General features: G+C 64.9%; 57 protein-coding genes, 1 tRNA gene and 2 pseudogenes. 35 read left to right on the top strand and 25 right to left on the bottom strand.

From position 1 onward, the window contains the following. Positions 1 to 202 precede the first annotated feature (202 nt). The 3 genes from VF194_RS12940 to VF194_RS12950 all read right to left on the bottom strand — a co-directional run bounded on the left by VF194_RS12940 (position 203) and on the right by VF194_RS12950 (position 4548). Entirely contained in the window at positions 203 to 2707 is a 2505-nt protein-coding gene (locus tag VF194_RS12940) for a DNA translocase FtsK (protein WP_330891592.1), read from the bottom strand. A 105-nt stretch (positions 2708 to 2812) separates the two neighbouring features. Next, positions 2813 to 4033, bottom strand: a complete 1221-nt coding sequence (locus VF194_RS12945) for an aminotransferase class I/II-fold pyridoxal phosphate-dependent enzyme (RefSeq protein WP_330891593.1) — start codon at positions 4031 to 4033, stop codon at positions 2813 to 2815. A gap of 266 nt (positions 4034 to 4299) precedes the next feature. Next, positions 4300 to 4548 carry a hypothetical protein gene (locus tag VF194_RS12950; RefSeq protein ID WP_330891594.1) on the bottom strand — a complete coding sequence of 83 codons (249 nt, stop codon included), beginning with the start codon at positions 4546 to 4548 and terminating at the stop codon, positions 4300 to 4302. 102 nt (positions 4549 to 4650) lie between these two features. Here VF194_RS12950 and VF194_RS12955 point away from each other — a divergent pair, with 102 nt between their 5' ends. Continuing rightward, positions 4651 to 4950, top strand: a complete 300-nt coding sequence (locus VF194_RS12955) for a hypothetical protein (RefSeq protein ID WP_330891595.1) — start codon at positions 4651 to 4653, stop codon at positions 4948 to 4950. A 170-nt stretch (positions 4951 to 5120) separates the two neighbouring features. After that, a complete protein-coding gene (locus VF194_RS12960) occupies positions 5121 to 5732 on the top strand; it encodes a cytochrome b/b6 domain-containing protein (RefSeq protein ID WP_330891596.1) in 612 nt (203 codons plus the stop codon). A gap of 40 nt (positions 5733 to 5772) precedes the next feature. On the opposite strand, the gene VF194_RS12965 is transcribed toward VF194_RS12960, so the two are convergent. The 4 genes from VF194_RS12965 to VF194_RS12980 form a co-directional block, all read right to left on the bottom strand. Next, positions 5773 to 8076: a mechanosensitive ion channel domain-containing protein gene (locus VF194_RS12965; RefSeq protein ID WP_330891597.1), complete on the bottom strand. Its 2304-nt coding sequence runs from the start codon at positions 8074 to 8076 to the stop codon at positions 5773 to 5775. Positions 8077 to 8566: 490 nt separating this feature from the next. Beyond that, complete coding sequence (locus tag VF194_RS12970) at positions 8567 to 9310, bottom strand: hypothetical protein (RefSeq protein WP_330891598.1); 744 nt, start codon at positions 9308 to 9310, stop codon at positions 8567 to 8569. 134 nt (positions 9311 to 9444) lie between these two features. Continuing rightward, positions 9445 to 9654: a hypothetical protein gene (locus tag VF194_RS12975; protein WP_330891599.1), complete on the bottom strand. Its 210-nt coding sequence runs from the start codon at positions 9652 to 9654 to the stop codon at positions 9445 to 9447. Next, entirely contained in the window at positions 9655 to 10761 is a 1107-nt protein-coding gene (locus VF194_RS12980) for a Fic family protein (protein WP_414656101.1), read from the bottom strand. It abuts the gene before it with no gap. A 261-nt stretch (positions 10762 to 11022) separates the two neighbouring features. Between VF194_RS12980 and VF194_RS12985 the strand changes: the two genes are divergently transcribed. Then, on the top strand, positions 11023 to 11304 hold the full coding sequence (locus tag VF194_RS12985; RefSeq protein WP_330891600.1) for a hypothetical protein: 282 nt from the start codon (positions 11023 to 11025) through the stop codon (positions 11302 to 11304). A 182-nt stretch (positions 11305 to 11486) separates the two neighbouring features. Here VF194_RS12985 and VF194_RS12990 read toward each other — a convergent pair. Further along, a tRNA-Phe gene (locus VF194_RS12990) sits at positions 11487 to 11562 on the bottom strand. Between the two features lie 122 nt (positions 11563 to 11684). Here VF194_RS12990 and VF194_RS12995 point away from each other — a divergent pair. Then, positions 11685 to 12482 (top strand): ABC transporter ATP-binding protein, encoded by a 798-nt coding sequence (locus VF194_RS12995; RefSeq protein WP_330891601.1) that lies wholly within the window; start codon positions 11685 to 11687, stop codon positions 12480 to 12482. Then, the gene (locus VF194_RS13000) at positions 12479 to 13291 is read left to right on the top strand and encodes an ABC transporter permease (RefSeq protein WP_330891602.1); all 813 of its coding nucleotides are present in this window, start codon (positions 12479 to 12481) and stop codon (positions 13289 to 13291) included. The genes VF194_RS12995 and VF194_RS13000 overlap by 4 nt, the downstream gene beginning before the upstream one ends. A 9-nt stretch (positions 13292 to 13300) precedes the next feature. Here the strand turns inward: VF194_RS13000 and VF194_RS13005 are convergent, their stop codons facing one another. Together VF194_RS13005 and VF194_RS13010 are read right to left on the bottom strand one after the other, a co-directional pair. Continuing rightward, on the bottom strand, positions 13301 to 14302 hold the full coding sequence (locus VF194_RS13005; protein ID WP_330891603.1) for an MBL fold metallo-hydrolase: 1002 nt from the start codon (positions 14300 to 14302) through the stop codon (positions 13301 to 13303). Beyond that, positions 14299 to 14691: a DUF2306 domain-containing protein gene (locus tag VF194_RS13010; RefSeq protein ID WP_330891604.1), complete on the bottom strand. Its 393-nt coding sequence runs from the start codon at positions 14689 to 14691 to the stop codon at positions 14299 to 14301. Before VF194_RS13010 ends, VF194_RS13005 begins: the two co-directional genes overlap by 4 nt. 113 nt (positions 14692 to 14804) lie before the next feature. Between VF194_RS13010 and VF194_RS13015 the strand changes: the two genes are divergently transcribed. The 16 genes from VF194_RS13015 to VF194_RS13090 all read left to right on the top strand — a co-directional run bounded on the left by VF194_RS13015 (position 14805) and on the right by VF194_RS13090 (position 33900). Continuing rightward, a complete protein-coding gene (locus VF194_RS13015; RefSeq protein ID WP_330891605.1) occupies positions 14805 to 15512 on the top strand; it encodes a response regulator transcription factor in 708 nt (235 codons plus the stop codon). A gap of 26 nt (positions 15513 to 15538) precedes the next feature. Continuing rightward, positions 15539 to 17107, top strand: a complete 1569-nt coding sequence (locus VF194_RS13020) for a stimulus-sensing domain-containing protein (RefSeq protein WP_330891606.1) — start codon at positions 15539 to 15541, stop codon at positions 17105 to 17107. Between the two features lie 92 nt (positions 17108 to 17199). Continuing rightward, complete coding sequence (locus tag VF194_RS13025; protein WP_330891607.1) at positions 17200 to 17709, top strand: HPr kinase/phosphatase C-terminal domain-containing protein; 510 nt, start codon at positions 17200 to 17202, stop codon at positions 17707 to 17709. 7 nt (positions 17710 to 17716) lie between these two features. Then, positions 17717 to 18640, top strand: a complete 924-nt coding sequence (gene rapZ / locus VF194_RS13030; protein ID WP_330891608.1) for an RNase adapter RapZ — start codon at positions 17717 to 17719, stop codon at positions 18638 to 18640. 82 nt (positions 18641 to 18722) lie between these two features. After that, positions 18723 to 19130 (top strand): PTS sugar transporter subunit IIA, encoded by a 408-nt coding sequence (locus VF194_RS13035; RefSeq protein WP_330891609.1) that lies wholly within the window; start codon positions 18723 to 18725, stop codon positions 19128 to 19130. Next, the gene (locus VF194_RS13040) at positions 19130 to 19429 is read left to right on the top strand and encodes an HPr family phosphocarrier protein (RefSeq protein ID WP_330891610.1); all 300 of its coding nucleotides are present in this window, start codon (positions 19130 to 19132) and stop codon (positions 19427 to 19429) included. Before VF194_RS13035 ends, VF194_RS13040 begins: the two co-directional genes overlap by 1 nt. Positions 19430 to 19539: 110 nt before the next feature. Next, on the top strand, positions 19540 to 20934 hold the full coding sequence (gene ahcY, locus VF194_RS13045) for an adenosylhomocysteinase (RefSeq protein WP_330891611.1): 1395 nt from the start codon (positions 19540 to 19542) through the stop codon (positions 20932 to 20934). Positions 20935 to 21096: 162 nt separating this feature from the next. Beyond that, entirely contained in the window at positions 21097 to 23154 is a 2058-nt protein-coding gene (locus VF194_RS13050; RefSeq protein ID WP_330891612.1) for a PAS-domain containing protein, read from the top strand. A 9-nt stretch (positions 23155 to 23163) separates the two neighbouring features. After that, a complete protein-coding gene (tsaE, locus tag VF194_RS13055; RefSeq protein ID WP_330891613.1) occupies positions 23164 to 23646 on the top strand; it encodes a tRNA (adenosine(37)-N6)-threonylcarbamoyltransferase complex ATPase subunit type 1 TsaE in 483 nt (160 codons plus the stop codon). Further along, complete coding sequence (locus VF194_RS13060) at positions 23639 to 24652, top strand: aminoglycoside phosphotransferase family protein (protein WP_330891614.1); 1014 nt, start codon at positions 23639 to 23641, stop codon at positions 24650 to 24652. Before tsaE ends, VF194_RS13060 begins: the two co-directional genes overlap by 8 nt. Continuing rightward, complete coding sequence (locus VF194_RS13065; RefSeq protein ID WP_330891615.1) at positions 24649 to 25377, top strand: nucleotidyltransferase family protein; 729 nt, start codon at positions 24649 to 24651, stop codon at positions 25375 to 25377. The genes VF194_RS13060 and VF194_RS13065 overlap by 4 nt, the downstream gene beginning before the upstream one ends. Continuing rightward, positions 25361 to 28321, top strand: a complete 2961-nt coding sequence (gene addB, locus VF194_RS13070) for a double-strand break repair protein AddB (protein WP_330891616.1) — start codon at positions 25361 to 25363, stop codon at positions 28319 to 28321. The genes VF194_RS13065 and addB overlap by 17 nt, the downstream gene beginning before the upstream one ends. Further along, positions 28318 to 31779 carry a double-strand break repair helicase AddA gene (gene addA / locus VF194_RS13075; protein ID WP_330891617.1) on the top strand — a complete coding sequence of 1154 codons (3462 nt, stop codon included), beginning with the start codon at positions 28318 to 28320 and terminating at the stop codon, positions 31777 to 31779. The genes addB and addA overlap by 4 nt, the downstream gene beginning before the upstream one ends. 37 nt (positions 31780 to 31816) lie before the next feature. Beyond that, on the top strand, positions 31817 to 32590 hold the full coding sequence (locus VF194_RS13080; RefSeq protein ID WP_330891618.1) for a DUF1223 domain-containing protein: 774 nt from the start codon (positions 31817 to 31819) through the stop codon (positions 32588 to 32590). Positions 32591 to 32673: 83 nt separating this feature from the next. Then, positions 32674 to 33090: a GNAT family N-acetyltransferase gene (locus tag VF194_RS13085; protein ID WP_330891645.1), complete on the top strand. Its 417-nt coding sequence runs from the start codon at positions 32674 to 32676 to the stop codon at positions 33088 to 33090. Positions 33091 to 33099: 9 nt separating this feature from the next. Further along, complete coding sequence (locus VF194_RS13090) at positions 33100 to 33900, top strand: NUDIX hydrolase (protein ID WP_330891619.1); 801 nt, start codon at positions 33100 to 33102, stop codon at positions 33898 to 33900. A 4-nt stretch (positions 33901 to 33904) separates the two neighbouring features. On the opposite strand, the gene htpG is transcribed toward VF194_RS13090, so the two are convergent. Genes htpG through VF194_RS13115 form a run of 5 tightly spaced genes read right to left on the bottom strand, consistent with a single transcriptional unit; the run spans position 33905 to position 40466 of the window. Continuing rightward, entirely contained in the window at positions 33905 to 35779 is a 1875-nt protein-coding gene (gene htpG, locus VF194_RS13095) for a molecular chaperone HtpG (RefSeq protein WP_330891620.1), read from the bottom strand. 21 nt (positions 35780 to 35800) lie between these two features. Continuing rightward, positions 35801 to 36985 (bottom strand): DUF4340 domain-containing protein, encoded by a 1185-nt coding sequence (locus VF194_RS13100; protein WP_330891621.1) that lies wholly within the window; start codon positions 36983 to 36985, stop codon positions 35801 to 35803. A gap of 18 nt (positions 36986 to 37003) precedes the next feature. Next, positions 37004 to 38950, bottom strand: coding sequence for a Gldg family protein (locus VF194_RS13105; RefSeq protein ID WP_330891622.1), 1947 nt, complete (start codon positions 38948 to 38950; stop codon positions 37004 to 37006). Between the two features lie 10 nt (positions 38951 to 38960). Continuing rightward, positions 38961 to 39695: an ABC transporter permease subunit gene (locus VF194_RS13110; protein WP_330891623.1), complete on the bottom strand. Its 735-nt coding sequence runs from the start codon at positions 39693 to 39695 to the stop codon at positions 38961 to 38963. Positions 39696 to 39707: 12 nt separating this feature from the next. After that, positions 39708 to 40466: an ABC transporter ATP-binding protein gene (locus VF194_RS13115; RefSeq protein WP_330891624.1), complete on the bottom strand. Its 759-nt coding sequence runs from the start codon at positions 40464 to 40466 to the stop codon at positions 39708 to 39710. 171 nt (positions 40467 to 40637) lie between these two features. Here VF194_RS13115 and VF194_RS13120 point away from each other — a divergent pair, with 171 nt between their 5' ends. Genes VF194_RS13120 through VF194_RS13145 form a run of 6 tightly spaced genes read left to right on the top strand, consistent with a single transcriptional unit; the run spans position 40638 to position 45288 of the window. Then, positions 40638 to 40841 (top strand): DUF1289 domain-containing protein, encoded by a 204-nt coding sequence (locus VF194_RS13120; RefSeq protein WP_330891625.1) that lies wholly within the window; start codon positions 40638 to 40640, stop codon positions 40839 to 40841. Beyond that, positions 40838 to 41497 carry a class I SAM-dependent methyltransferase gene (locus VF194_RS13125; RefSeq protein ID WP_330891626.1) on the top strand — a complete coding sequence of 220 codons (660 nt, stop codon included), beginning with the start codon at positions 40838 to 40840 and terminating at the stop codon, positions 41495 to 41497. Before VF194_RS13120 ends, VF194_RS13125 begins: the two co-directional genes overlap by 4 nt. A 6-nt stretch (positions 41498 to 41503) precedes the next feature. Continuing rightward, a complete protein-coding gene (locus VF194_RS13130; RefSeq protein WP_330891627.1) occupies positions 41504 to 42454 on the top strand; it encodes an ABC transporter permease in 951 nt (316 codons plus the stop codon). Then, positions 42447 to 43283: an ABC transporter permease gene (locus VF194_RS13135; RefSeq protein WP_330891628.1), complete on the top strand. Its 837-nt coding sequence runs from the start codon at positions 42447 to 42449 to the stop codon at positions 43281 to 43283. Before VF194_RS13130 ends, VF194_RS13135 begins: the two co-directional genes overlap by 8 nt. Positions 43284 to 43285: 2 nt before the next feature. Then, positions 43286 to 44290: an ABC transporter ATP-binding protein gene (locus VF194_RS13140; RefSeq protein ID WP_330891629.1), complete on the top strand. Its 1005-nt coding sequence runs from the start codon at positions 43286 to 43288 to the stop codon at positions 44288 to 44290. Then, complete coding sequence (locus VF194_RS13145; RefSeq protein WP_330891630.1) at positions 44287 to 45288, top strand: oligopeptide/dipeptide ABC transporter ATP-binding protein; 1002 nt, start codon at positions 44287 to 44289, stop codon at positions 45286 to 45288. Before VF194_RS13140 ends, VF194_RS13145 begins: the two co-directional genes overlap by 4 nt. Here VF194_RS13145 and VF194_RS13150 read toward each other — a convergent pair. Genes VF194_RS13150 through VF194_RS13170 form a run of 5 tightly spaced genes read right to left on the bottom strand, consistent with a single transcriptional unit; the run spans position 45269 to position 47584 of the window. Continuing rightward, a complete protein-coding gene (locus VF194_RS13150) occupies positions 45269 to 45601 on the bottom strand; it encodes a hypothetical protein (RefSeq protein ID WP_330891631.1) in 333 nt (110 codons plus the stop codon). The genes VF194_RS13145 and VF194_RS13150 overlap by 20 nt on opposite strands. Then, complete coding sequence (locus VF194_RS13155; protein WP_330891632.1) at positions 45598 to 45921, bottom strand: hypothetical protein; 324 nt, start codon at positions 45919 to 45921, stop codon at positions 45598 to 45600. Before VF194_RS13155 ends, VF194_RS13150 begins: the two co-directional genes overlap by 4 nt. After that, on the bottom strand, positions 45918 to 46364 hold the full coding sequence (locus tag VF194_RS13160; protein WP_330891633.1) for a hypothetical protein: 447 nt from the start codon (positions 46362 to 46364) through the stop codon (positions 45918 to 45920). Before VF194_RS13160 ends, VF194_RS13155 begins: the two co-directional genes overlap by 4 nt. A gap of 15 nt (positions 46365 to 46379) precedes the next feature. Continuing rightward, the gene (locus tag VF194_RS13165; protein WP_330891634.1) at positions 46380 to 46796 is read right to left on the bottom strand and encodes a Rap1a/Tai family immunity protein; all 417 of its coding nucleotides are present in this window, start codon (positions 46794 to 46796) and stop codon (positions 46380 to 46382) included. Next, positions 46796 to 47584 carry a competence/damage-inducible protein A gene (locus VF194_RS13170; RefSeq protein WP_330891635.1) on the bottom strand — a complete coding sequence of 263 codons (789 nt, stop codon included), beginning with the start codon at positions 47582 to 47584 and terminating at the stop codon, positions 46796 to 46798. Before VF194_RS13170 ends, VF194_RS13165 begins: the two co-directional genes overlap by 1 nt. Before the next feature lie 121 nt (positions 47585 to 47705). On the opposite strand from VF194_RS13170, the gene sfsA reads away from it, so the two are divergent. Next, positions 47706 to 48425 (top strand): DNA/RNA nuclease SfsA, encoded by a 720-nt coding sequence (sfsA, locus tag VF194_RS13175; RefSeq protein ID WP_330891636.1) that lies wholly within the window; start codon positions 47706 to 47708, stop codon positions 48423 to 48425. A gap of 103 nt (positions 48426 to 48528) precedes the next feature. After that, positions 48529 to 49269, top strand: a complete 741-nt coding sequence (gene map / locus VF194_RS13180; RefSeq protein WP_330891646.1) for a type I methionyl aminopeptidase — start codon at positions 48529 to 48531, stop codon at positions 49267 to 49269. Here the strand turns inward: map and VF194_RS13185 are convergent. Then, positions 49226 to 49801: a hypothetical protein gene (locus VF194_RS13185; RefSeq protein ID WP_330891637.1), complete on the bottom strand. Its 576-nt coding sequence runs from the start codon at positions 49799 to 49801 to the stop codon at positions 49226 to 49228. The two genes, map and VF194_RS13185, sit on opposite strands and share 44 nt — an antisense overlap. Next, positions 49801 to 50880, bottom strand: coding sequence for a hypothetical protein (locus tag VF194_RS13190; protein WP_330891647.1), 1080 nt, complete (start codon positions 50878 to 50880; stop codon positions 49801 to 49803). The genes VF194_RS13185 and VF194_RS13190 overlap by 1 nt, the downstream gene beginning before the upstream one ends. 180 nt (positions 50881 to 51060) lie before the next feature. On the opposite strand from VF194_RS13190, the gene VF194_RS13195 reads away from it, so the two are divergent. After that, positions 51061 to 51615: a hypothetical protein gene (locus VF194_RS13195; protein WP_330891638.1), complete on the top strand. Its 555-nt coding sequence runs from the start codon at positions 51061 to 51063 to the stop codon at positions 51613 to 51615. A gap of 10 nt (positions 51616 to 51625) precedes the next feature. Here the strand turns inward: VF194_RS13195 and VF194_RS19825 are convergent. After that, positions 51626 to 52400: pseudogene (locus tag VF194_RS19825) on the bottom strand (DDE-type integrase/transposase/recombinase); the annotation flags it as partial. Between the two features lie 17 nt (positions 52401 to 52417). Between VF194_RS19825 and VF194_RS13205 the strand changes: the two are divergent. From VF194_RS13205 to VF194_RS19835, 5 genes are all read left to right on the top strand, one after another. Continuing rightward, the gene (locus VF194_RS13205) at positions 52418 to 52771 is read left to right on the top strand and encodes a hypothetical protein (RefSeq protein WP_330891639.1); all 354 of its coding nucleotides are present in this window, start codon (positions 52418 to 52420) and stop codon (positions 52769 to 52771) included. A 257-nt stretch (positions 52772 to 53028) separates the two neighbouring features. Continuing rightward, on the top strand, positions 53029 to 53298 hold the full coding sequence (locus VF194_RS13210; protein WP_330891640.1) for a hypothetical protein: 270 nt from the start codon (positions 53029 to 53031) through the stop codon (positions 53296 to 53298). Between the two features lie 149 nt (positions 53299 to 53447). Continuing rightward, the gene (locus tag VF194_RS13215; RefSeq protein ID WP_330891641.1) at positions 53448 to 53633 is read left to right on the top strand and encodes a hypothetical protein; all 186 of its coding nucleotides are present in this window, start codon (positions 53448 to 53450) and stop codon (positions 53631 to 53633) included. A gap of 115 nt (positions 53634 to 53748) precedes the next feature. Next, positions 53749 to 53982 carry a helix-turn-helix domain-containing protein gene (locus tag VF194_RS19830; RefSeq protein WP_414656102.1) on the top strand — a complete coding sequence of 78 codons (234 nt, stop codon included), beginning with the start codon at positions 53749 to 53751 and terminating at the stop codon, positions 53980 to 53982. Further along, positions 53979 to 54287: a HipA N-terminal domain-containing protein gene (locus tag VF194_RS19835; RefSeq protein ID WP_414656103.1), complete on the top strand. Its 309-nt coding sequence runs from the start codon at positions 53979 to 53981 to the stop codon at positions 54285 to 54287. Before VF194_RS19830 ends, VF194_RS19835 begins: the two co-directional genes overlap by 4 nt. A 105-nt stretch (positions 54288 to 54392) precedes the next feature. On the opposite strand, the pseudogene VF194_RS19840 reads toward VF194_RS19835, so the two are convergent. Beyond that, positions 54393 to 54821 (bottom strand): annotated as a pseudogene (locus tag VF194_RS19840) (dCTP deaminase domain-containing protein); the annotation flags it as partial. 27 nt (positions 54822 to 54848) lie between these two features. Next, a partial coding sequence (locus VF194_RS19900; RefSeq protein ID WP_330891643.1) for a hypothetical protein occupies positions 54849 to 55159 on the bottom strand: 311 nt, incomplete at its 5' end.

Raw genomic sequence — 55159 nt, forward strand, 5'->3', positions numbered from 1 at the left:
TGACCTCCTACCAGCAGGGATGGTGAATCTGATTCGTCGAAAACCCGAAACCCAAAACCGGCGCCGACTCACAAAGGACTCACCACCGTCTCAAACAGGTCCCAAGACACGATTCAGAGACATCGAACTACGCTCTAGCCGCAGCACCCCGTCTTTGCGATCTTCAGCGACTTGGCCGACATCCGGCGCGCATGAGCGTATTCTATTCTGCCGCGTCGATATTGCGGGCGAGGACCTCGCGCTTGCCGACATGGTTGGCGGCGCCGACCACGCCTTCCTTCTCCATCCGCTCCATGATGCGGGCGGCGCGGTTATAGCCGATCTGCAGATGACGCTGGATGAAGGAGGTGCTGGCCTTGCGCTCGCGGCAGACAAGCGCCACCGCCTGATCGTACAGGCTGTCTTCCTCGCCGCCCTCGCCGCCCATGCCCGGCAGGCCGAACTTGCCGCCCTCGGCATCGGCGGTGACCGCCTCGACATAGACCGGCTCGGCCTGGTCCTTGAGGATCTTGACGACGCGCTCGACCTCTTCGTCGGAAACGAACGGCCCGTGCACGCGCTGAATCCGTCCGGCGCCCGGCATGAACAGCATGTCGCCCATGCCCAGCAGCTGCTCGGCGCCCTGCTCGCCCAGGATAGTGCGGCTGTCGATCTTCGAGGTGACCTGGAAGGAGATGCGGGTCGGGAAATTGGCCTTGATCGTGCCGGTGATGACATCGACCGACGGCCGCTGCGTCGCCACGATCAGATGGATGCCGGCGGCGCGCGCCATCTGCGCCAGGCGCTGGATGGCGGCCTCGATGTCCTTGCCGGCGACCAGCATGAGGTCGGCCAGCTCGTCGACGATGACGACGATGAAGGGCAGAGGGTTGAGGTCGATCGGCCGCTCCTCGTAGACCGGCTTGCCTTCCTCGTCGAAGCCGGTCTGCACCGTGCGGCCGAGCTTCTCGTTCTTGGCGCGCGCCTGAGCCAGGCGCTCGTTGTAGCTGGCGATGTTGCGCACGCCGAGTTCCGACATCTTGCGATAGCGGTCCTCCATCTCGCGCACGGTCCATTTCAGCGCCACCACCGCCTTGCCCGGTTCGGTGACCACCGGCGCCAGCAGATGCGGAATGCCGTCATAGACGGAGAGTTCCAGCATCTTCGGATCGACCATGATGAAGCGGCATTGATCCGGCGTCAGCCGATAGAGCAGCGACAGGATCATGGTATTGATCGCCACCGACTTGCCCGAGCCGGTGGTGCCGGCGACGAGAAGATGCGGCATCTTCGACAGGTCGGCGATGATCGGCGAACCGCCGATATCCTTGCCGAGCGCCAGCGCCAGCTTGCTGCTCGGCGCCTCGAATTCCGCCGAAGACAGCAGCTCGCGCAGGTAAACCGTCTCGCGCTTGGCGTTGGGCAGCTCGATGCCGATGGCGTTGCGGCCCGGAATGACGGCGACGCGCGCCGACAGGGCGCTCATCGAGCGGGCGATATCGTCGGACAGACCGATCACGCGGCTCGACTTCGTGCCGGGCGCCGGCTCCAGTTCGTAGAGGGTGACCACCGGGCCGGGACGCACCTTGGTGATCTCGCCCTGCACGCCGAATTCGTTGAGCACGGATTCGAGCATGCGGGCATTCTGCTCCAGCGCATCCTCGTTGATCTTCTCGCGCGCCGAATCCGCCGGCGGCGGCTTGAGCAACGACAGCTCCGGCAGTTCGAAATCGCCATCGCCGAGATTGAACGAAGTCTGCGCCTCGCGCGCCGCCCGGCTGCCGGCCTTGGGCTTTTCGATGCGACGGGCCACCCGGCCGCCCTCGGCGCTCTTCGCGGCGGGCAGGCGGGGCAGATCCTCGTCCTCATAGTCAGCGTCGTCCTCGAGATCGACCGGATCGACATAGCCGTCATCGACCGGAACGGCGCGGCGGCGGCTCAGCAGACTCGGTTCGGCTTTCCGCAAGGCCGGCGCCTCGTCATCCTCGCTGTCGCGGCTGAAGAAACCGCGCAGGCGGCCGATCACGCCGCCGACCGCTTCCGGCGCTTCCTGGCCGGCGCGGGCCACCGCCCGGCCGCTGCGATAAAGTCCCTGAGCGGCAAGGCCGGTCGTCGCCGCGGCGCCGAGGCCCAGGCTGGCACCCATGCTGCGCCATTCGTTGAGGCTGAGGCCCGAGGCGAAGTAGAAGGCCAGCACGGCGAAGCCGAAGCACAGGATTGCCGGCAGCACGGCCGAGGCCGGCAGGCCAAGGCTGACCGCCAGCGGCACCAGCTGGCGATAGAGAATGACGTCGCCGAGAATGCCGCCCAGGCCGGTGCGCAGGCTCCAGACGGTGGGCACCGGCAAGGCCGCCGCAAAGCTGCCGAACAGCAGCAGCGTCAGCGGCACCAGCGCGACATTGAGCCACCAGCGCGGCAGGCCGCGATGCGACACGACGCGGAAGCCCCAGCTGGCCAGCAGCAGCACCAGCAGCCAGGCCGAGAGGCCGAGCGTCTGCAGCAGGACGTCCGACAGATAGGCGCCCGGCAGGCCGAGCCAGTTCTGCGCCGGGTTCGGCGTGGCATGGTTGAAGTTCGGGTCGGCGGGATCGAACGTGGCCAGGGCGAGCGCAAGCAGGAAGCCGACCGCGAGCAACAGCACCCCGCCGCCCTCGGTGGCACGCAGGCGCAGGAATTCGTCGAAGCCATCCGGGAAGAACCGCGCTTTTTTCTTCGACCTGGAAGCCATGCCCTTCCTCGCCGCTTTTGCCATCACCCATTAACCATAAGAAACAGACACGACACAGACACGACACTGGGCCGGGGCAGAGCGACTCCGCCCCAGCTTGTGGATTTAGCCCCCGAGAACGTTACCGATTCGTTGAAGCGCCAGCCTGGTGGTCTCCAGATCGGCCACCAGAGCGAGGCGAAGATACGGTTTTCCGGCCTTTTCGCCGTTATTTTCCGGCCGGGTCAGGTACAGGCCGGGCAGGCTGCGGATGCCCGCCTGCCGCCATAGCCGCTTCGCCGCCGCCTCCGAATCGCCGACATCGAGCCACAGATAGAAGCCGCCCGCCGGCCGGAAGAAACCGAAACGGTTGCCGAGGGCATTCTGCGCCATGTCGAATTTCTGGCGATAGAGCGCCCGGTTCTCCTCGACATGCCGTTCGTCCTGCCACAGGGCTGCGGAGGCCTCGGCCACCGGCATCATCAGCCCGGCGCAGCCATAGTTGCGCAACTTGATGAAGGCCTGGGTGATGCGGGCATCGCCGGCGCAGAACCCGGAGCGCAGGCCCGGCATGGAGGAGCGTTTCGACAGGGAGTGGAAGACGACGACATTCTTCAGGGCGTCATCGCTCGCCTTGCCGCCGCTGAGCCGCAGCGCCGCCTCGAGTCCGCCCGGCGGCGGCACCTGATCGTAGATCTCGGCATAGCATTCGTCGAAGGCGATGACGAAGTCGTATTGCCGGGCCAGTTCGATCAGCCGCGTGAGATAATCCAGGCTCGCCACCGTGCCCTGCGGATTGGCGGGCGAGCACAGATAGACCAGTGCCGTGCGCGCCAGCACATCGGCCGGCAGGCCGGCGAAATCCGGCAGAAAGCCGTTTTCGGGCGTCGCCGCCACGAAATACGGCTCGGCGCCGGCTGTCACCGCGGCGGCGACATAGGTCTGGTAGAAGGGATTGGGCATCAGCACCAGCGGGCGCTCGTTCTTCGGTCCCTTCTTCTCCGGCACGACCACGCCCGCGATCATGTAAAGGCCTTCGCGGCTGCCGTTCAGCGCCACGATCTGGCGCTCCGGGTCGATCAGGCCTTCCGGCAGGGCATAGCGGCGCTTCAGCCAAGCGGCGCAGGCAGCGCGCAGTTGCGGCGTGCCGTTCGGCGTCGGATAGCGGCTCAGGCTGCTCAAATCGCGCGTCAGGAACTCGGTGACGAAGCCGGGCATCGGATGCTGCGGTTCGCCGATCGACAGATTGATCGGCGTCAGTCCAGCCGGCAGCGGCTCGGCATCGAGCAGGGCGCGCAGGCGGGTGAACGGATAATCGGTCAGCAGGTCGAGCCGGGGATTAAGCATGATCTCTGTCTGGGATGGGGCGGGCGGCGAATCGAAGAATAATATATTGCCCCGCAATCTACGGGGGGATGACTCCGGGGGCAAGCGCGCGATTTCCCTGGGCGATCGCCCTGGAAAATACCGCTTTGCCGCCCCTCTTTCCGCTATCGCTTGATGCCGCGCGCTATTGGTGAGGCGCGCCTTTCGGCCTGCGGGTGAAGCAACGCCGAGGACCGCCCGAGCCGTACCGGCCGGCAACAGCCCGGATCGGCCCTCGGCTGCGCGCGCTATTTGATGTTCAGGATCTTCTTCGCCTGGTCGAGCTTCATCATCGATTGCTCGTGCCGGCCGGCCTTATGCAGCGCCTCGCCTTCGGCCCGGAGCTGCGTCACCTCGGCCTTCTGGTCGGCGGTGAGATTGGCATTGGGCAGGGCCGCATCGATGGCGGCCATGTCCATCGGGCAGTGATTGGCAAACGCGGCTGGCGCGGCCAGCAGCAATGCCGCGGAAAAGGTAACGATCAGAGCTTGCTTCATGGACGATCCTTCCCTTCGGCTTCGAGCGGCAGATCACCCCCGCCGCGATATTAGTGCCGCCTGACGGGGCGCAAGCTCACATCTTCGTGTTATACTGCCTCTATGACCGGCAAGACCTTTGCCTCTCCCGCCTGCGCGCTGTCCGAAGCGCCGGACAGCTATCTCGGCTATCTGACGCCAACCGAGATCGCCGCCCGGTTGCGCGGCCTGGCCCTGGCGGCGCGGCAGGCCGGAGCATCCGCACCGGCCGAGGCGCTGGAGCGGCTATGCCAGGATCTGCCGGCGGCGGAACCCGCACCGATCGCTGCGAGCATCGCTGCGGAGCTGGATGCGTTGCTGCCGAAAGTGCGCGACGACCGGCTGCACGCGGCATTGAAGGAGATACGCGCCGCGCTGGCCTGATCTTTGCCGCCGGCGCCATGTCCGGAGCGGATCGGCAGCTTCCTGCCAAGGATGCAGCCGCGACCGGTCATCTTTGGTCGGCGGGCCTTGATCTACAGCAATGCGCTGCAGGGCGGCGAGCATTACGGTTACGCCCGCTTCAAGCCTCCGCAGACGAAAGAGCCGCCACAATGTCGAGAATCATTCGCGTTTGGGATCCCCTCGTCCGTTTCGGACATTGGGCATTGGTCGTTTTGTTCATCGTCGCCTATGTCAGCGAGGACGATTTCCTCATCGTCCATAGCTGGGCCGGCTACGGCATCGCCGCCGTGGTGACGATCCGGATCGTCTGGGGCTTCATCGGCACGCCCCATGCGCGGTTCAGCGACTTCGTCTATCGCCCCTCTGCCGTATTCGGCTATCTGCGCGACCTCGTGTCCTTCCGCGCCAAGCGCTATCTCGGCCACAGCCCGGCCGGCGGCGCGATGGTGGTGGCGCTGCTGCTCTCGCTGGCCGCCACGACCGGCACCGGCATGGCGACCTTCGCCGTGCGCTACGAGCGCGGCCCTCTGGCAACTTTCGTCGTCGCCGATCCGTCCCAGCCGCCGCCGGATATCGCCGCCGCCAAGGCGCAGCGCCGCATCGACCGCCGCGGCAGGGAGATCAAGGAAGTCCACGAGTTCTTCGTCAATCTCACGCTGGTGCTGATCGGATTGCATCTTGCCGGCGTGGCGCTGGCCAGTCTGGTGCACCGCGAGAACCTGCCGCAAAGCATGGTCACCGGCGACAAGCGCGCGGAATGACGATCCCGCGAACGGCGATCTTGCCGGATCTTCGCAGACGTTAGGGCAGCTGAGACTTCGGTTCGGCGCCGGAGGCGGCAGCGCCATCCTCCGGCTTTCCCGCCCCGTCAACGCCGTCCAATGCGGCGGCAGGCGCTGCATCCGAGACGATGTGCACCGGCGGCGCCTTGCCCTGCTTGTCGCTGCCGAAATAGATCCGGTGGTGCGGAAACGGAATCTCGATGCCGAGTTCGTCGAAGCGTTTCTTGATCCGCTTGCTGAATTCGCGCCGCACGCTCCATTGCTGCGCTGGAAGGGTGCGGAACCGCGCCTTGATCACCACGCCTGAAACGTCGAGCTGATCGACGCCCCACATCTCGAAGGGATCGAGGATGCGGGCATTCCACTCCGGTTCGGCGCGGAATTCCTCGGCAAGCTGCTTCAGCACCGCGATGACATTGTCGATATCCTCGCGATAGGCGACGCGGACCTCGAACACGGCCTGGGCGTAGCCACGTGTCATGTTCTTGATCTTGGTGACTTCGCTGTAGGGGATGACGTGGAAGATGCCGTCAGCGTCGCGCAGGCGGATGGTGCGGATCGAGATATCCTCCACCACGCCGGCATTGCCGCCGAGGTCGACGATGTCTCCCACCGAGATCGTGTCTTCGGTCAGGATGAAGACCCCGGTGATGATGTCCTTCACCAGGCTTTGCGCGCCGAAGCCGACGGCGATGCCGATCACGCCGGCGCCGGCCAGAAGCGGCGCGATATTGATGCCCAGTTCCGACAGCACGATGAGGCCGGCGATGAGGCCGAGCACGATCGAGACGGTGCGGCGCAGCAGCGGCAGCAGGGTCCGCACGCGGCCCGAGCGCGGCGTCGGCAGGCCATCCGGCCCCGGCTGCGTCAGGTAATATTCGATTGCCGTCGCCGTCAGCTCCCAGAGCACCAGCGTGGTGACCACGACCAGAGCGATGGTGACGATCCGGGCGACGATGCCGCGGCCGGTTTCGGTCGTGACCCAGGTCAGCGTGTCGATCCCCCAGGCCTGCAGGATGGCGAAGGCGGCAACGACATACAGCGCGCCGCGCACCAGGCCGATCAGCAGCGGCAGATAGCGATTGGCGCGCGCCTCAAGACCGGGGAACCTCTGGCGCGTTTCGCGGCCGATGGCGAAGAGGCGCCGGAAGCCCTCCGCGGCGGCGAAGCGCAGCAGCCGGACCAGGAACAGAATCACGATCGTCAGCAGCGTGCCGCGCAGGATGATGTGAAAGCCGCCCTGGACGTCGAATGCCCAGACTGCATAGGCCGCCGCAATATAGAGCAGCGCCAGGACATGCCAGACATCGCCGGCGCGCTGGCGCAGCACGCGCCAGGTCCGCCAGCGGCTTTCGGCCGGCGGCGCGGTGCCGCGGATGCGGGCGGCGACGGGCGCACGGGCCTGCAGCACCAGCACGGCCAGCAGGGCGGCGAAAGCGAAGCCGATCAGCTTGGCGATGGTATCGGCCGCCGCCGGCGGGACATGCAGACGGTCGGCGATGCGCACGATGGCATAGCCGTAGATCGCAAAGGCGCTGAGCCGGCGCAGCCAGAGCAGGATATAGGCGGCAGTCTCCTCATCCACATGCAACGCCCGCATTGCTCCGCCGCCGCGATTGAACAGGAAATCGCCGACGACCCCCACGGCCGTTGCAGCGACGAAGGCCAGCACGACGATCTGCGCCAAGTCGCGGGTGATCGCGTTCGGCGCGATGAAGGTCAGCATGCCGTAGGCCGCGGCCGCGAAGACCACGATCGGAATCAGGCCGATCAGGGCGCGCAGGATCGCCAGAATCATCTGCAGCCATGGATGGGGCGTGGCTTCGCCTTCCACCTGCGGCGGCCGCAAGGCGGCCAAGGGCCGGCGGATCAGAACATGCGCCAGCGCCTGCAGAAGCAGGGCGACGATCAAGGTCGCGCCAAGCTTCCACAGCACATCGGTCCACAGAGCCCGCCGATGCGGATTTTCCACCTGCAGCCGCGCCCAGTCGGCGAGCGCCGGCAGATCGGAGAATATGGCGCCCAGGGCGGCGAAGGCGCTGCCGGCGCGGCGCATCTGCATCATCATGCCGTCGATGATTGCCGCCCCCGGGTCGGCGGATTCGGCGGCAGCCGCGTTCTGCCCCGTTTCCGCCTGGCCTGCAGCCGCCGGCTTGCCGCCCGCCTCGCGCGCCGCCGCCAGTGCCCGCAAGCTGTCGATCAGCTTCCTGCGCTCGGCGTCATTCTCCAGACTATCGGCCAGCGCCTTCAGCTCGTCCGGACTGAGCGGCGCCGAAGCCGCGGATTGGCTCGCGCTGCCGGGAACAGCCGCCGGCTGCGCCACGGCCGGCGGAGAAGCCAGCGTCCCGAACAGGATGACTACCAGCAGAGATGTTATGGGGAGCGCCCGTGCCGGCCGGCACGGAACCGGAAAAATCGTGCTTTTCGTCATTGCGGGGAGTTTAGGCCGGAGGACGCCGAAAAGCCAATCCGGGGAGCCGCCTGGAAGAAAGAATCGAGCAATTCCAGACGGTTCGCCCCAAGCGCGCGCTTAAATCCTGTCGCCAGGCGCGGCTCGCCGTTCAGGATTGCAGGAAAAGCGGGGCAATGGTGCCCGGGGCGGGATGCTTCAAGTGAGCGATTTCAGCTACTTAGAGCAAGGTGGGACACTTCGATCTTCCCGCATTTTATTGGGTTTTTCCCCCTCGGTGTCCCACTGGCGCGTACATGCGCAAACCTTACGCTCGATTACTCACCGCTGCCGTAATTGAAGATCAATTTGTTGTCTTGCGGTGGATTTGAGTAGTGCGGGATGCCGTCCGGGTTGAAGCCTCCTAGAACCAAGTGATGCGTTGCGGCCAAGCCATGTCGTTTCTCCAGTAGGATTGCGCGAACGACACGGCGTCGCCATCCGCCTGGATGAGGCATCCCTTCCATATCCCGGCGGTTGGCTGCAAGGAGATGATCCGCCCGGACAGCAGCGAACTATCCTGGCGATCGAAACCCGCATAGACGATCTCGTTTCCCTTCAGCCCCGACGGGAATCGCTCGTCCGGGGCGAAGGCCGGGCGCTCGGCGGGTTCCCATTCAAGCGGCACGGTCTTCCGCGCTAGCGCGCGCACAACGCCAGGTTCGACATTGTCGGTCGTCATGAGTGCCTTGCGTGTCGCGTTGATGCTTCCTGTAAGAAGCAGCCTGCGCGCCTCGGTCTGGAATTCATACCATTTGGCGTGAACGAAATGCCTGTCGGTGCGGGACGGCTTTACCAGCACGACTGGCTGCGGCCATGCCGCCGCTTTCTCGAACGGAAACGGGCTCGCCCCGGCTTTGGTGACTGCAACGCTCATACGAGACAACGCAAGTCCCGAAGCCATCTCGCGCAAGGCGATGCCGTCGCGATCATGATAAGGTGACATGACCACCGCCTCGGAGCATATCCCGTAAGGCGCGAGAAGGCCGGGTAACTGATCCAGCACTGGATCGTTGATGGGATGCACGAGCCGCACCGGCGGAGCTTCCGCCTCGTCTGCGCCGCGTTCCGCAGCGAGGCGGGCGCCGCCGCAAAGTCGTCGACCCATTCCGATCGCGGGATGCGGATGTCGGGCCGCGACCCGGCGGCCTCAAGGAAGTGCAAAATCGCGAAAAGCGCTGGCGGCGAAGCCGGGCGCAAGCGCCTCGAACACTTCGCTGTTCCTGCCATGTCCGTGAAAAGTCACGTTGCCGCTGCCACGAGCAGTAAGTCGTCTTCATCGCCAGCGAGATAAATGCACTTCGCATGAAAGACGCCGTCGGGCAGTGCGACCGGGATCAGCCGGTATTCCTGCCCCACGCGCATGGAGCGCCGCTCCAGCAGCGATGTGCGATAGCCTTCCGCGTCGGCGATAAGCCAGATGTCGGAGCAGCCGCCGCGCTCCCCCTGCAATCAGTCCGTGGGAGCCAACGAATAGCTGGTGCTGCGCCCCCCTCCTTCGTCCTTGACCAGTATCCCGCGCTCCAGCAGATCAGTGATGTCGCGCAGTGCCGTATCCGGCGAGCACTTCTCGATCTTTGCCCATTTGGACGATGTTAGTTTGCCCTCGAAGCCGTCGAGCAACCGGTTCAGCATGTCGCGCTGGCGCTCATGCAGGGAATCGCCCGCATGCTTTTCCCAAAAGCGCGCCTTCTTCAGCACGCCCACCAGAATCTCTTCCGCGCCGTCAAACGCCCGCGACAGGCACGCAAGAAACCACGCCAGCCATTCGGTAATGTCGAGATCGCCCTTCTGCGTCCTTTCGAGAATCTCATAGTACGCGTTGCGCTCCTGGCGGATTTGCGCGGACATGCTGTAGAAGCGCTGCGGATTCTGCTCCGAGCGCGCAAGCTGCATGTCGGCGATAGCGCGCGCGATGCGCCCGTTGCCGTCCTCGAATGGGTGGATGGTCACGAACCACAGATGCGCAACGCCGGCCTTGAGCACGGGATCGATGCCGCCCTCACCGTTGAACCAGTCAAGAAACGCCTGCATGTCGCCGGCAACGCGCTCCGCCCTCGGCGCTTCATAATGCGCGCGCTCGCGCCCGACCGGCCCCGAGATCACCTGCATCGGCCCTGACTTGTCGTCGCGCCACGCGCCGACCGTGATCCGGTGCATCCCGCTGCGGCCGGTCGGGAAGAGCGCAGCGTGCCAGCCGAACAGCCGCTCGTCGGTGAGTTCCTGATCGTATTTCTGGGTCGCATCCAGCATCATCTCGACGACGCCCTCGACGTCGCGGTCCGCCGGAACCAGCCCGCCGACATCCATGCCAAGACGCCGGGCGATGGATGAGCGCACCTGGTCGCGATCGAGGATTTCACCCTCGATCTCGCTGGACTTCATGACTTCCTCGGTCATGGTCTGGAGCGTCGCCTCGCGGCGGAGGTCGAACCCAAGCCCCTCCATCCGCCCGATCAGCCGCCCCTGCCGGTGCCGGACGGCGGCAAGCGGCTCCGCCAGAACCTTGTGATCCCAGCGAAACTCCGGCCAGTCCGGCAATTCATGGATATAGGGCATAATCTCCGCACCTCTTGCGGTGATTATGCCCAGCTAATCTCCGCACGGTCAAGAACAATCTCCGCGTAACATGCGGAGATTAACCGCGCTATTCACCGCAACACAGCGGGCCGGCGGAATCAGTATGTCATCGACGGGGCGGCCAAGGACCTGATCGAACGCTACGGGGCCGACCCGGAGAAGATCGAGAGCGCCATCGATCTGGCCGCCGATCCGGAGCGCCGGATCAAGTTCCAGGCCGATGTGCAGGACTACGTCGACATGTCGATCAGCTCGACGATCAACCTCCCGGCGTGGGGCTCCGACCTCAACAACGAGGGCAAGGTCGACGAGTTCGCCCAGACCCTGGCCAAGTACGCCCACCGGCTCCGTGGCTTCACCTGCTACCCGGACGGCAGCCGTGGTGGTCAGCCGCTGACCCCGGTGAACTACTACGAGGCCCTGGATCACGTCGGCAAGGAATACGCCGAAGCCGAGGCGACCGAGGTGGTCTACGCGGACATCTGCGACATCTCCGGCAAGGGCGGAACCTGTGGCGTCTAAGCCTTCCAGCAGGGGAAACAGAGAGGGCCCCCTTTTTTGTGCCTCATATGGCACTCATGTGGCACGCACACCCGCGAAAAGGTGCGAAACGGTGCGAATCCTGGCGCATGGACGCGAACCGTCGCGAAGGGGAAATTGACCCCTAAATCGCTGATATATCGAATTTTTCCCGGAAAAGAAGGTGGTGCCCAGGGCCGGAATCGAACCAGCGACACGAGGATTTTCAGTCCTCTGCTCTACCAACTGAGCTACCTGGGCCCACAATCGTCTCGGCCCATCAGGAACCGCAACGGCGCGGGGTTATAGACAAATTCCTCTGGCCTGTCCATATCAACGGGCCGACAATTTTCTTTGCGCCGCCAATCGCTTCGCCGGATCCTATGTCGCTCGAACCACATCCTGCCGCCGCCATCGCCGTGACGGGGCTGGCCAAACATTACGACGCCGTCGCCGCCGTCGCCGGGATCGATTTCACCGTCCCGGCGGGCAGCGTGACGGCCTTGCTGGGCGGCAACGGCGCCGGCAAGACGACAACGCTGGCGATGCTGCTCGGCCTGCTCAAACCCAGTGCCGGCAGCATCCGGGTATTGGGTACCGACATGTTGCGCGACCGCCATCGCGTGCTGGCGCGGATGAATTTCTCCAGCCCGTACGTCGATCTGCCGCACCGCCTGACCGTGCGGCAGAACCTGCGCGTCTTCGCCCAGCTCTACGCCGTACCCGAGATGGAAAAGCGCATCGAGCAACTGGCCCGCGAACTCGATTTCGCAGCCCTGCTGGAGCGCCCGGCCGGCCAGCTATCGGCAGGCCAGAAGACCCGCGTTGCCCTGGCCAAGGCGCTGATCAACACGCCGGAGCTGCTGCTGCTGGACGAGCCGACCGCCTCGCTCGATCCCGATACCGCCGACTGGGTACGCGGCCTGCTGGAGCGCTATCGGCAGGAGCGTAACGCCACCATCCTGCTGGCCTCGCACAACATGAGTGAGGTCGAGCGGCTCTGCCAGCAGGTGCTGATGATGAAACAGGGCCGCATCGTCGATCGCGGCACGCCTGCCGAGCTGATTGCGCGCTATGGCCGGCGCAATCTCGAGGAGGTCTTCCTCGATATCGCCCGCAACCAGGGCAAGGCCGCCCAGGCAGCCGAGCAGCAACAGCCGGTCGAGGAGAAAACCGCATGAGCACGGAAATCCTTGGCGTCAGCCCCGGCCGGATCGCCGCCATGGTGCGCCGGCATTGGTATCTGCTGTCGGGGTCCTGGACCCGGGTCGCCGAGCTGATCTACTGGCCGACGGTGCAGATGATCATGTGGGGCTTCATGACCCAGTTCCTGGCCGGCAAAACCTCGTATGTCGCGCAGGCCTTCGGCGTGCTGCTCTCGGGAGTCATGCTGTGGGACAGCCTGTTCCGCGTGCAGCTCGGCGTCGCCATATCCTTCCTGGAGGAGATGTGGTCGCGCAACCTGGGCAATCTCTTCGTCAGCCCCTTGCGGCCGACCGAATTCGCCGCCTCGGTGCTGCTGATGGGCCTGATCCGCACCCTGGTCGGCGTCATCCCGGTCACCCTGATGGCCTGGTGGTTCTTCGGCTTCTCGATCTACTCGATGGGCCTCGCGCTGGCCGGCTTCTTCCTCAGCCTGACCCTGTTCGGCTGGTCGCTCGGCATCGCCGTCTGCGGCCTGATCATGCGCTATGGCCTCGGCGCCGAAAGCGTCGCCTGGGGGTCGATGTTCCTGCTGCTGCCGCTGTCGGCCGTGTACTACCCGGTCAGCGTGCTGCCTGGCTGGCTGCAGCCGATCGCCTGGTCGCTGCCGCCGGCCTATGTCTTCGAAGGGATGCGCTCGGTACTGATCCAGCATGTCGTGCGCTACGACCTGCTGGCCGGCGCTTTCGCGCTGAACGCCGTCTACCTGATGATCGGCTCGGCCGCCTTCATGGCCTGGTTCGAAGCGGCGCGCCGGCGCGGATTGCTGCTGGGCCAGGGCGAGTAGCCCCGGCGCCTAGTTCTGCGGCCAGGGCTTGAGCGCGCGGCTTTCCCCGATGCGCAGCAGCCAGGCATCGTCGTCGGCATAGCCCGCCTGCCGCGCGGCGGCGCGATAGCGGTGCGGCGGCTCGAAGGGCGGCTCTTCGGTCAGGATCACCGTGCCCCAATGCATCGGCACCAGGCGGCGCGCGCCGATATCGCGGCCGATGGCGACCGCCTCTTCGGGCGTTGCATGATGATGCGCCATGATCGTCTGCGGCTCGTAGGCGCCGATCGGCACCAGGCCGTAATCGAAGGGCCCGTAACGTTCGCCGATCTTGCGGAAGACTGGACCATAGGCGGTGTCGCCCGAAAAATAGACGCGCAGTCCTTCGGCTTCGAGCGCAAAGCCGGCCCAGAGCGTGCGGTTGGCATCGAACAATGTGCGCTTCGACCAGTGGATCGCCGGCAGAGCCGTAATGCAAAGATCGCCCAGCGCATGGCCGTCATGCCAGTCCAGCTCTATGACATCGCGGAAACCGAAACGGCGGAAAAAGCGGCCGAGTTTCAGCGGCACGACCACGCTGAGGCGATGCCGATGCGGCAGCCGGCGCATGGTGTCGACGCAGAGATGGTCATAATGGTTATGCGAGATTACCACGGCGTCGAGCGGCGGCAATTGCTCGGGCTTCAGTGCCGGCGGCACGAAGCGCCGCGGCGAGAAGCGGCGGATCGGACCGGCGACCTCCCCCAGATAAGGATCGAGCAGAATGGTCTTGCCGCCCAGCCGCAACAGGAAAGCGGCATGCCCCAGCCACAGCAGGGCCGGCCCCGGCGGCAAGGCATTCCAGCCGGCCAGCACGGCATCGCGATCCAGCGCATGATCGGCCGGCACCGGCGGCGGCTGACTGGCGTTGCGCATCATGCGGCGCAGGAAACGCCATTTGGTCGCGAAGTCCGGCTGCCGGTCCGGGCTGCCCGGCGGATTGCGGAAGCCGCGCGCCGTATGGTGGTAAGGCTTGCCGCCCGCCTGCTTCATCCGAACAGCAGATGCCCGAGCAGCCGGTTGGGCAGCAGCGTGAATATTCCTGCCAGGACGAGGCCGCCGAAGAAGATCGAGATCATCACCCGGCGATGCTGCTGCACCTTGCCGCGGCGAATCATGACGATGGCATAGAATAGGCTGAGCAGCGTGGCTACCGAAAGGATATGGATCGGGCCGAAATGCCCCGGGTTGATCGTCTTGATCCAGAACGAGCTGAGGGCGGCCAGCGTCATGGCAGCGACCCATAGCCAGCCCAGCTTCTTATGGGAAATCGTGCCTTTCGGACGCCACAACATCACGATGCCAAGCACCAGGGCGAGCGACGTGCTGGCGAGATGGATCTGGATCGCCGGACCGGCGGCGGTAATCGGAGCAAAATTCATGGTCCCACTCTATTTGGGCCCGGTGAAATTCCGCTATGGCATTGCTATAGTGGCGTGACTTCAATCACACATTCGGGCCGGAAAACGTCGGCCTTCATATCAGGGAATTTGCCTTGAGCGCCACCATTGCCCTGGTCGACGACGACCGCAACATCCTCACCTCCGTCTCCATCGCCCTGGAGGCGGAAGGCTATAAGGTCCGCACCTATAATGACGGGGCCGAGGCCTTGCGTCATCTGACCCAGCAGATGCCGGACCTGGTGATCCTCGACATCAAGATGCCGCGCCTGGACGGCATGGAGACCTTGAGCCGCCTGCGGCGCATCAGCAACGTGCCGGTGATCTTCCTCACCTCCAAGGACGAGGAGATCGACGAGGTGCTCGGCCTCAAGATGGGCGCGGACGACTATATCACCAAGCCATTCAGCCAACGGCTCCTGATCGAGCGCATCAAGGCAGTGCTGCGCCGGGCCGAAGCGAACAAGCCGGGAGCGGAGGAAACCGCGGCCGACAAGCTGATCACGCGCGGACCCCTGGTGCTCGATCCGGCCCGGCATCGCTGCACCTGGAAGGGGCATGACGTGACGCTGACGGTGACCGAATTCCTGCTGCTGGAGGCACTGGCGCAGCGCCCGGGTCATGTAAAGAACCGCGACCAGCTGATGGACGCGGCCTATGACGACAACGTCTATGTCGATGATCGCACCATCGACAGCCATATCAAGCGGCTGCGCAAAAAGTTCAAAGCCGTGGATGACGATTTCGACGCGATCGAAACCTTGTATGGCGTCGGCTATCGCTTCAAGGAGCAGCTATCCTGAAAGAGGCACGTCCGCGGCAGCGGCTGATGTCGCCGCTGACCCGCCGCATCCTGCTGATCAATCTGGCGGCGCCGATCTCGCTGATTCTGGCCTTCCTCTACCTGGATCAGTTCCGGCTGGGCCTCATCGAATCGCGCCTGACCTCGCTGCGCTACGAAGCCAACCTGATGGCGGGCGCCCTGGGCGAATCCGCGATCAGCCCGGAGGAATTCACCCCGACCCTCGATCCGGAAATGGCGCGGCAGCTCCTGCGCCGCCTGGCCGCCCAGTCGAGCGCCCGCGCCCGGCTTTACGGCACCGACGGCCAGTTGATCGCCGACAGCCGCCTGCTGCTGGCGGCGGGCCGCGGCGTCATTACCCGGCAATTGCCGCCGCCGGAGATCGACACGCCCTGGGAGCGCGCGCTTGTGCATGTCTACGAGCGCATCAACGCGCAGTTCATGACGCATCTCGATCTGCCGAAATATGTCGAACTGCCGTTCACCCATGCCAACGACTATATCGAAGCGCGCAAGGCGCTGGCCGGCGATGCCTATAGCCAGCTGCGCGATCTCGGCGGCGGCCGCATCATGCTGTCGACCGCCGTGCCCGTGCAGGGCCTGCGCAAGGTGGTCGGCGCCCTCATGCTCAACGTCGACAGCACCGAGATCGACACCCGGGTTCGCGAGGAACGGCTGTCGGTGCTCAAGGTCTTTGCCGCGGTGCTCGGCTTCACCGTGCTGGCTTCGCTTTACCTTGCCGGCGCCATCGTGCGGCCGGTGCACCGCCTTGCCGAGGCCGCCGAGCGCATCCGGACCGCCAAGGGCCGCATCGCGCATCTGCATATCCCCGACTTCTCCGGCCGCAACGACGAGATCGGCGACCTGTCCGCCGTGCTGCGCGCGATGACCACGGCGCTGACCCAGCGCCTCGACTCGATCGAGCGTTTCGCCGCCGATGTGGCGCATGAGATCAAGAATCCGCTCACCTCGTTGCGCAGCGCCATGGAAACCTTCGCCCGCACGGAAAAGCCGGAACTGCGCGAGCGCCTGCTGACGGTGATGCAGGACGATGTGCGCCGGATCGACCGTCTGGTTACCGATATCTCGGCGGCGTCGCGGCTCGACAGCGAGCTGGCGCGCACCGAAGCGGCGCCGGTCGACATCGCCGCGATGCTGCGCTCGGTGGTCGATACCTATGCCGTGCGCGCGGAAGCCAGCGGCGGACCGAAGGTCGAACTCAGACTGATCGAGCCAGGCCCCTATCTTGCGCATGGCTTCGAAAGCCGGCTCGGCCAGGTCGCCCGCAACCTCATCGACAATGCCATCTCGTTCAGCCCGCCCGGCGGCACGATCACCGTCGCGGTGCGGCGCGAGCCGCGCCATGTCATGTTCAGCGTGAGCGATGAAGGCCCGGGCATTCCGGAAGAAAATCTGGAATCCATTTTCGACCGCTTCTACAGCGACCGCCCCTCGGAAGAGGCTTTCGGCCTGCATTCCGGTCTCGGCCTGTCGATCGCCCGTCAGATCGTGCAGTCGCTGGGCGGACGGATTTACGCTGAAAACCGCGACGACGGCACCAGCGGCGCCCGCTTCACGGTTCGCCTGCCGCTTTAACCATTCCCGGTCCAATTCATCCACAACATACCTCGGGATTTCCCGGCAGGGTGTATTGACTCGGCCCCCACCCGGCGGCAGGCTGCGCGGCCATGCTGACGCTTCACGGAAGCTGTGTCGCCCTTGCCGGTTCGGCGGTGCTGCTGCGAGGCCCTTCCGGGGCCGGCAAATCCGACCTCGCGTTGCGCCTGCTCGATGCCGGCGCACAGCTCGTAGCAGACGATCAAACCATCCTCCGCCGCCATGCCAGGCCGGGCCAGAAGCCGTTCCTGCTGGCCTCTGCGCCGGAGACCATAGCCGGGCTGATCGAGATTCGCGGGATTGGCCCCGTCGATATCCGCAGCATGGGACTTGCGCCGGCGCCGCCGACGCCGTTGCGGCTGATCGTCGACCTGGCAGGCGGCAGCGATGTGCCTCGCCTGCCGGAGTCGCGTTATGAAGCGCTGCTTTCCGTTCCGCTGCCCTGCCTGACACTGGATGCCTTTGCCGCCAGCGCGCCCGTCAAACTGAAATGGGCGCTGGCCCGCGCAGCGGCCGGCCGCCTGTTCGCGCCGGACGAAGCCTTGGCGATGCGTCCGCATCTTGTGGCCCACTGCGCCTGACGTAAGCATGGCGAGCACAGATCCACGCCCGGCCACCGCTGCTTCAGCTCCTGCACCGGTCGCTCTGGTCAGCGGCATGTCGGGCGCCGGCAAGACCGCGGCGTTGAAGATGCTCGAGGACCTGGGCTACGAAGCCGTCGACAATCTGCCGATCTCGCTGTTGCGGCGCCTCACCATGCCGGAGGAAGCGGCGGCGGCCTCGGGCACGGCCGGGCGGCGCGCGCTGGCCGTCGGCATCGATACAAGGACCCGCGATTTCCAGGCGGACGCCGTCGCCACGCTGGTCACCGAACTCAAGCGCCGGGAGGACCTGATCGCCCAGCTCGTCTTTTTCGATTGCGACGACGACGTGCTGCTCAAGCGGTTCACCGCCACGCGGCGCCGGCATCCACTTGCCGCCGACAGGCCGATCACTGACGGGATTGCCGCCGAGCGGCGGCTCATGCAGCCGCTGAAGGCCTGCGCCGACGTGCTTTTCGACACCACCACCCTCGCGCTTCCCGAATTGCGTCAGCGTCTGGCAGCGCAATTCGCGCTGGACGCTCAGCCGACGCTCAGTATCATGGTGGTATCGTTTTCCTACAAGCATGGGCTGCCGCGCGAGGCCGATCTGGTGTTCGATGTGCGCTTCCTGCGCAATCCCCATTATGACGAGCAACTGCGGCCGCTCACCGGAGAGGATGCGGCCGTTGCCGCCTATGTCGCCGCCGATCCCGGCTATCCGGAATTTTTCGCAAGGCTTTCGGAGATGATCGCGCTCTTGCTGCCGCGCTATGCCGCCGAAGGCAAGCGCTATCTCACCATCGCGATCGGCTGCACCGGTGGTCGGCACCGCTCCGTGGCGGTCGCGCAAGCGCTCGGCAAAAGCTTGCGCGAGGCCGGACAACGTGTCGATATCCGCCATCGCGATCGTGACCTGGTGAGTTCCTGAGGCTCGACTGTGGATCGCGACCTGACCCAGCATTTGAGGATCGTCCCGCCCCTATGACCGGTATCGTCCCAGGATCGGCTCCATGATTGGCATCGTCGTCGTCACCCACGGCCGTCTGGCCGAGGAATTCATCCACGCCACCGAGCATGTGGTCGGACCGCAGCAGAACATGCAGGCCGTCTGCATCGGCCCGGATGACGATATGGAGCAGCGCCGCAAGGACATCCTCGCGGCGGTCGCCGCGGTCGACAAGGGCAAGGGCGTGATCGTGCTGACCGACATGTTCGGCGGCACGCCCTCCAATCTTGCGATCTCGATTATGGATCAGGCCAAGGTCGAGGTGATCGCCGGCGTCAATCTGCCGATGCTGATCAAGCTCGCCAGCGTGCGCGGCAAGGCCGACCTGGCCGCCGCCGTCGGCGCCGGCCAGGAGGCCGGCCGCAAATACATTAACGTGGCCTCCAAGCTGCTGGCGGGGGAGGCGGATTGATGGCGGCCTCGATCAGCCTGGGCGAGCCGCTGAAACGCAGCGTCACCATCGTCAACCAGCGCGGCCTGCATGCCCGCGCGGCGGCGAAGTTCGTCCAAGTGGTGGGCAAGTTCCCCAATACGAAGATCCAGGTCCATAAGGACGGCCAGACGGTCAATGGCGAGTCCATCATGGGTCTGATGATGCTGGCCGGGGTCCAGGGCAGCAGCATCGAGATCATGACCAGCGGCCCCGAGGCGGAAGCCGCCCTCAAGGCGTTGACCGAGCTGGTCGAGGGCAAATTCGGGGAGGCCGAATAGCCGCCCATTATATTCCTATATAAAGATTTCCTTATATAAGTCTGGACAGCGCCGCCCCGCCCCTGCTATATCCGGCCCGGTTTTCGATCCCTGGAGCTGGAGCGAGCGGAATGAGCGCGGATTACAAGATCAAGGATATCGGCCTGGCCGATTGGGGCCGCAAGGAACTGGACATGGCCGAGACCGAAATGCCCGGTCTGATGGCCGTGCGCGAGGAATTCGGCAAGAAGCAGCCGCTCAAGGGCGCCCGCATCGCCGGTTCGCTGCATATGACCATCCAGACCGGCGTGCTGATCGAGACGCTGAAGGCGCTCGGCGCCGATATCCGCTGGGCCTCGTGCAACATCTACTCCACCCAGGATCATGCCGCCGCCGCCATCGCCAAGGCCGGCATCCCGGTTTTCGCCGTCAAGGGCGAAACGCTGGAGGAATACTGGGAGTATACCCACAAGATCTTCGAATGGGCCGATGGCGGCACGCCGAACATGATCCTCGACGATGGCGGCGACGCGACGCTTCTGATCCATCTCGGCATCCAGGCGGAGAAGGACCCGTCCGCCATCTCCAAGCCGACCAATGAGGAAGAGACCGTCCTTTTCGCCGCGATTGCCAAGCGGCTGAAGTCTTCGCCGGGCTGGTATTCGAAGATGGGCGCCGCCATCAAGGGCGTCACCGAGGAAACCACCACCGGCGTGCATCGCCTCTATCAGATGGCCAAGGAAGGCCGCCTGCTGTTTCCCGCGATCAACGTCAACGACAGCGTGACCAAGTCGAAATTCGACAATCTCTATGGCTGCCGCGAAAGCCTGGTGGACGGCATCCGCCGCGGCACCGACGTGATGATGGCCGGCAAGATCGCCGTCGTTGCCGGCTTCGGCGATGTCGGCAAGGGCTCGGCCGCCAGCCTGCGCAATGCCGGCTGCCGCGTCATGGTCACCGAAATCGATCCGATCTGCGCCCTGCAGGCGGCAATGGAAGGCTATGAGGTCGTCACCATGGAAGATGCTGCGCCCAAGGGCGACATCTTCGTGACCGCGACCGGCAATGTCGACGTGATCACGGTGGACCATATGCGGGCGATGAAGCACCGCGCCATCGTGTGCAATATCGGCCATTTCGACAGCGAAATACAGATCGGCGCGCTGCGGAACTACAAGTGGCACAACGTCAAGCCGCAGGTCGATGAAGTCGAGTTCCCCGACGGCAAACGCATCATCGTCCTGTCGGAGGGCCGCCTGGTCAACCTGGGCAACGCCACCGGCCATCCGAGCTTCGTGATGAGCGCCTCTTTCACCAACCAGGTGCTGGCGCAGATCGAGCTGTGGACCAATCCAGGCAAGTACGAACGCAAGGTCTACACGCTGCCGAAGCATCTCGACGAGAAGGTCGCCAGCCTGCATCTGGCTAAGGTCGGCGCCAAGCTGACCAAGCTGACCCCGCAGCAGGCGAAGTATCTCGGCATCAGCGAGACCGGCCCGTTCAAGGCCGATCACTACCGCTACTGAGCCGATACACACGCCAGATCATGGCGATGGCCGGCCGGAGCATCCTCCGGCCGGCCATTGTCGTTCTGAGGCCTTGTTTTCGCCGGCCGGGCTGCGGATAGTGGCGGACATGTTGGGGGTAGCGGAGTCATCGTTTTGAGCCCGGCGCTATGGAGCCTGGCAGTGGCGGCGACGGCAGCCGCCGGTCTCGCCGGCGGACTGGCTTATCGTGCCTATGCCCTTTCGCGCCGGCTGCGGGCAGCCGAGGCGGCGCGCGATCGGCTCGGCGCCGAACGCGATGCCCTGAAACAGCAACTGACGATCCTGCATGAACGCCAGAGCGAAGCGGCGCAGGCGGCCGAACGGCATCAGGTCGAGGCCGAGGCGCTGCGCAAGGCGGCGGCGGAAGCCAGGACGCTGCTCGATGCCGCGCCGTTTCCGATATGGCGGCGCGACGCCGAGGGCCGCCTGATCTGGGTCAACGCCCGCTACGCCCAGCTGGCCGAAACCGCCGCCGAGGATGTGGTCAAACGCGGGCTTGAGCTGGCCTCGCCGCACGACCTTGATCAGGGCCGCAACCTCGCGCTGGCCGCATTGGATGCGAAAGGTCTCCAGACGGAGGAGCGCCGCTTCGTCGCCGAAGGCGATCGCCGCAATTACCGGATTTTCGAACTGCCCGCCGCCGGCGGCACCCTGGGCTTCGGCCAGGACATCACCGCCGAAGCCGATGCCCGCGGCCAGTTGCGCCGCCATATGGACGCTCACATGGAGGTGCTGCGCACCATCTCCACCGCGACGGCGATCTACGGCCCCGACCGCCGCCTGCTGCTCTGGAACCGCGCCTATGCGCGGCTCTGGCAGCTCGACGAGGCCTGGCTGGAGACGCGCCCTACCTTTGCCGAAGTGCTGGAGCAGTTGCGCGCCGACCGCCGCCTGCCCGAGCAGATCGACTGGCAGGCCTATAAGCGCGGCCAGCTTGCCCTGTTCACCTCGGTGATCGAGCGCCAGGAGGAACTGATCCATCTGCCCGATGGATCGACGCTCCGCCTCGTCATCAGCGCCTATCCGACCGGCGGCCTGCTGTTCGCCTATGACGACGTGACGCGGCAGCTGACGCTCGAACGCGCCACCAACACCATGATCGCGGTACAGCGCGCGACGCTGGACAACCTCTACGAAGCCGTCGTCGTCTATGGCTCGGACGGGCGCCTGTCGCTGTATAACCGCGCTTTCGCCCAGTTGTGGCAGATCGACCCGGATCTCCTGAACCGCCAGCCGCATTTGACCGAGGTGCTGGAAGCCGCCCGGCCGCTGATGCAGCGCGGGCCCGATTGGACGCAAATGCGCGAGCGGCTGATCGACAGCTTTGCCGCGCGCAAGCCCGGCCACGGCCGGCTGGAACGCGGCGACGGCATGGTGATCGATTATGCTTCCGTGCCGCTGCCCGACGGCGCGGTGCTGTATACCTATCTCGATGTCAGCGACAGTATCCGCATCGAACGCGCGCTGCGCGAACGCAACGAGGCGCTGGAACGCACCGACCGGATGAATGCGGCATTCATCAACAACATCACCCATGACCTGCGCTCGCCGCTGGGCACGCTCATCAGCATGACCGAAGTGCTGGCGCAGGGCATCCTGGGCCCGATGAATCCGCGGCAGGAGGAATATTGCCGCGACATCATGGTGGTCTCGCGGCATCTCTTGCGGCTGCTGGACGACATCATCGCCATCGCCACGATCGAGGTCGGCCAGATGGCGCTGGAGCCGGCGATCATCCCGGCCGAGGCGCTGTGGCATGACCTGGCGCAGCAATGGCAGGAATTGGCAGATCGCCGCGCCATTGCCCTCGACCTGCCGGCAGCTTCCTCCGGCAGCCTCGTCCACGGCGACGAACAGCGCCTGCGCCAGGCGCTCGACAGCGTGATCACGGCGGCGCTCGATGCGACGCCGCAGGGTGGCCGTGTCCGCCTCGCCGTCGACGGCTTGGAGCGCGCCCTGCGCCTGCGCGTCGAATGCCATAGCGGCGGCCTGGCGCCGTTGCAGCCGCGGGAGATTTTCACCGATCTGGCCGATTCCGCCGCCCGCCGCCGCGCCGATGCCGACCTCTCCCTGGTGGTCGCCCGCGGCCTGTTCGAACTGCATGGCGCCCGCCTGCAACTCGACAAAAGCGAGGATGGCGGCCAGGCGGTGGATATCCTGCTGCCGAGCGGCGTTGCGGCGGAAGCGGCCTCTCAGTAGAGTGCCGCAATGCCGGTGATTCGCAGTCTCAGGCTGCCCGACGAGGCGGCAACGGCCGCCTTTGCAGCGGCGATGGCCCCGCTGTTGAGGCCCGGCGACGCCCTGCTGCTGGATGGGCCGCTTGGCGCCGGCAAGACCAGCTTTGCGCGCGCTTTGATCCGGTCGCTGAGCAATCCGGAGGCGGAAGTGCCGAGTCCGAGCTTCAATCTCGTCCTCACCTACGACACGCCGGTGGCCACGCTGTGGCATTTCGACCTCTATCGCATCGGCGATCCGCGCGAACTGGACGAACTCGGCATCGAAGAGGCCTTGAGCGACGGCATCACACTGATCGAATGGCCGGAGCGCCTGGGGGCACAAATTCCGGCCGATGCCCTGACCATCCGCTTTTCCGCCGTCGAAGGCGATGCCGATCAGCGCGACGTAGCGCTGATCGGCGGCCCCCGTTGGCAGCAACGCCTGTCCTCCCTGTCGAGTCCCGCCCATGCCTGACCGCCGCGCGCTTTCGCAGACTTTCCTCGACCGTGCCGGCTGGGGCGATGCCGCCCGCAGCAAGCTGGCCGGCGATGCGTCGTTTCGCAAATACGAACGCCTGCAGCGCAAGGCCGAGCGCGCGGTCCTGATGGACGCGCCGCCGCCGCATGAAGACGTGCGGCCGTTCCTGCGCATCGCCAGGGAATTGCAGCGCCATGGCTATAGCGCGCCGCGCATTCTGGCCGAGGATGTCGAGCATGGTTTCCTGCTGCTGGAAGATCTGGGCGACGACCTCTATGCCCGCCTGATCGCCAGCGGCACCGACGAAAAGCCGCTATATGCCGCCGCGATCGACTTCCTGCTCGATCTGCATCGTCACCCTGCTCCGCCTGATCTCGCTTCCTACAGCGGCACGACCCTGGTGACGGAATCGGAATTGTTCATCGACTGGTTCCTGCCGGCGGCGACCGGACGGGCGCCGGACGAGGCCTTGCGCGCGGAATACCGCGCGCTGTGGTCGTCGTTGGCGCCGCAGATCGCGGCGGACAAGGCTGTCCTGGTGCTGCGCGATTTCCATGCGGAGAATCTGATCTGGCTGCCGCAGCGCCAGGGCGCGGCGAAAGTCGGACTGCTGGATTTCCAGGACGCCGTCGCCGGCCATCCGGCCTACGATCTCGTCTCGCTGCTGGAAGATGCGCGCCGCGATGTCTCTCCCGCCTTGGCCGAGGCGATGCTGCAGCGCTATATCGCCGGCAGCGGCTTCGAGGCCGAGACTTTCCGCCGCGCCTACGGCATTCTCGGCGCCCAGCGCAATACACGGATCATCGGCGTGTTCACGCGGCTGTGGAAACGCGACGCCAAACCGCAATACCTGGCCTTCATGCCGCGCATGTGGCGCCTGCTGGAACATGACCTGAGCCATCCGGCCCTGGCCGAACTGCGGCAATGGTTCGACCGCGTCGCACCGGCGGAGTTGCGGCAAAAGCCGCTGCCTGATGCGCCACTCTGGGGCAGCGCTGCATGATCGACGTCCCCGCAACTGCCATGGTACTGGCTGCCGGCCTCGGTACGCGGCTCAGGCCGCTGACGGAACGCGTGCCGAAGCCGCTGATCGAGGTGGCCGGGCGCAGCCTGCTGGACCGCTGCCTCGACCGGCTGGTCGAGGCCGGCGTCAAGCGCGCTGTCGTCAATATCCATTGGCTGGGCGGGCAGATTCGCGACCACCTCACTTCGCGCAGCGACATCGAGGTCGTCATCTCCGACGAGAGCGATCTGCTGCTGGAAACCGGCGGCGGCATAGCGAAGGCCCTGCCGCTGCTCGGCGATGCCCCTTTCTATTCGGTCAATGCCGACGTGATCTGGCGCGACCAGAAGGGCGGCAGCGGCAGCCTGCGGCAGCTTGCCATCGCCTTCGACCTGGAGGCGATGGACGGATTGCTGCTGCTTCAGCCGCGCGAGCGGGCCATCGGCCATGACGGCCCGGGCGATTTCAATCTCGCGGCCAGCGGCCAGGTGGTGCGGCGCGGCGCCAATCCGGCAGCCGGTTTCGTTTATACCGGCGTGCAGTTGCTGCAGCCGCGGCTGCTTGCCGATGCGCCGCCCGGGCCGTTCTCGCTCAACCTCCTCTACGACCGTGCCATCGCCGCCGGACGGCTTTACGGCTTGACGCATCTCGGCACCTGGATGGATGTCGGCACGCCATCGGGCCTGGCAACGGCGGAAACGATCCTGCATGACGAGCCGGCCTAGCCCGAAGCTCTATACGATTGCGCCGGGCCGGCCGTTTCTCGACGTGCTTGCCGCCGGCATTCTCGACCGTTACGGCACCGGTCCTTTGGCGTTGTCGCGCATCACCGTGCTGCTGCCGACGCGGCGCGCCTGCCGCGCCCTGGCGCAGGCCTTCCTGCGCGCCCGCAACGGTCAGGCGCTATTGCTGCCGCAAATCCGGCCGCTGGGCGATATCGACGAGGACGAACTCGACCTGCGCGGCATCGGCGAAGGCGATGGCGTCATGCCCTTCGCGCCGTTGGAACGCATGCTGCTGCTGGCGGAACTCGTCGCCGCATCGCCGCTGGCCGGCGGCGATGGCGCAACCGCCTTGCGGCTGGCGCGCCTGCTTGGCGATTTCCTTGACACGGCCGCCACTGAGGAAGTCGGCCTCGATCGCCTGGCGGACCTGGTACCGGCCGAGCTTGCCGGCCATTGGCAGCAGACGCTCGATTTCCTCGGCGTCATCCGCGAACACTGGCCGCGCATCAAAGCCGAGAGCAGGCGCCTCGACGCCGCAGAGCACCGCCAGCGGGCGATGCAACGCTGGATCGATCACTGGCTGGCCGAACCGCCCGCCGATCCGGTGATCGCCGCAGGCTCTACCGGCACCATCCCGGCGACGGCGCGGCTGCTCAAGCTCGTCGCCGCCCTGCCGCAGGGCGCCGTGGTGCTGCCCGGCCTCGATCTGCAGCTTGACGATGCTGCCTGGGCGGCGGTGCGGCAGGAGCCGACGCATCCGCAACATGCGCTGTCGCATCTGCTTGATATACTGGGCGCGTTGCGCGGCGACGTACAGCCCTGGTCGGCCGGCACGAAGCCGGACGACACCGCGGGCGCCCGCACAAGGCTGCTCTCGGCCGCCCTGCTGCCGCCTGGTGAAACCCATCGCTGGCGCGAGGCGCCCGACGATGTTCCAGCCCTGGCCTTCGGCGGATTGCAAAGGATCATCGCGCCAGGACTGCATGAGGAAGCCGCGGCAATCGCATTGGCGATGCGCGAAACACTGGAGCAGCCCGGCCGCACCGCCGCGCTGATCACGCCGGATCGCAATCTGGCGCGCCGCGTCGCCGCCGAATTGCTGCGCTATGGCATCGAGGTGGATGATTCCGCCGGCCAGCCGCTGGCGCAGACGCCCCCGGCCGTGTTCCTGCGTCTGCTGGCCGAGGCGACCGCACAGGATTTCGCTCCGGCGGCCTTGCTGCCCGTGCTGAAGCACCCCTTCTGCATGCTCGGCCTGCCGCGGGCCGAATTGCTGCGCTGGCTGCGCAGGCTGGAGCGGCGCCTGCTGCGCAAGCCGGCGCCGCTGGGCGATTTCGACGACCTGCGCCGCACCCTCAGCCCGCATGAGGATCTGCTTGCAGTTTTCGCCAGGCTGCAGGCGGCCGTGCAGCCCTTGCGCGAGGCCCGTTCTGACGATCTTGCCGCGATGTTGCAGGCGCAGATCGCGGCGGCGGAAGCCCTGGCCGCGCCGCCGGCCGGCGAAGCGATGCAGTTGTGGCGCCTGGAAGCGGGCGAGGCCCTGCATGATCTCGTCGTCGAGTTGTTGTCTGCCCCTGCTTTCCGGCCGGTCACACGCGAAAGCTGGCCGCGCCTTCTCGATGCGCTGCTGGAAGGCCGCGTGGTGCGGCCGCGCTTCGGCCGTCACCCGCGGGTCTTCATCTGGGGCCTGCTGGAGGCGCGGCTGCAGCATGCCGACCGCGTCATCCTTGGCGGCCTGAACGAAGGCACCTGGCCGCCGCAGGCACAGGACGACCCCTGGCTTAGCCGGCCGATGCGGCAGGCCTTGGGCCTCGCGCCGCCGGAACGCCGATTGGGCCAGACGGCACATGATTTCGTGCAGGCCGCCTGCGGCACCGATGTCATTCTCACACGCTCGGAAAAGGTCGATGGCACGCCGACCGTACCGGCGCGCTGGCTGCTGCGGCTGGATGCCTATTTGAAAGGCAACGCCGCTTGGCAGGCCTGCAGCGACACACCCTATCTCGCCTGGGCGGCGTTGCTCGACCGGCCGGATGCGGAAGTCGCCGGCGAATTGCCGCAGCCCAAGCCGCCCCTGCAGGCGCGGCCGCGGAAGCTGCCGGTCACCGCCATCGAGACCTGGATCCGCGATCCCTATGCGCTCTATGCCCGGCGCATTCTCGGATTGCGCAAACTGGACGAGGTCGGCCAGCCGCCGGACGCCCGGCTGCGTGGTGAGGCAATCCACAAGGTGCTGGAGATTTTCCTTGCCCGCCATCGCGACGCCCTGCCCGATGACGATACGGCCTATGCCGAACTGCTGGCGCTGGGTCGTCAGCAATTCGGCCCCTGGCTGCAGCAGCCCGTCATTGCCGCGCTCTGGTGGCCGCGATTCGAGCGCGCCATGTGCTGGTTCCTGTCTTACGAGCGCGAGCGCCGCGCCGCAGGATTCAAGCCAGCTCTGCTGGAAGCGGACGGCGCCCTGACATTTACCGCGCCTGCCGGCGATTTCACGCTGACCGCCAAAGCCGACCGCATCGACCGCAACGCGACGGATGGCGCGCTGGCCGTGCTGGATTACAAGACCGGCAACCCGCCTTCGCCCAAGCAGGTCAATAGCGGCCTGGCGCCACAGCTTGCGCTGGAAGCCGCCATCGCGCAGCACGGCGGCTTTCCCGAGCTTGCTGCCGGCGCCATTGCCGAATTGGTCTATATCCGGCTGAGCGGCGGCGCCGAGCCGGGCGAGGTCCGCCGCATCGAAGGCACCAGCCGCACGCCGATCCCGCCAGCGGATGAATTGGCGCAGCAGGCGCTGGAACGGCTGAAAAGCTGGGTGGCGCGCTTCGACGATCCTGCCATCCCCTATCTGTCGCGGCCGCGGCCGCAATTCGTCGAATATCCGGGCGACTACGACCATCTCGCACGCGTTGCGGAACGCGCCGAAGGCATGGGGGAAGAGACGTGAGCGCGGAAGACGGCGAACTCCGCGCACATCTGACGGCGCAGCGCGTCGCCGCAGATCCCGCGCTGTCGGCCTGGGTTGCCGCCAATGCCGGATCGGGCAAGACGCGCGTGCTGGTCGATCGCGTGACCCGGCTGCTGTTGGCCGGCACGCGGCCGAGCGGGATTCTGTGCCTCACCTTCACCAAGGCGGCAGCCGCCGAAATGGCCCTGCGCCTGACCGACCGCCTCGGTGCCTGGACAACGCTTCCCGATGATGAATTGAAGGCCGAGCTGTTCGGCCTGCTCGGTCGGCAAGTCGAGGCGGGCGATATCCTGAGGGCACGAAAGCTCTTCGCCCGCACGCTGGAGGCGCCCGGCGGCCTGCGCCTGCAGACCGTGCACGCGTTCTGCGAGGCGTTGCTGCAGCGTTTTCCTGTCGAGGCCGGGGTGCCGCCGGGCTTTGCCATCGCCGATGACGCCGTGACCGCCGAGCTGTTCCGCGCCGCCCGCGACCGCCTGCTGAGCGAAGGCTTGCAGCCGGGCTCCGCCATGGCCCCGGTGATCCGTTTTTTCGCCGAGCGCATGGACGATACCCGCTTCGAGCGGCTTTTCTCGGTCCTGATCGGCCGGCGACGCGATCTTGCTGCGCTTTTCGAGCAGACCGGCGGCGCCGAAGCCGCCATAGGCGCCCTCTATCACCGGCTTGGCCTGCCGCAAGATGCCACGCGCGACGGCATACTGCGCCAGCATATCGACACGATGGCGCTGGACGATCTGCGCCGAGCCGTCGCCGCACTGCTGCAGGGCGGCGCCAATGACGGCAAGCTGGGCCAGCAGCTCGACCGCTGGCTGGCCGCCGGCTGCCTGGCCGACCGTTTCGAGACCGAATGGCTGCCCGCCTTCTTCACCAAGAGCGACCCGAACAAGGCGCTCGACAAGCTTGCCAGCAAGATGGCCGAAAAGCTCGCCGCCGATTGCGGCGCCATCCTGCAGGCGGAACAGAAACGGCTGGTGGCGCTGAAGCTGGTGCTGAATGCGCTGACCACGGCCGAGGCGACCGCCATGCTGCTGCGACTGGCGGCGCGGCTGTTGCGGATTTACGGCGAATTGAAGGCTGTCCGCGGCCTGCTGGATTACGACGATCTGATCCTGCGCAGCCGCGACCTGCTGGTCGAACCGGGCCGCGTGCCCTGGGTGATGTTCAAGCTCGACCAGGGCATCGACCACATCCTGGTGGACGAGGCGCAGGATACCAGCCCGGATCAATGGGCGGTGATCGCCGCCTTGGCCGAGGATTTCTTCAGCGGCTCCGGCGCCCGCGAGGCCAAGCGTACCATCTTCGCCGTCGGTGACGTTAAGCAATCGATTTACAGCTTCCAGGGGGCGCGGCCGAAAGCCTTCCTCGACATGCGGCGCGTCTTTTCCCGCCGGGCGGAGGCGATCGGCGAGCGCCTGCATGCCGTGCCGCTGGAAATGTCCTTCCGCTCCGCGCCGGCCATCCTGCAGGTGGTCGATGCGGTTTTCGAGGACGAGGCTGCGCGCAGGGGCCTCGCCGAAGATGGCACCCGCCTGCAGCACCGCGCCCGCCGCCGCGAGGAGGCCGGCCGGATCGAACTCTGGCCGCCGTTCAAGCCCGACCCGAAGGCGCAAAGTGAAGCCTGGGACGTGCCGGTCGATTATGTCGGCCGACGCGATCCGCGCCTGCGGCTAGCCGAAACGATCGCAGCACAGATCAAGCGGTGGATGGCCGAGGAGAATCTGCCGAGCGCGGGCCGCAAGCTGCGGCCCGGCGATGTGATGATCCTGGTCCGCCGCCGCAATGTCTTTTTCGAGGCGATGGTGCAGGCCCTGAAAAAGGCGGGCGTGCCGGTGGCCGGCGCCGACCGCATGACGCTGATCGAGCAGATCGCCGTGCTCGACCTGCTGGCGCTGGGCGCCTTCTGCCTGCTGCCGGAGGACGATCTCAACCTGGCGACCGTCCTGAAAGGCCCGCTGTTCAATTTCAGCGAAGACGATCTCTTTGCGCTCTGCTGGCAACGGCAGGAGCCGCGCCTGTGGCGCATATTGCAGAGCCGCGCCGACGAGCAACCGCATTGGCGGGCCGCCGTCGATGAATTGCGGCACCTGATGGCACGGACCGACCTGGTTTCGCCCTTTGCGTTTTATGCCGAACTGCTCGGGGCCGGCGGCGGACGCCGCCGCCTGGTCGCCCGGCTGGGCGCGCAGGCCAACGAGCCGATCGACGAATTTCTGGCTGCTGCATTGAATTTCGAACGCGAAGCCGCCCCGAGCCTGCAGGGCTTCATCGCCTGGTTCCGCCGCCATGCCGGCGAGGTCAAGCGCGATCTGGAGCAGACGCGCGACGAAGTGCGCGTACTGACCGTGCACGGCGCCAAGGGTCTGGAGGCACCGGTCGTCATCCTGCCCGATTGCTGCGACCTGCCGCAGGAGCGCAACGGAGAAGGGCTGCTGTGGGATGAAGCGTCCGATACCGCGCAACCGGCGCCGCAGCTTTACTGGCCGCTGCGCAAGGACAACGACACGCCGCTGACCGCCGAGATCCGCGCCGCGCGGCAGGCCGAACAGATGGCGGAATACCGCCGCCTGCTCTATGTGGCGCTGACGCGGGCGCGCGATCGGCTTTACGTCTGCGGTTACCTCAACGGCAAGACAGCCGAAAAAGGTCCGCCGGGGCAAAGCTGGTACAGCCTGATCGAGGCCGGCCTCAACCGCCTGGCCCCGCTGACCGACATCGCGTTGCCCTGGGGCGAGCGGGGCCGCCGGTTCGAGAGCTTCGCCGACCGCCATGCCGAGGCCAAGCCGGTGAGTGAGGCTGCTGCCGCCGCGATCTTGCCGGCCTGGGCGCGTCAGCCTGCGCCGCCCGAGCCCACCCCGCCGCGGCCGCTCAGCCCGTCGCAGCCGAGCCGCAGCGAGCCGCCCCCGCTCAGCCCCACCGCGCCGGACCGCCTGGCCGGCCTGGCGCGCGGCCGCCTCATCCATCGCCTGCTGCAGACCCTGCCCGACCTCGAACCGGCGGAACGCGCGGCTGCCGCCGGTCGCTTCCTGGCGCATCCGGCGCATCGGCTTTCCGCGGCGCTGCAGGCCGAGATCAGCCGCGAGGTCCTGTCCGTACTGCAGACGCCCGGCTTCGAGGCGGTGTTTCAGCCCGGCGCGCAGGTCGAAGCGCCGCTGGCCGGCCGCCTGGGCGACCGACTTGTCGTCGGCCAGGTTGATCGCCTGATTGTGAACGGCGACCGCATCCTGGTGGTCGACTACAAAACCAACCGGCCGCCGCCATCGCGGGTGGAAGACGTCGACCCCGCCTATCTCGAGCAGATGGCGCTCTATCGCGCGCTGCTGCAGCAGATTTTCCCGCATTATCCTGTCCAGGCGGCCTTGCTTTGGACCTATGCGCCGCGCCTGATGCCGCTTCCGCCCGACCTGCTGGATCGCCGCCTGGACGATTTCACCGCAACGTGACTGGTCTCATTCGCCGCGACTGCCTAGCTTGGACCCCATGATGATGAAGCGCATGAAATACTGGCTGCCTGGCGTGAACGGCGCGATCATGTGCCTGATGGCTGCATTCCTTGCACCTGCCGCCCTTGCCCAAGCACCCGGCGCTCAGACATCCGGGCAACAGGCCTTGGTGGTGCTGGAGCTGTTCACCAGCCAGGGCTGCAGTTCCTGCCCGCCGGCCGACGCCCTGATGAAGGACTGGGCCAAGCAGCCGAACGTGCTGCCGCTGTCCCTGCATGTCGATTACTGGGATTATCTTGGCTGGCGCGACACTTTCGGCAAGAAGGGCCACAGCATCCGGCAGCAGGACTACGCCCGCAACATGGGAGCCCGGCAGATCTACACGCCGCAGGCCGTGATCGACGGCGAGTTCGAGGCGATCGGCTCCGACCGCGCCACCGTCGCCGCCATGCTCGAGAAGGCGCGCCAAAAACAACGGCTGGTGCTGCAGGCCGCACGGGACGGCAACGGTCGCTGGCAGGTGAGCGTGCCGGCCATGGCCGGCTGGAAGGGTGACGCCAAGGTGCTGCTATGCCGTTACGACCGCCATGACGAAGTGAAGGTGGAGCGCGGCGAGAATCACGGACGCACGCTCGAATATCTCAATGTCGCGCGGGCCTGGAACACCTTCGGTAGCTGGCATGGCGAAGCGGCGAGCTATACCGTGCCGGATCTGGGCAACATCGATTGGCGGCAGGAAGGCGTCGTCGTCATGTTGCAGTCGCTCAAAGGGCCGATCCTCGGCGCCATCGATCTGCAGCCGGCAAAATGAAAGGCTGAGCCGCCAGCCGGTTGACAGCCCTCTCGGCCCGGTCGAAGCTTCCATCGAGCAAGATGGAGTATGGCGTGACGGCCATGGCGATCACCGAGCATCGCATGCGGCTGGCGGAAGAACGGGATTTGCCGCGGCTGCGCGAAATCGCCGCTGAGGCCTTCGGCGCCGCAGCACCCGATCTGGCCTCGCTGGTCGGGCAGGAAAGCTTGTATGTCGCCGCCTGGCGCACCAGCATCGATGGTTTCGTGGTGCTGATGCCGCTGAAGGATGCCTTGCTGGTGCAGCGCCTGGCCGTCGCCGAAGAGGCGCGCCGCCGCGGCATCGGATCCTGGCTGCTGGATTGCGCCGCCATGCATGCCCGCAATCTCAACCTTCGTGCCATCGAGCTGCAGATGCCGGAACATGATCCGGCGCGTCTCGCTTGGCTGGCCCGGCTGGGCTTCGTGCCCCAGCGCCAGGGCGGGAACCGGACCTATCTCCGTAAATTACTGGATTGAGGCAACGGAATGGATGCGAAGAAACCGGCGGCACTGCTGCCCTCCAGTACGGTCCTGCTGGTCCGCGACGGCACGGCGGGACTGGAGGTCTTCATGGTCAAGCGCCATCATGCCATCGACTTCGCCTCCGGCGCGATGGTGTTCCCCGGCGGCAAGCTCTGTGCCGGCGACCGCGACCCCGTCCTGTCCGAGCGCCATGCCCGGCCGGGACGCTTCGCCGCCGACCTGACGCCCTTCGCCTTCGCCGCGATCCGCGAAGCCTTCGAGGAAACGGGCCTGTTGCTGGCGCGGCGCAAAGGCGGCGAGCGGCTGCTCGGCGCGGCCGATGTCGAGGTCCTGCAGCGCTGGCGCGAGCCGCTCAATCGCGAGGAGAAGAGTCTCGCCGAGATGGCGGAAGTCGAGGGCCTCGAATATGCCCTCGACGTGCTTGCCCCCTTTGCCCATTGGATAACGCCCGAGGTCATGCCCAAGCGGTTCGACACCTGGTTCTTCCTGGCCGCCGCGCCGGAGGGCCAGATCGGCATGCATGACGGATCGGAATCGGTCGATTCGGCCTGGTTGGGCGCTCAGCAGGCGCTGGACGACTGGGAGGCCAAGCGGCGCACCATCGTTTTCGCGACCCGGATGCAGCTGGTGAAACTGGCGCGCGCGAAGGCTGTCGCAGCGGCCCTGGCCGCGGCGGAACGCGAACCGGTCATCGATGTCCTGCCGGTGCTCGACAAAAATGCCCCGGGCGAGCCGCATCTGCGCATCCCGGCGGAAGCCGGCTATGGCGTCACCGAAGTGCCGCTCAGCCGCATCGGGATGTAACGCTTTAAGCCAGCCCCTTTTCCATCGCCCGGGCAAGGCGGGCGGCAAAGGCCTGCGGATCGCTCAGCGGCTCGCCTTCGACCAGGCGCGCCTGATCCAGCAGCAGAAAAGCCGCATCGGCCAGTGCATCCGCGGCGCCTGGCTGCGTGGCGCGCGTGGCCAGCGCCTTGATCAGCGGATGCGACGGATTGATCTCGAGAATCCGGGCGCTGACATGGTCTAGCTTCTGATGCATGCGCAGCAGCCGCTCCAGATGCATGTCCATGTCGCCGGCGGCCGCGGCGAGGCATACGGCGCTGTCGGTGAGCCGCTTGGACTCGCGCACATCCTTCACGGCGTCACCCAGGGTCTGCTTGAGCAATGCGATCAGAGTACCGAGAGCCGCGCCTTCGACCTTGTCCTCCGGCGCCTTGTCTTCCGTCTCGCTTTTCACCGCGTCGAGGTCGTCGGCCGTCCGCGTCGCCGACCTGATCGGCTTTCCGGCATATTCGTGCACCATCGAAGGCCAGAAATCGTCCACCGGATCGGTCAGCAGCAACACCTCGACTCCCTTGGAACGGAAGCCTTCGAGCTGCGGGCTGCGGCGAAGCTGGTCGGCCTGATCGCCATTGATCACGTAGATCGCCGTCTGGCCTTCCTTCATGGCGGCGACGTAGTCGTCGAGCGAGACCCAGCCGTCGTGCATGGACGAGCGGAACCGGGCCAGCTTCAGCAACGCATCCCGGTGATCCCGGTCCTCGTACAGACCCTCCTTCAGGACGGCACCGAAATTCTCCCAGAATTTGGCATAGGATTCGCCATCCTTCGCCTTCTTCTCCAGCTCCGTCAGCACGCGGCGCGTGATGGCCTGGCGAATCCGGGCGACGATCGGGTTGTTCTGCAGCAGCTCGCGGCTGACATTGAGCGGCAGGTCGGCCGAATCGACCACGCCGCGCAGGAACCGCAACCAGGCCGGCACGAGGTCGTCGCAGCGATCGGTGATGAAGACGCGCCGCACATAAAGCTTCAATTGCGGCCGGCGCGCCGGATCGAACAGGTCATGCGGCCGCGACCCCGGTACGAACAGCAGCAAGGCGTAATCCAGCTTGCCCTCGGCCCGGGCGTGCAGCGTCAGCCACGGTTCGTCGAAGGCATGGGCAACGTGATGATAGAAATCCTTGTACTGCTGCTCGCTGATCTCGCTTTTCGGCCGCGCCCACAGGGCGCTGGCCGAGTTCAGCACTTCGGACTTGCCGTCATCCTGCAGCATTACCGGCAGCGCGACATGGTCGGAATAGGTCTTGACGATGCGGCGCAGTCTTTCGGGTTCGAGGAATTCGTCTTCGCCATCGCGCAGATGCAGGATGATGGTCGTGCCGCGGAGCCTCTTCTCTTCGCCGGCCTGTTCCGCCTCGCCGACAATGAACTGACCCGAACCGTCGGATTCCCAGTGCCAGGCCTGCGTTTCGCCGGCCTTGCGCGAAATCACCTCGACCTTGCCGGCAACCATGAAAGCCGAGTAGAAGCCGACGCCGAACTGGCCGATCAGCGCCATGTCCTTGGCGCTGTCGCCGGTCAGACCGGCCAGGAATTCGCCGGTGCCCGAACGGGCGATGGTGCCGAGATTGGCGATCAGCTCCTCGCGGCTCATGCCGATGCCGTTATCGGCGATCGTCAGCCTGCGGCCAGCCTTGTCAACGCTGAGCGTGACTTTCAGCTCGCTGTCGCCTTCCCACAGCGCGTCATCGGTCTGGGCGGCGAAACGCAGCTTGTCGCAGGCATCGGAGGCATTGGAGATCAATTCCCGCAGGAAGATCTCCTTCTGACTGTAAAGAGCATGGGTGACGATATGCAGAAGCCGCGTCACCTCGGCCTGGAAATGCATCGTCTGCTCGGTCATGGCGGACCTCTAGTCCAGAACTCAGCCAGCCTTCTTGCCGTTATCCTTCTTCTCGTCTTGCTTGATCGGCTCGATCAGGTCCTTCAGATGCCGGGTCAGATCGCGCGTGGTGGACTCCGGGACAAGATAGCGCCAGCCGGCCATACGGGCTGCCGCTTCCTTGGCCTGCTTTTCCGCCTCCTCAGGCTTGAGCAGCTCCTTGTTCTTCTCGTCCGGTTTGACCAGGGCCGGATCGTACGACACATCGATGGTGATCCAGGATTTTTTCTTGTCGCTGTCCCCGCCGGCCTTGTCGGCCTCGGCCGGGACCGACCGGATGACGGCACGGATGCCATCGAGCGTATCGAGTTCGGTCACCGTGGCCTTGCTGAAATCCTTGCCCTCCGCCTTGGCAACATCGTCGAAGGTCATCCAGGCCAGCACGTTGGCAACGCTGTTGCCGTCGTATTGCGAGGTCAACTTCATGCCTTTGGGCATGTCGGCAGGGGTGAAATCGGCGCCGGCCGATTCGCCTTCCTTCTTGGGTGCGGCGCGGACCAGTTTCAGCACTTCACCGTCCGGATGCGTCACGGTCGCCGTCGCCACGCGGGCGCGATCGATCTTGATCAGGTCTTTGACCAGCCAGTCGACCGGCTGCGCCGGCAGTTCGAGAATGCCCTCGGCGAGCCAGGCGCGCGCTTCGCTCGGCTTGCGCACATGGTACTGCCCCGGCTTGCCCCCGACCGGATAGGACTTGATTTTGCCGACGATGACGCTGGCGATCCCTTCCGACTTGTCGTTGACCAGCCGCACCAGGATCGGGCCCGGATCGCTCTTCGCCGCCTCGTCGGCCGGCTTATACTTGTCCGGCTCGGAAACCTGCAGCAGGTCGTAATGCTCCGGCTTGTCGGTGCGCGGCTCGATCGTCTGAAGCTGGGCGATGCCGATCACGTTCTTGCGCACCAGTTCGGGACGCACCGGATAGCCGTCGCGGCTCGGCATGATCCATTGATCGGCCGTCTTGCCGCGTTCGATGCGGAACAGCGTCTTCGAGGTGGCGATCTCGAGCGAGGCGACGTCGTTTACCTTCGCCGTCAGGTCGGAAAATAGCGGCTTCGGCGTGAAGTCGGCCTGCGTGGCATTGTCGCGCGAGACGGCGACCCACCAGCCGAGACCGCCGAGGACGACCGCAACGACGACCAGTACCAGCCAGCTCTTGTTGCGCATGATCCTGCCTCCGATCCGTCAGCTATCCGCCACGCGCCGGGCGCGGCGGCGGCGCCAGGCGATGCCGAGCCCGACCGCCACCAAAGCAGCCAGCAATGGCATCAGGCCGATATTGATGAACTTGATCCACAATTCGAGATTATCGATATCGTGATTCAACTCGCGCTGGACGCCACGCAACTCGCGCCGCGTCTGCAGCAGTTGATCCCGGAAGTTATCGATTGCGGCCTGCTGTTCCGCCGTCAGCAGCGCGTTGGACTGCCCCTGCGTTTTCGACTGCAGGTCGGCCAGCTTCTTCTGGGTATCCTCCAGTTGCTTCTGCAGCTCGTTCTGGCGCGAGAGGAATTTCTGCTCGGCCTGGCGGCGCAGATCCTCGATGACCTCGAACGGCCGCTGCGACCGGCCGCGGCTGCGCAGCGCGATGAGATCGCCCGAGCCGGACATGTTGTCGATCGCATTGATGACGAAATCGGCATTGGCCGCGATCGGCATATAGAGATTCTGGCCGAACATCTGCTGCGAACGCACCCAGAAGCGGTCATCCAGCAGATCGGCATCCGCGACCAGGATGACATTGATCGGCTTGGCGCTTTCCTTCACCTGGGCTTCGGCGGGAGCTGCCGGCTTGGCCGGCTCCGCCTTGCCGCTGGCATCCTTCTTCTCCGGCGCCGGCGGCGGGCCGTCGGGGAAGGCGGTCTTGGCCGGGCCGCTGATGCGGGCCGCCAGCACATAGGAATCGCCGCTCGGCTTGAATTGGTCGGCCAGCTTTTGCGGGTCCGGATCGCCCTTCAGGTTGCTGATGTCCATCAGCATCGCCTGCTTGGACGACATAAGCAGCGGAGTGAGCGTGGTGGTGGCGCCATCCAGCTTGCGGATCGCTCCCATCGAGGCGGTGTTGATGTTGGTCAGATCGGCGGTGATCACGTCGCCATGATCCATCTGCGCCGGCGGGACGTTCAGCCAGGGTATGTAATCGACCACCGCGGCCGGACCGCTCTTGCCGGTCTGCACGCGCTGAGCCAGAGCAAGATCGGCAACGAACTTGTCAGGCACGATCTCGACGCCCCAGGCCTTGAACAGATCGTTGAGCAGCGAGCCGGAATCGGCGCCGGGCATCGGCATGCCGGTGGCCGGGTTGGGCATCGCCGCCATCGTCTCGGAATAGGGATCGGAGAAGGCGATCAGGCGGCCGCCCTTCAGCACGTATTGATCGATCGCGTATTTTTCCTGCGCGCCGAGATCCTTCGGATGCGCCAGGATGAGGACGCTGAACTTGTCGTTGATCTCCTCGGGCTTATTCGCATCGAGCATCTTCACATCGAAGAACTGCTTGATCTGCTCGAGGATCAGATAGGGCTGCGCCTGGCCGCGCATCGCCGCCATCACGCCGCCGGGGCCGTATTCGAGCGGCAGCGCGCCAAGGATGCCGACCAGCGGCTTTTTCGGATTGCTCAGCGCGTAGACCAGCTTGGTCAGATCGTATTCGAGGAACTGTTCCTTGTCGGTCTGGAAGAACGGGATCGTCTCCTGCTGATCCAGCGCATTGGTGCCGGCCAGGCCGAAGTAGAGCTGGCCATCGCCCAGGGTTGCCGCCTTCAGGCCCGCCTGCACGGCGCGGTCCTCCGCCTCGCTGAACGGCTCCGGGTCGATCACCTCGAGACGGATCTTGCCGTTCGACAGGGCAGCGTAGCGCTCCAGCAGTTCGCGCACCCGGGCGCCGTACTGCTTTATCTGCGGCGCCGCCGAGGCGATCTTGTCGGAGAAGAAGAAGCGCAGCGTGATCGGCTCGGGAATCTTCTTCAGCACGTTGCGGGTGCCATCGGAGAGCGTATAGAGCTTCGCCTCGGTGAGATCGAAGCGCACGTTGCGCAAGCCTTGGTTGGCCAGGATGTTGACGGCAAAGAAGATCGCAAAGGCGGCGATCAGGCCGGTGCCGGTGAGAAGCGCTTTGCTGCCGGTTTTCATGAGACTTCCCTCAGCCCGCTTTCTTGAAATCGACGACGATGGCCGTGGCATACAGCCAGACCGCAATCAGTGACAGGAAGAAGACCAAGTCGCGCAGATCGATCACGCCATCGGTGATCGCGCTGAAATGCCCGAGGAAGCTGAATGAGGCGACGGTATCCACGATCAGCCGCGGCGCCCAGCCCTCAAAGAAGCTCAGCACGATGGGAGCGCCGGAAACGGTGAAGATGAAGCAGACCAGCACGCTGATAACGAAGGCGATTACCTGGTTGCGGGTAACCGCGGACAGGCAGCTGCCGATGGCGAGATAGCTGCCGGCCATCAGCAGGCTGCCGACATAGCCGGCCAGGATCACGCCGTTATCGGGCGTGCCCAGCCAGTTGACGGTGAGCCAGAGCGGAAAGGTCAGCGCCAGCGCGATTCCGGCAAAGGCCCAGGCGGCGAGGAACTTGCCCAGCACGGCTGCCCAGAGCGGGATCGGCAAGGTCAGCAGCAATTCGATGGTGCCGGACTTGCGCTCCTCCGCCCAGAGCCGCATGGCGATGGCGGGCAGGAAGAACAGGTAGAGCCAGGGGTGGAACAGGAAGAAGGCCTTCAGATCGGCCTGGCCGCGCTCGAAGAAATTGCCGAGATAGAAGGTGAAGACCCCGGCCGTGAACAGGAAGACGACGATGAAGACGTAGGCCACGGGTGTGGAGAAATAGCCGGCGAGTTCGCGGCGGAAGACAGCGAGCATCGTTTTCATATTCGGATGTCCTTACGCCGCGTGGGCCGGCGTTCTGGCTTGGGTGACGTCACGGAAGGCCGCATCGAGGCGGCCTGGACCGGCGATGATGTCGCCGATCCGCCAGCCGGCATCCGGGTCGCCTTCCGGATGGCCCTCGGCAACGATCCGGCCGCGGGCGATGATGATGGCCCGGCTGCAGATCGCTTCGACCTCCTCCAGGATATGGGTCGAGATGATGATCGCCTTGTTCGGCGCCATCGCCTGGATCAGGCCGCGCACTTCATGCTTCTGGTTCGGGTCGAGGCCGTCGGTGGGCTCGTCCAGCACCAAGATGGGCGGATCGTGCAGGATCGCCTGCGCCAGGCCGACACGGCGCTTGTAGCCCTTCGACAGGGTATCGATCGGCTGCTCCAGCACGTCGCGGATATTGACCTGATCGATCACTTTGCCGAGGCGGTGATGGCGTTCCTTGCCGCTCAGGCCGCGCACATCGGCGGCGAATTCCAGGAAGCTGCGCGGCGTCATGTCGGCGTAGGTCGGTGCGCCCTCGGGCAGATAGCCGATGCAGGCTTTCGCCGCCAGCGGATCGCTTTCGACATTATGCCCCATGACGGAAATCTCGCCCGCCGTCGGGTTGAGAAAGCCGCAGAGCATCTTCATGGTAGTGGATTTGCCGGCGCCGTTGGGGCCGAGAAAGCCCAATACCTCGCCCTTGGCAACCGAGAAACTGATATTGTCGACAGCGGTAAACGGACCGAATTGTTTGACGAGATTTCTAATGTCGATCATCGTTTGACGTCACCCCATCCCCGACCGCCGGAATTGCACTAAGAATCGCTTGCACGACGGCGACCGCTAGATAAGAGTTTCTCACATCATGGTTCAAGCCCCTTGCGTCAATTTGCGCCGCCGCGCTACCGATTTGCGGGGCGATAAAGCGAACGCCGCCACATTTTCGCCATGATCGACGCCAACCAGCCAGCTTCTCCCTGCATCAGGGTCTGCCGCATCGACCGCATGACGGGCTATTGCCTCGGCTGCTGGCGCACCGGCGAAGAGATCGGCGCCTGGCCGGGGCTGAACGCCGAGGCCAGACATGCGCTGCTCAGGCAGCTTGCCCAACGGGCAAAGGCGGGCGCGAAGAATGGAACTGGCCCGGCATGACGCGCTCGATCGGACTGGACAAACGGGTTTACGACTATCTTCTCTCGGTCGCGCCGCCGGAGCATCCGCTGTTGGCAAAGCTGCGGGCCGAAACCGCCCGGCTGCCCGGTGCCGGCATGCAGATCGGCCGCGATCAGGGCGCGCTGTTTCAGCTTCTGGTCCATTTGACCGGCGCCCGGCGCTATCTCGAGATCGGCGTCTTCACCGGTTACAGTTCGCTTGCCGTCGGCCTGGCTCTGCCGCCGGATGGCCGCATCACCGCCTGCGACATCAACCCCGATACGACGGCCATCGCGCGGCGTTATTGGGCCGAGGCGGGCATCGCCGATCGTGTCGATCTCCGTCTCGCCCCGGCCAGGGAGACACTCGATCGCCTGATCGCCGGCGGCGCGGCAGGCTCTTACGATTTCGCCTTCGTCGATGCCGACAAGACCGGCTATGCCGGCTACCATGAACTAGTGCTGCCGCTGCTGCGCCGCGGCGGCCTTGTCGCCTACGACAACGTTTTGTGGGGCGGCGGCGTCGCCGATCCGAAGGACAAGTCGGAATACACCCTTGCGCTGCGGCGCTTCAACCGGATGCTGGCGCAGGACGAACGCATTGTCATGGCAATGCTGCCGCTCGGCGACGGCGTCACGCTCGCAGTGAAACGTTGACGAGCCATGCCGCTGTTCCTGCTGAAGCGCCTCGGCACCCTGATCGCCACCCTGATCGCCACCTCGATCATCGTCTTCCTGGTGCTGGAGGTCCTGCCGGGCGATCCGGCCCTCCTGGTGCTCGGCATCGACGCGGACGAGACGCAGCTTGCCGCCTTCCGCCACCAATATGGCCTCGATCAGCCGATGCTGGAGCGCTACCTGCATTGGGCGACGCATCTTCTGACCGGCGATTTCGGCATTTCCTATGCCTACAAGACGCCGGTCTGGCCGCTGATCGCCGAGCGTCTGGCCTTGACCTATCCGCTCGCCGTCCTTGCCATGATCCTGACCGTCGCGCTGGCGCTCGGCCTGGGCGTCTTTGCCGCCTCCCGCCATGGCAGACCGGCCGACGCGGTGGTCATGGGGATCAGCCAGCTCGGACTTTCCATACCGAATTTCTGGCTCGGCCTGCTGCTGATCCTGCTCTTTGCCGTCAATCTCGGCTGGCTGTCGGCCGGCGGCTTCCCCGGCTGGCAGGCCGGGGTCGGCAAGGCCCTGCAAAGCCTGATCCTGCCCAGCATTGCGCTGGCGGCGGTGCAGGCCGCGATCCTCACCCGCATCACCCGCTCCTCGATGCTCGACATGCTGCGCGAGGATTTCGTCCGCACCGCCCGCGCCAAGGGCCTGAGCCGCAATGCCGTGCTGTGGCGACATGTGCTGCGCAATGCACTCATCCCGGTCGTTACCGTGATCGGCCTGCAATTCGGCAATCTGCTCGCCGGCGCCATCGTCGTCGAGCAGGTGTTTTCCCTGCCCGGGCTCGGCCGGCTGGTCTTTCAGGCGATCAGCAACCGCGACATCGAGGTGGTGAAGGCCGCCGTCATGCTGCTGGCGGCCACGGTGGTGATCGTCAATTTCTGCGTCGATGTGCTCTACGCGGTGATCGATCCGCGCCTGAAGGCCCGCGATGTCTGAACGCATCGGACAGGCCGTGCGGCATCGCAGCTTCCTGGCCGGCGGCCTGCTGTTCGGCGGCGTCCTTACCATGGCGGCGCTTTCACTGGTCTGGACGCCCTATGCGCCGACCGCCATCGATGTCCGCCACCGCCTGGCCGCGCCGTCGGCCGCCCACTGGCTGGGCACCGATCCCTTCGGCCGCGACGTATTCTCGCAGCTCATCGCCGGCGCGCAGAATTCCATCACGGTCGGCCTCCTTGCCGTCGGCATCGGCCTTGCGATCGGCAGCGCCCTGGGTTTGCTGGCGGCGGCGCGGCGCGGCTGGATCGAGGAACTGGTGATGCGCGCCGCCGATTTCACCTATGCGTTCCCCGCCGTGCTGTCGGCGATCATGTTCGCCGCCATCCTCGGCCCCAATGCGGTCAACTCGGTGATCGCGATCGCGATCTTCAACATCCCGGTCTTTGCCCGCATCGTGCGGGCCTCGGCCAATGCCATATGGTCGCGCGACTATATCCTGGCCGCGCGCAGCGCCGGCAAGGGCGGCTTGCGCATCACCATCGAGCATGTCCTGCCGAACATCCTTGCCATCATCCTGGTGCAGGCGACGGTTCAGTTTGCCCTGGCGATCCTGGCCGAGGCGGCATTGTCCTATCTCGGCCTCGGCACCCAGCCGCCGACGCCGTCCTGGGGCCGCATGCTCAACGACGCGCAATCCTATGTCTTCCGCGCGCCGCTCTTGACCATCTTCCCCGGCTGCGCCATCGCCATCGCCGTACTCGGCCTCAACCTGCTGGGCGACGGGCTGCGCGATTTGACGGACCCGCGCCTGACACGGCGGCGATGATCATGACGCCCCTGCTCTCGGTCAAGGATCTTCACGTCAGCCTGCCGACCGCCCATGGCCCGGCGGAAGCGGTGCGCGGCGTGAGCTTCGATCTGCAAAAGGGCGAGACGCTCGGCATCGTCGGCGAATCCGGCTGCGGCAAGTCGATGACGGCGCTTGCGCTGATGGGGCTGCTGCCGGAGGGCGGCCGCGCCGGCGGCCATGTCGTTTTCCAGGGCGAGGACCTGCTCGCTGCCGACGAGGCCAAACTGTGCGATTTGCGCGGCAACCGCCTGGCGATGATCTTCCAGGAGCCGATGACCTCGCTCAACCCGTTGCATCGCATCGGCGATCAGATCGCCGAACCGCTGCGGCTGCATCGCGGCCTGAGCCGCCGGCAAGCGCGCGAGCAGGCCGTCGCATTGCTGGATCGCGTCGGCATCGCGCATCCGCGCGAAAGGCTGGATGCCTATCCGCACCAATTGTCCGGCGGTCAGCGTCAGCGTGTCATGATCGCCATGGCGCTGAGCTGCGATCCCGAGCTGCTGATCGCCGACGAGCCGACCACGGCGCTCGATGTCACCATCCAGGGGCAGATCCTCGACCTCATCCACGATCTGGTCGAAAGCAGCGGCATGGCGCTGATCCTGATCAGCCATGATCTTGGCGTCGTCGCGGAAACGGCGCAGCGCGTGATGGTGATGTATGCCGGCCGGATCGTCGAGGCCGGGCCGGTGCGGGAAGTCTTCGCTGATCTGGCGCATCCCTATGCCCGCGGCCTGTTCGCCGCCATACCGGGGCTGCCGCGCGCCGCCAAGGATGCCACCGGCTATCCGCGGCCGCCGCTGCCGACCATCCCCGGCGTCGTGCCGGAGCTGCATGCGCTCGGCCCGGCCTGCGCCTTCGCCGACCGCTGCGGCCTGTCCGAGCCGCGCTGCCGCACCGACATGCCGCCCGATGTCTTCCTCTCGCCGCGGCATTGGGCAAAATGCTGGCGCACCGATGCCGCGCGGAGCCTGCTGCCGTGAGCGAGCCGCTCATCAGGATCAGGGACGTCCACAAGGCCTATGCGCTGCCACGTACGCGGCTTTTCGCGCCGCCGCAGAGGATTCTCGCTGTCAACGGCGTCAGCCTCGACATCCGGGCGGGCGAAAACCTCGGCATCGTCGGCGAATCCGGCAGCGGCAAGTCGACCCTCGCGCGGCTGGTGATGGCATTGGAAAAGCCCGACCGCGGCGTCATCGCATTCGCCGGACGCGACCTCAACGCGCTGACGGCGGATGAGCTGCGCCTGGCGCGGCGGGAATTCCAGATGATCTTCCAGGATCCCTACGGATCGCTGGACCCGCGCTTCAAGGTCGGACGGATCGTCGCCGAGCCGCTCGACATGCTGGCAAGGGCGGAACGCGGCGGCTGGCGCGAGCGCGTGGCGGAAGCGCTGGCCGCCGTCGGACTGCGCGACAGCGACGCGGAAAAATATCCGCATGAATTCTCCGGCGGGCAACGGCAGCGCATTGCGATTGCCCGGGCCCTGATCACCCGGCCCAGGCTGATCGTCGCGGATGAGCCGGTCTCCGCCCTCGATGTCTCCGTGCAGGCGCAGGTGCTGAACCTGATGAGCGAGTTGCAGCGCCGCCACGGCCTGACCTACCTGTTCATCAGCCATAACCTGGCTGTGGTCGATCATTTATGCCCGCGCATCGCCGTCATGTATCTCGGCCGCATCGTCGAGGCCGGCGCCACGGCCGAGATTTTCGCCCGGCCGGCGCACCCCTATACCCGGGCACTGATCGCAGCCTTGCCCCGTCCGGTGCCGCCGTCTCCTGACAAGCCGCGGCGCCACGGCCTGCTGCAGGGCACTCCGCCGAGCCAGACGGCATTGCCGGCCGGCTGCGCCCTGGCCGGGCGCTGCCGCCATGCCGACGCCCGCTGCCGCCAGGAAACGCCCGCTTTGCGCCAGATCGGCGACGGGCGGCAGGCCGCCTGCCATAAGGCGGAAGAGATTGTCAGGATGCCTGAGGCGTGATCGGCCGCAGCATATAGCCGCGTTCCCGCATGCAATAGTCGATGAACTCCGCCTCGCGCGGCCCGCGGGAGAAATAGGATGGTGCCTCGACCGAGGTCCTGAATGGCGGCCCCCAGCCGAAGCCGGTGCCGGTATAAGGCGGATAAAGCGGATGCGAGGACTGGCTTTCGTCCAGCGCCTGCCAATAGGCCTTTTCGCGGCATTCCTGATAGTCCTTGGTCCGCTGCGCCGCCGAGGTATCGCTACGCGCCCATTCGGTCTTGGCTGCGCAGGCCGCCAGCGCCAGCAGCATCGCGACCAGTACAGCCCTCACGGCCTCACCTGCACCAGCTTGTAGCCGCGCTGCTCCATGCAATACTCCGCCAGTTCATAGACGCGCGCACCGCGGCGGCCATAGCTGGCGTAGCGGCCGCCGCCATTTTCATCGCCGCCCTCGACGAATTGCGTCTCGCGATATGGCGGGAAAATCGGGTGCGACGCGTAGCTCTCTTCCAGCGCCTGATCATTGGCGATCCGGTAGCAATCCTTTTCGTCGGCATCGCGCTGCGTCACAGCCGTATCCGGCCGAATGTATTCCGTTTTCGGCGCGCAGGCCGCGGCCGAAAGCAGCAGGAGAATGATCATGCGTTTCATGGCTGTTGCACCGGTGCAAGATGATACCCGCGGGAACGCAGGCAGAAGGATTGCAATTCGTTTTCACGCTGGGCGCGATACATCATGGGATCTCCAAACGGCCCCCCATAGTAGCTGCGTGGCCACCACGGATCGCCGTAACGCGACCATGGCACGAAAAAAGGCTGGCTGTAAAAGCTGTCGCGGAAGGCCTGGTCGCGCGCCAGGCTCGCGCATTCAGCCCGATCGGCCTGCAATTCCGCCAGGCTCATATTCGGCTTGGTCCACTCCATGGCGGGGCCGCAGCCGACCAAAGGGGCAAGTCCCAGGATGATGAAGGCGAGACGACGCATGGCCCATTCCGCCGCCGAGGTCAGGAGGGTCCTTTTCAGGATTCTGGCCTGCGGCATACTGAAATCAAGAGCATCGGCCTCTGCTCCATGCCGCCAGGACCGGACCGCCATTCACTTTTCCGTGTGCTATTCCTGGCAGGGGAACGCATCTGTCAATGCCAGCCGCACCGCCTGGATCGCATCCAGGTTCATCTGGTCGGCATTCTCGCTGGCCCAACCGAGATACTGCTGACGCAGCATGTTCGACGGCGCATCGCGCGGCGTGCAGAACCAGCCCGGATCCTTGCCTTCGGCGGCGATGAGGTCATACATCGCGGTGACGCCCTGCAGATAGCGCAAACAGCCGAGTTGCCGCGCCGAACCGTCGGCCGCTTCGCAAGAGGCGGTCAAGTCCCTGGCCAGAAACCGCGGCGGCGGCGTCAAGCTTGGCATGAGTTCCTTCGGCATCGCATCCGGCGCCGAGGACGGCTCGGAAGGTTCATTCTGAGCGAGGGCAGGCATCGCCAGCGCGATTGCGAACAGCAGGCAAAGCAGATGACGCATCAGACGATCTCATTCTCAACCGGTTCGCCGCCGAACCGCCGGAAGATGCCATGCATGGCTTCCGCGGCGGCGTCAAGCCGCGCCTTATCGGTAGAGCGCAGCACGATGGCGGTCGATGCCCTGCCGCCACGAAAGGCCGGATAGGACCCCATATCGACATCCGGATAGGCCTGCTGCAGCGCACCCAGATCCTGCGCCACGGCGCCCTCCGGCACCTGGGCGATCACCGTGCGCGACAGCAGGCGGTCGCCGCCGGTCAGTTGCGGTGCCACGCTGGCCACCATCGCCTGGAAGATCGCCGGCACGCCCGCCATCACCAGCACGTTGCCGATGCGAAACCCGGGCGCCGCCGAGACCGGATTGTCGATCAGCGTGGCGCCTTCGGGGATGCGCGCCATGCGCAGCCGCGCCTCGTTCAGCATGCCGGGTTCGTAATGCGCCTCCAGGCGCCGGCGCGCTTCGGCCTGAATGCCGACCCCGACCCCGAAAGCCTTGGCGACGCAATCGGCGGTGATGTCGTCATGCGTCGGGCCGATCCCGCCCGAGGTGAAGACATAATCGTAGCGGGCGCGCAGATCGTTCACGGCGGCGACGATCATCGCCTCATTGTCCGGCACGATGCGGGCTTCCATCAGGCGGATGCCGAGTTCGGTCAGCCGGCCAGCCAGGTAATACATGTTGGCGTCGCGGGTGCGGCCCGAGAGGATTTCGTTGCCGATCACCAGCATGGCCGCCGTGACGATCTTGGGCGGCTTGTTTTCAGGCTGACCGTCGGGCGCTTCCATCATGGCGCAGGCATAGCATGGGCCAAAGCGACGGACCAGAGCGACAGGCCGGAGCGACAGGCCAGCGCCCCGGCCGCCGCCCCGCGCCGTTGCCTGGCCGGTGGGCCGCGGCTATAGCGGGCGGATGGATTTTTCCGCTCCGCTCACCCCCGCCACCTTGCTGCGCCGCTACAAGCGTTTCCTGGCCGATGTCCGCTTCGACGATGGCCATGTCGAGACCGTGCATTGCCCCAATCCTGGCGCCATGCTGGGCCTGCACGGTCCCGGCAGCCGCATCTGGTTGAAACCCGGCAAGGGGAAACTGAACTGGGGCTGGGTGTTGACCGAAACCGGCGGCGGTCTGGTCGGCATCGACACCAGCCTGCCGAACCGCCTGGTGGCCGAAGCTCTAGCGGCCGGCCGCATCCCGGAACTGGCGGGCTATGCCAGCCACCGGCCGGAAGTCGCCTATGGCGCCAACAGCCGCATCGATTTCCTGCTGACCGCCGCCGAGGGCAACGGACCCTCCCGGCCGGATTGCTATGTCGAGGTGAAGAACGTCCATTGGAGCCGGCAGCCGGGCCTGGCCGAATTTCCCGATTGCGTGACCGAGCGCGGCGCCAAGCATCTGCGCGAGCTGTCGGCCATGGTCGCCGCCGGCGCCCGGGCGGTGATGCTGTACGTCGTCCAGCGCAGCGATTGCAGCCGCTTCGGCATCGCCGCCGATTGCGATCCCGGCTATGCGGCCGCCTTCAGAGAGGCTAGGAATAAGGGTGTCGAGGCACTATGTTACGCCTGTCAGGTCGCTCGGGCCGGGGTCGCGATCGAACGGCCCCTGCCCCTGGTCAGCAACGTATTGGAATAGAACGGTGAATCAGAATCTCGCGCGCGCCTATGCCGAAGCCGATCAGGACGACGACTTCCGTCCCGGCGCCATCCGCCTGCATCAGCCGGAGGATTTCGAGGGCATGCGCAAGGCCGGCCGGCTGGCGGCCGAGGTCCTCGACTTCATCACCCCTTATGTGGTGCCCGGCGTGACCACCGGACAGCTGGACGAATTGTGCCACAATTTCATCGTCGAGCATGGCGCCGTGCCGGCGCCGCTGGGCTATCGCGGCTTTCCGAAATCGATCTGCACCTCGGTCAACCATGTCGTCTGCCACGGCATCCCGGGCGATAAGGTCCTCGAGAACGGCGACATTATGAATATCGACATCACCGTCATCCTGGACGGCTGGCATGGCGATACCAGCCGCATGTTCCTGCTCGGCGATGTCGGGGTGAAGGGACGCCGCATCTGCGACATCACCCATGAAGCGATGATGCGCGGCATCGAAGTGGTCAAGCCGGGCGCGACGACCGGCGATATCGGCCACGCGATTCAGAAATTCGTCGAGAAGGAGCGCTTCTCGGTGGTGCGCGATTTCTGCGGCCATGGGCTGGGACGCATCTTCCACGAGCCGCCCAACATCCTGCATTACGGCGAGCCCGGCACCGGCGTGCCACTGAAGGCCGGCATGTTCTTCACCATCGAACCGATGGTGAATGCCGGCAAATGGCAGGTGAAGCTGCTCTCCGATGGCTGGACGGCGGTCACCAAGGACCGCTCCCTCTCCGCGCAGTTCGAGCATTCGATCGGCGTCACCGAGACCGGCTACGAGATTTTCACGCTGTCGCCCAAGGGCTGGCACAAGCCGCCTTACGACTGACGACCTGCTTGGCGACGGCGATTCCCGCGCCGCCCAGGAATTCGGCTTGGATTTCCGCTGCCTGATGCAGGTCGAAGACGATCGAAGAATGCGAAATATTCAGGGCCGAGATCCTACCGTTTGTCGGCAAGGGCTGAACCTTGCCGCCGACGATGTCCGGAGCGTCGGCGAGCAACTCGAGAATCATCAAGGCGCCGTGTTCTGTCCGGGTCTGCCAGCGCCACGACTGCTTCTGACCATTGTCATTTGTCGCACGCTCGAATCCGAGCTTACGCAAATTATCCTCAAGCGTGTGATACGCCTCGGTGTCAGCAAGAATCTGGAGGTCGATAACGATATCGACGTCCTGGGTGCCGGCGTGCCGCGGCACATCGGGCGGCCGCGCCTTGATGAGATAGCGCGGCGTGAGGCCACCGACCAGAAAGACGGAATCTTTCCACGGCCCCAGGCCACGGAGAAGCGTTACTAGAACGCGCTCGCAATCCAAGGTGTATTGGTCGGTGTATCCATCAAGGGTGGCGGGCTTGGCCATCAGAACCCGATCCTCTCGTGTCGTAAGTACTCCGCCATTTCTTTTGCGCGACCTTCGCTGCGCAGAAGGTCGAGATAGACCAGTATGGGGCTGGCCAGCCACACGTCATCGAGCTTTTCTCGAAACAACAGCTCACCTGACGACTTCACCTCAATGACCGCGAGATTGGCCCCCTCATTTACAACGCGCGCATCCAGAGTGCCGAGCGCCTCGTCCGCCGCGCGTCCAGGCGTGAGCCGACACCGCACCTGCGACACGCTTGAGAGATAGGGCGAATAGCGTTGTGCCGCCGCTTCATGCGTAATCGCATAGGCAACATCATGCTGTTCCAGCGCGCGACCGAGGCGTCCGGGCAAATCCAATGGTTTGGTCGCCGGCACATAGTAGCGTCGGAGCGCAGGAGGGCGGTTCGCCGCGACCTGCTTGGACCAAGCATCCAGCAAGGCACCTGGTTCTCGGAGCAACCGCTCTTTGCTCGGTCCCCGCCCCTGCATGTCGAGCCAATCAAATCGCTCAAGTTCGGTCATGACCTGCGACACCGTTGCAGGCGATGCATGCGACTGCTCGGCCAGTTCTTTGACGTTCACCCACTTATGATGATGCATGAGAAGAGCGTGAAGCACTTGGGCTCGGCGGCCAGAAAACAACGACCGCAGCGATTTTGCGAGAGTCTTAGGCGGAGGCTTTTCTATGTAGACGTAGACTCCTCGCGCCGGCAGGAAGAAACTTCCCCCGCTGTCGAAATATCCGACCTGCTCTTCGCGAAGCAATTCCTTCGCCCCCGGCGAGATCGCCTCGGCGACAACGAGGGGGACTCGTTGTCCCGCAGAGGCATCCGGCGCGCCAGGCTCCATGTAACGGCGGATCTGCCAGACGAGCTCTCGTACATCCCTTGGATAAACAGCGCGCTTAGCCTCGACGAGAAGGCATATTGATCGGTCTCCAATATGGAGATCGATCCGGGCGTCATAGCCTTTGTCGCGCCTTCCCGATGCAGACTGCGCCGGCTCTATATGAGCATCCGGCAGAGTCCGAAGGGTTTCCAAAACGCCTTCGATGAGGTCGCGCTCAAGTTTCATGTCCAATCATTAAACCTTCTTCACTGCACAGTAAATATACCTCTCAAACTGAATATTCTGAAAAAACCCATATTTACTGCGCAGGGAATTAGGCAAAAATCCCGGTTTCTGCAAGAATCCTTGGGTTAGTTGAATGCCTCATAAGACCGGGCATATTTGGCCGGTCAAAAAGAGCGCCTCATGTTGATCTACAATCCTGAAAAATTCGCATCGCTCTTTGAGAGCGATATCGGCCAACGCCTCTGGTCGTTCTTGGTTCGGCCGGAGACCATTGTTCGGCTCGAGACGGCGTCGGAGTTGAGCAAGCCGACGGTTGAAGGGATCGAGGAACAACTTCTCCAGGAATTCGGCGAGGCGATCCTGGCTGACCGAGTCAAGCAAATGGTCGGGCACATGGTGCGACAGATCATGGAACACCGCGGCTGGGGTCTCGATCAGAGCGACGTAAAGGTTCAATCCATCCCGTTCATGAAGGCGGCGCGCTACCGGCGGCCAGATTGGTCTACGTTTCATGTCTTTCGTAACGCCGGTGATCCGCGCGACGTGGTGATCACGGACCGACGCCAGAATGCTGCGCTGCCGGAAGGAATTCGCTGGGTGTACTACGCGACATTCGCCAGCCCCTTAAAGGCGGCCATCGCGTTCGGGGTGAACGATTTTCGTCAGCTCCGAGAAACAGTACGTAGCGCTGGGTATCATCGCCTCCGGGTCGAGCGAATGCTGCGCAGAGCATAAGCCCTGAGGTGCTCTGCGTGGGTTTGCCCGGCGCGATGGAGTGCCATTCGACCTGGCATTCCTGTTGCCGGCGCAGCATAGAGACTGAGGTCAGCTCGCTGCCGTTGTCGCTGACGATCAGCTTCGGGTAGCCGCGGCGAGCGGCGATTGCGTCCAGTTCGCGGGCGAGCCGCATCCCCGACAGCGATGTGTCCGCGACCAGGCAAAGACATTCCCGCGTGAAGTCGTCGACGACGGCCAGGATGCGGAAGCGACGGCTGTCGCTCAGGGCATCGGACAGGAAGTCCAGCGACCAGCGCTGATTGACCCGTTGCGGGAGCACCATCGGTGCCCGCGTCCCCAGTGCCCGCTTGCGGCCAGCCGTTCCTCCCGGTAGAGCCGGTAGAGCTTCTTGTGGTTCATCTGGATGCCCTCCCGGGCCAGCAACAGGCCAAGCCGGCGGTAGCCGACGCGACGGCGCTGATCGGCCAGGTCCCGCAGCCGCTCGCGCAAGGCTGCGTCGTCCGACCGGCGGCTGACGCGGCGATAGGTTTTTGGCGGCAGCCCGATCAGCCGGCTGGCCCGGCGCTGCGAATAACCCTTGTGGTGGATCGCCCAGCTCACAGCTGATTTCCGCGACCTGGGCGTCAGAAGTTGTTTCCCAACATCTCCTTCAGCGTAGCGGCATCGAGCATCGACTCCGCCAACAGCTTCTTGAGCTTGCGGTTTCCCTCCTCCAGCGCCTTCAGCTTGCGGGCGTCGGAAACTTCCATCCCGCCGAACTTGGCCTTCCACTTGTAAAATGAACCATGGAGTTTCCCAGATGTCGAAGAACAAAATCAACCGGACCATGAATAAGCTGGCCGCCGCTAATGATCCCCGCGTTCTGAAAATGATATCTCGTCTTGAGCGTATTGCGGCAGCTGACGAGCAGAAGCGGCAGCGCGATAACAAGAAGCGGGAGAACTTCCATAAGAGGGCCTGCTTCATTCTCGGGGAGTGGCTAATCGACCAGGTGCAGGCCAGCACCTCTTATGGACAACTCGTCGCGGCCAGAATTGCGGAGAGCAACTTCCGGGAACAGGATGCCATAAACCTGGAGAAGGCAATCAAGTTTAGGGTCGTGCCAACATTCTTTCAGCCAGCCCGCAAGCAGAACGCGCCAGCATTAGAATGACGCAGCCAAAAGGAAGCGGAAAGCCTTTTGATCTTCAGATGCTCTCGGCAGGAAGCCGGATATCCGGATCTGATTGTAACGAAGGGCTCATGGCAGGGTCGCCGAAGTAGCAACGGGCGGCACGAAGCGGCGGCTGAATATTTTTGGACTGTAGCAGTCCAAAATTCTTTTATTTTAAGGAGTCGCTTCGTTATGCAAAATCGTACGGCAGACATGATGCATGGAGGCATGCAATGAGTCGCTCAACGATCTTGCTGATGATGATCATCTCGATTGCCTTCGTCACCGGCTTCATTTACTTGCCTGACGGCATCCAGACGTATTCGGAAGCGCGCGGTCTCGATCCCAACAATGTGTTCGACAGGGTTCGGCTCGATGAGCTGTACAGCAATCCGTTCCTATACCTGAAATGGCCCTTTATCGCCTCGCTCGTCGGATCGGTCGGCTTGCTCCTCTACAAGGTGCCAGGGCATGGCTGGCTCATGCTGGCGCAGCTGATCCACAAACTCACTGAGCCACGGCGATAGAGCTTCGTTTGCTCATGGCAAAGCCGCCTTGTCAGTCGTTCGCAGACGATGGCTTGCGTCGTTGTGATCGTTAGCGAGGGTGTCTGCTGGTCCGATCACCTGTACCGCCATCACGGTCACCTGATGATCGTAATTTCGGCATGTTGCTCATGGTGATCAGCACCATCGCCATGCTGATGATCAGCAGCAGCAGCCGTCTTGTCGGCCGGGTAATCTGGATCAGCCGATCGGCACCGCTGCAGCAGCAAAATGACGACTATGCCGGAGCGACGCATTTCGGGAGTGACTTATACGGAATACCGTATTTTCTGCCAAGTATACGGAAAACCGCATAAATACGGTAAAGCGTATTCACGTTGACTTATACGGCAAACCGTATATGCTGACTCCATGCTTAGATCTATCAAAGACATAGGCGACTTAATCGCGGCCAAGCGGCAACAGCGCAACATGACTCAGGCCGACCTCGCTCGCCGGGTCGGTGTCCGCCAGGCGACGATCTCCGACATCGAGAACGGAAACGCCGACCCCCGAGTCGGCACCCTGTTCGCGATCCTGAATGTGCTCGATGTCGGGCTGATGACCGACGAGCACATGATGCGGACCGATCGGGATCTCCGCCCACCGTCCCGCCCGATGGTCGACATCGACGAACATATTGCTCGCTTCCGGCGACCGAAATGATCCTGCAGGCCTATTTGCATGGCGTCCATGCCGGCAACTTCATCCAGGACGAAGCGGGCATCTTTTTCGAGTACGCCGACGGCTACGACGTCGCGATCCCAGTATCCATCTCGCTTCCCCGGTTCGGAATGGCGGGGCCGGGCAGGCGCGGCCGTGCGCAGCGTAGAATAGTCGAAAACTTCCTCTGGGGCCTGCTGCCGGATAACCCGCGCCGCCTTGAAGCGATCGCAAGGGACCCGAATTTTGGGGGCCCTTGCTCTCCGAACAGTGTTATGCAGTTGATCCGCAAGGTTGGTGCCGACTGATTGGAGCTCTCCAGACACGGCGTTGATGATCTCGGGATCGATGCCAGTGTGAAGGACGCCGTCTTTCTTGAAGGTGGTTTCGCAATCGAGGTTCGCATACCAAATCAGAAATATCGCCTGGCCGCGCTTCAGATGGACCGGCACCGGGCCCGCATTGAAGACCGCAAAGGTGAGTTGCCCGCGATAGCCCGGGTCGACATGGAATCCCGAAACATTGACGAGACCGCGGAACTTGGTTTTAGCGCGGATCGAGATGAAGGCCAGCGCGTTTGCGGGAACCGAGACAACCTCCTCTGTCAGCAGAAATGCAAACTGACCGGGCGGGATCGCGAATCCTTCACCTTCGCCCAGTCTGCGGACAGTAACCGTGGTCGGGTCGGCAGCTTGGTCATTGGGAGAGACATACATTTCGGGGCCGATCGCGAGGGTATAGGCTGCGCAATCCACGCGGTCCGGCGAGAATGGCGCGATCAGATCCTTGAGTCGGTCTTGAAGTGTCTCTCCACTCCAGAAGACAGTCAGCGGCATCGTCATCGCTTAATCTCCCCCTCCTCGTTATGATCACATCAAAGAATTCTGCGATTCATAAAGCGCCCTTGAAGAAAGACGCCCCGGTTGAACGTCATAGGTCACGGCATTGATCTGGTGGTTATCGCGGAGTTGCAGCGATGGATTGACGATCCGCGCGATCCGCTGATTCCCCGCTGCTTCGTACAAGCAGAACTTGATGAAATCGGTGACGGGATCAATCGGATCGAGCGCCTGGCTAGTCGCTTCGCGGCCAAGGAAGCGGTGCTGAAGGCGCTCGGCACAGGATTCGGCGCGGGGGTGGCGTTCACCGATGTGACGATTCATCGGGCCCCTGGCGCACC

Source organism: Ferrovibrio sp., assembly GCF_036381655.1.
Classification (GTDB): Bacteria; Pseudomonadota; Alphaproteobacteria; order Ferrovibrionales; family Ferrovibrionaceae; genus Ferrovibrio.

Coding starts and splice junctions, on each gene's coding strand:
- VF194_RS13195 (WP_330891638.1), top strand. CDS start 51,061: ATGTTGATCTACAATCCTGAAAAATTCGCATCGCTCTTTGAGAGCGAT.
- VF194_RS13085 (WP_330891645.1), top strand. CDS start 32,674: ATGGCGATCACCGAGCATCGCATGCGGCTGGCGGAAGAACGGGATTTG.
- VF194_RS13170 (WP_330891635.1), bottom strand. CDS start 47,584: ATGATGGAAGCGCCCGACGGTCAGCCTGAAAACAAGCCGCCCAAGATC.
- VF194_RS13110 (WP_330891623.1), bottom strand. CDS start 39,695: ATGAAAACGATGCTCGCTGTCTTCCGCCGCGAACTCGCCGGCTATTTC.
- tsaE (WP_330891613.1), top strand. CDS start 23,164: ATGCCGGTGATTCGCAGTCTCAGGCTGCCCGACGAGGCGGCAACGGCC.
- VF194_RS12970 (WP_330891598.1), bottom strand. CDS start 9,310: ATGGGTCGACGACTTTGCGGCGGCGCCCGCCTCGCTGCGGAACGCGGC.
- VF194_RS12955 (WP_330891595.1), top strand. CDS start 4,651: ATGACCGGCAAGACCTTTGCCTCTCCCGCCTGCGCGCTGTCCGAAGCG.
- addB (WP_330891616.1), top strand. CDS start 25,361: ATGACGAGCCGGCCTAGCCCGAAGCTCTATACGATTGCGCCGGGCCGG.
- VF194_RS13135 (WP_330891628.1), top strand. CDS start 42,447: ATGTCTGAACGCATCGGACAGGCCGTGCGGCATCGCAGCTTCCTGGCC.
- VF194_RS12995 (WP_330891601.1), top strand. CDS start 11,685: ATGTCGCTCGAACCACATCCTGCCGCCGCCATCGCCGTGACGGGGCTG.
- VF194_RS13090 (WP_330891619.1), top strand. CDS start 33,100: ATGGATGCGAAGAAACCGGCGGCACTGCTGCCCTCCAGTACGGTCCTG.
- VF194_RS13185 (WP_330891637.1), bottom strand. CDS start 49,801: ATGGCCAAGCCCGCCACCCTTGATGGATACACCGACCAATACACCTTG.
- VF194_RS12980 (WP_414656101.1), bottom strand. CDS start 10,761: ATGCCCTATATCCATGAATTGCCGGACTGGCCGGAGTTTCGCTGGGAT.
- VF194_RS13005 (WP_330891603.1), bottom strand. CDS start 14,302: ATGAAGCAGGCGGGCGGCAAGCCTTACCACCATACGGCGCGCGGCTTC.
- VF194_RS13100 (WP_330891621.1), bottom strand. CDS start 36,985: ATGCGCAACAAGAGCTGGCTGGTACTGGTCGTCGTTGCGGTCGTCCTC.
- sfsA (WP_330891636.1), top strand. CDS start 47,706: ATGGATTTTTCCGCTCCGCTCACCCCCGCCACCTTGCTGCGCCGCTAC.
- VF194_RS13000 (WP_330891602.1), top strand. CDS start 12,479: ATGAGCACGGAAATCCTTGGCGTCAGCCCCGGCCGGATCGCCGCCATG.
- VF194_RS13140 (WP_330891629.1), top strand. CDS start 43,286: ATGACGCCCCTGCTCTCGGTCAAGGATCTTCACGTCAGCCTGCCGACC.
- VF194_RS13215 (WP_330891641.1), top strand. CDS start 53,448: ATGGTGATCAGCACCATCGCCATGCTGATGATCAGCAGCAGCAGCCGT.
- VF194_RS13130 (WP_330891627.1), top strand. CDS start 41,504: ATGCCGCTGTTCCTGCTGAAGCGCCTCGGCACCCTGATCGCCACCCTG.
- VF194_RS13105 (WP_330891622.1), bottom strand. CDS start 38,950: ATGAAAACCGGCAGCAAAGCGCTTCTCACCGGCACCGGCCTGATCGCC.
- VF194_RS12985 (WP_330891600.1), top strand. CDS start 11,023: ATGTCGATCAGCTCGACGATCAACCTCCCGGCGTGGGGCTCCGACCTC.
- VF194_RS13035 (WP_330891609.1), top strand. CDS start 18,723: ATGATTGGCATCGTCGTCGTCACCCACGGCCGTCTGGCCGAGGAATTC.
- VF194_RS12945 (WP_330891593.1), bottom strand. CDS start 4,033: ATGCTTAATCCCCGGCTCGACCTGCTGACCGATTATCCGTTCACCCGC.
- htpG (WP_330891620.1), bottom strand. CDS start 35,779: ATGACCGAGCAGACGATGCATTTCCAGGCCGAGGTGACGCGGCTTCTG.
- VF194_RS13065 (WP_330891615.1), top strand. CDS start 24,649: ATGATCGACGTCCCCGCAACTGCCATGGTACTGGCTGCCGGCCTCGGT.
- VF194_RS19835 (WP_414656103.1), top strand. CDS start 53,979: ATGATCCTGCAGGCCTATTTGCATGGCGTCCATGCCGGCAACTTCATC.
- VF194_RS13125 (WP_330891626.1), top strand. CDS start 40,838: ATGACGCGCTCGATCGGACTGGACAAACGGGTTTACGACTATCTTCTC.
- VF194_RS12940 (WP_330891592.1), bottom strand. CDS start 2,707: ATGGCTTCCAGGTCGAAGAAAAAAGCGCGGTTCTTCCCGGATGGCTTC.
- VF194_RS13020 (WP_330891606.1), top strand. CDS start 15,539: ATGTCGCCGCTGACCCGCCGCATCCTGCTGATCAATCTGGCGGCGCCG.
- VF194_RS13165 (WP_330891634.1), bottom strand. CDS start 46,796: ATGCGTCATCTGCTTTGCCTGCTGTTCGCAATCGCGCTGGCGATGCCT.
- VF194_RS13205 (WP_330891639.1), top strand. CDS start 52,418: ATGTCGAAGAACAAAATCAACCGGACCATGAATAAGCTGGCCGCCGCT.
- map (WP_330891646.1), top strand. CDS start 48,529: ATGCGCAAGGCCGGCCGGCTGGCGGCCGAGGTCCTCGACTTCATCACC.
- VF194_RS13060 (WP_330891614.1), top strand. CDS start 23,639: ATGCCTGACCGCCGCGCGCTTTCGCAGACTTTCCTCGACCGTGCCGGC.
- VF194_RS19830 (WP_414656102.1), top strand. CDS start 53,749: ATGACTCAGGCCGACCTCGCTCGCCGGGTCGGTGTCCGCCAGGCGACG.
- VF194_RS13080 (WP_330891618.1), top strand. CDS start 31,817: ATGATGATGAAGCGCATGAAATACTGGCTGCCTGGCGTGAACGGCGCG.
- VF194_RS13190 (WP_330891647.1), bottom strand. CDS start 50,880: ATGAAACTTGAGCGCGACCTCATCGAAGGCGTTTTGGAAACCCTTCGG.
- VF194_RS13025 (WP_330891607.1), top strand. CDS start 17,200: ATGCTGACGCTTCACGGAAGCTGTGTCGCCCTTGCCGGTTCGGCGGTG.
- ahcY (WP_330891611.1), top strand. CDS start 19,540: ATGAGCGCGGATTACAAGATCAAGGATATCGGCCTGGCCGATTGGGGC.
- VF194_RS13040 (WP_330891610.1), top strand. CDS start 19,130: ATGGCGGCCTCGATCAGCCTGGGCGAGCCGCTGAAACGCAGCGTCACC.
- VF194_RS12960 (WP_330891596.1), top strand. CDS start 5,121: ATGTCGAGAATCATTCGCGTTTGGGATCCCCTCGTCCGTTTCGGACAT.
- VF194_RS13115 (WP_330891624.1), bottom strand. CDS start 40,466: ATGATCGACATTAGAAATCTCGTCAAACAATTCGGTCCGTTTACCGCT.
- rapZ (WP_330891608.1), top strand. CDS start 17,717: ATGGCGAGCACAGATCCACGCCCGGCCACCGCTGCTTCAGCTCCTGCA.
- VF194_RS13160 (WP_330891633.1), bottom strand. CDS start 46,364: ATGGCGGTCCGGTCCTGGCGGCATGGAGCAGAGGCCGATGCTCTTGAT.
- VF194_RS13120 (WP_330891625.1), top strand. CDS start 40,638: ATGATCGACGCCAACCAGCCAGCTTCTCCCTGCATCAGGGTCTGCCGC.
- VF194_RS13155 (WP_330891632.1), bottom strand. CDS start 45,921: ATGAAACGCATGATCATTCTCCTGCTGCTTTCGGCCGCGGCCTGCGCG.
- VF194_RS13010 (WP_330891604.1), bottom strand. CDS start 14,691: ATGAATTTTGCTCCGATTACCGCCGCCGGTCCGGCGATCCAGATCCAT.
- VF194_RS13210 (WP_330891640.1), top strand. CDS start 53,029: ATGATGATCATCTCGATTGCCTTCGTCACCGGCTTCATTTACTTGCCT.
- VF194_RS12950 (WP_330891594.1), bottom strand. CDS start 4,548: ATGAAGCAAGCTCTGATCGTTACCTTTTCCGCGGCATTGCTGCTGGCC.